The sequence below is a fragment of the Kitasatospora sp. NPDC058046 genome (assembly GCF_042885595.1).
In the GTDB taxonomy this organism is placed as follows: Bacteria; Actinomycetota; Actinomycetes; order Streptomycetales; family Streptomycetaceae; genus Kitasatospora.
The window spans coordinates 204,746-261,830 of the sequence record NZ_JBHVRS010000001.1 but is presented as its reverse complement, the minus strand read 5'-3'; the positions used below and the strand labels follow the sequence as shown (position 1 = coordinate 261,830).

The following is a 57,085-nucleotide window of genomic DNA, read 5'->3' as shown; positions in this document are numbered from 1 at the left end:
GCCTCCAGCGGGCACAAGACCCGCCGCTTCGACGACGTCCTGGACGAGGTCAAGGGCTTCTTCGAGGTGCACCGCGCGCTCGGCACCCACCCGGGCGGCATCCACGTGGAGCTGACCGGCGACGACGTCACCGAGTGCGTCGGCGGCGGCGACGAGGTCCTGGTGGACGACCTGCACCAGCGCTACGAGACGGCCTGCGACCCGCGGCTCAACCGCAGCCAGTCGCTGGACCTGGCGTTCCTGGTGGCGGAGATGTACCGCGGCCAGTAGGCCCGGTGCCCGTCCGATGTGACGAAGGCCCCTCCGGATTCGGTGTCCCCGAGCCCGGAGGGGCTTTTTCGTACCCGTTTCGCCGGGTAAGGTAAGCCTCAGTGAACTAAGGCTGACCTTAGTCAAGATCCACTCCGCTTCACTCCCGGGAGAGACCGCGATGTACGTGTGCATGTGCCATGCGGTCACCGAGGACCAGGTGAAGAAGGCGATCGACGGCGGTGCCAACACCCCGCGCCAGATAGCGAAGGGCTGCCGGGCCGGCACCGACTGCGGGTCCTGCGTGCGGCGCATCCAGGCGCTGCTCGGCGAGCACGGCGCCCGCCCCTGCCCGACCGCCCGGCTGGCCGCGAAGCTCGGCCTCGCGGACCCGGAGGACCCGGCGGCGCCGTCGGCTCCGGCCCCGGAGGCCGCCCCGGTGGTCCCGCTGCGGGTGACCCGGGCGAACCGGGCGGCCTGACCGGGCCGGGTGGCCAGAGCGGGCCGCGGCCTCAGGACTCCGGCTGCTCGATCACCGTGGCGAGGTAGAGCGCCTCGCCGAGCTTCTCCAGCAGCTCCAGCTGGGTGTCGAGGTAGTCGATGTGGTGCTCCTCGTCGGCCAGGATGTCCTCGAAGATGTTCGCCGAGGTGACGTCGTTCTTGGCCCGCATCACCACGATCCCGCGCTTGAGCCGGTCGATCGCCTCGACCTCGATCTGGCGGTCCGCCTCGAACATCTCCTTGACCGTCTGGCCGATCCGGACGTGGAACAGCCGCTGGTAGTTGGGCAGCCCCTCCAGGAACAGGATCCGGTCGGTGAGCGTCTCGGCGTGCTTCATCTCGTCGAAGGACTCGTGCCGGGTGTACTTGGCGAGCTTCGTCCAGCCGAAGTTCTCCTGCATCTTGGCGTGCAGGAAGTACTGGTTGATCGCGGTCAGCTCGGCGGTGAGCTGCTCGTTGAGGAACTCGATGACCTCGGGATCGCCCTGCATGGTGATGCCTCCTGCACTCGTGCTGCCGTGTGTCCTGCGCTGAGTCCTGCGGTGAAGTCCTGCGGTGGGTCCGGTACTGAGTCCTGCGCTGCGCATCCTGGCACCGCTTTGGGAGGAAATTCCAGTAAGTTCACACTCACTAGGACATGTGTCGGAATATCCGATTCATGGTGAAACGTGCTGGTGGGCGGCCGACCGCTGGGCCGTACGGGCAGGGGCGCGGATCCGCGCAAAGGGGCGCGCGCCGAGGCTCGTCCGCCGTCTGTCACCATGGATCCATGGGTCAGTCGAAACACGAACCGCTTCCGCCGTCTGACCCGAGGCTCCCCCCGGGACAGCGCGCGCAGCGCGGCTGGCCCGCCCTGCACTACGGGCCGGTGCCCCGCTTCAAGCCGCTGACCTGGGACCTCCAGGTGTTCGGCGCCACCGCCTCGGCGGAGAAGCACAGCTGGGACTTCGAGGCCTTCAATGCCCTGCCGCGCAGCACCGTCGTCGGGGACCTGCACTGCGTGACCAAGTTCTCGGTGCTCGGAAACGAGTGGACGGGCGTGTCGGCCGCCGCCGTGCTCGACCTGGTGCCCCCGGCGCCGGGCGTCACCCACGTCATGGTCTGGGCCGAGTACGGCTACAGCGCCAACCTGCGCCTCGCCGACTTCGCCGACCCGCGCACGCTGCTCGCCACCCACCGCAACGGCGAGGCGCTCACCGCCGAACACGGCTTCCCGGTCCGGCTGGTGGTGCCGCGGCTGTACGCCTGGAAGGGCCCCAAGTGGGTGCGCGCGGTCGAGTACATGCGGGCCGACCGGCGCGGCTTCTGGGAGGAGCGCGGCTACCACAACCTCGCCGACCCCTGGGGCGAGCAGCGCTACTCCTACCAGGAGGAGCCCGGCGACGGGCCGCTGCGCTGAGCCCGCCCGGGGCCTAGAACAGCGAGAACTTGACCGTCACCACGCTGCGCTGCGGGCGCCGCTCGCCCGCCGCCGGGCTCTGGCCGGAGGAGGTGACCGCGCCGAACACGTCCCAGCCGCTGGTCTGCATGGTGAAGCCCGCGGCCTGGAGCGCCTTCTGCGCCTCGTCCTTGCCCATCCCGGTGACGTTCGGGACCGGCACCATGCCCTTGCTGACCACCAGCGACACCGCGCTGTTCTCCTGCAGCAGCTGCCCGGCCGCCGGCGAGCTGCTGATCACCGAGCCCTCGGGCACCGTGTCGTCGTAGGTCTCGGTCACGCCGCCCCTGGTCAGCTGGGCGCCGGTCAGGGCCGCGGCGGCGTCGGCGGCGCTCTTCCCGGTGAGGTCCGGCACCGCGATCCGCTTGGGGCCCTTGGAGAGGGTGACGGTGACGCTGTCGCTCTTGCGGGTGCGCGCGCCCACCCCGGGGTCGGTGGCGATCACCTGCCCGGACGGGACGGACTCGCTGAACACCTCGACGAACCTGCCGTGCAGGCCCTCCTTGTCCAGGACCCGCTGCGCCTCGGCCCGGTCCTTGCCGAGCACGCCCGGCACCGAGCCGTACAGCCCCTCGGAGATCCCGTACGTGACGCCGCCGATCGCCAGCACCAGCGCGGCCAGCGCGGCCGTCCAGACCAGCGTCCGGCGGGGTAGGCGGCGCAGCGGGCCCGGCCGGGGCCGGCGCCGGTGCACCGGGGTCGGCTCGTCGTACGGGCGCGGCTCGGCGAGCAGCTCGTCCATCAGCTCCGGCGGCATGTCCAGCACGCTGGTGCGCTCCGTCGGCGGGGCCTCGGCGGGCCGCGGCAGCGGCCGGATCACCGAGGTCGGCTCGCTGGTCGGGTAGCGCGGGCTGGGGCGGGTGGAGGCCGGCGGCTCGGCGTCCAGCGCGGCCGGGGCGAGGGTGCGGCGCACCCGCTGGAGGGCGGCGAGCAGCTCGACCGCGTCGTACGGGCGGGCGCCGGCGGACCGGGCGCAGGCGGCGGCCACTATCGCGTCCAGCTCGGGGCCGACGGCGGGGGCGACCAGCGAGGGGGCCGGGACGTCCTCGTGCAGGTGCTTGTACATGACCTGGACGGGGTTGTCGCCGGTGTGCGGGCGGCGGCCGGTGAGCATCTCGTACAGCAGGATGCCGGACGCGTAGACGTCCACCCGCTGGTCGGTGGGGGCGTCCGGGAGGATCTGCTCGGGGGCCAGGTAGGAGACGGTGCCCATGACCGTGCCGCCGGTCGCGGTGGTGGTCGAGGTGGGCGCGCCGTCGGCGCTGCCGAGCACCCGGACCAGGCCGAAGTCGGCGACCTTGACCAGGCCGCCCTCGGTGATCAGCACGTTCTCGGGCTTGACGTCGCGGTGGACCAGCCCGGCCCGGTGGGCGGCGCCGAGCGCGGCGAGCACCGGCTCCAGCACGTCCAGCGCGGCCCGGACGGACAGCGCGCCGCGGTCGCGCAGCAGGTCGCGCAGGGTGCGGCCGGGCACGTACTCCATGGCGAGGAAGACGTGGCCGCCGTCCGCGCCCTGGTCGAAGACGTTGACCACGTTGGGGTGGGTGAGCCTGGCGACCGCCTTGGCCTCGCGGATGAAGCGGGCGGTGAAGCCCTCGTCGCCGGCCAGCGAGGGGTGCATCACCTTGAGCGCGACCACCCGGTCCAGCCGGGTGTCGGTGCCCCGGTAGACGGTGGACATCCCGCCGGTCGCGATCCGCTGCTCGACCCGGTACCGGTTGTCGAGCAGGGCGCCGATCAGGGGGTCGTGCAGTGCCATGTCCACTCGGAGAGTCTAGGGTGCGGGACCGCCCGGTCCCGGCGGACACCGCCTCCGGGACCGGCTTGTGACATGCGCGACGGTTCAGAACGCCGGGTGCTCGCGGGTGTCCAGGTCGGCCCGGCCGGCCATCGCGGAGGAGGCCTCGGCGTGGAAGCGGCGCGGGATCCGGCCGGCCCGGTGGGCGAGCCGGCCCGCCTCGGCGGCGTGCCGCATCGCCTCGGCCATCAGCACCGGGTCCTGAGCCCTGGTCACCGCGGAGGCGAGCATCACCGCGGCGCAGCCCAGCTCCATCGCCAGCGCCACGTCGGAGGCGGTGCCGGCGCCCGCGTCCAGGATCACCGGGACGCCCGCGCCCTCCACGATCAGCTGGAAGTTGTGCGGGTTGCGGATGCCCAGGCCCGAACCGATCGGCGAGCCCAGCGGCATGATGGCCGCGCAGCCGACGTCCTCCAGCTTGCGGGCCAGCACCGGGTCGTCGTTGGTGTACGGCAGGACGGTGAAGCCGTCGTCGACCAGCGTCTCGGCGGCGTCCAGCAGCTCGATCGGGTCGGGCAGCAGGGTGCGCTCGTCGGCGATCACCTCCAGCTTGACCCAGTCGGTGCCGAGCGCCTCGCGGGCCAGCCGGGCGGTCAGCACGGCCTCGCCGGCGGTGAAGCAGCCGGCCGTGTTGGGCAGCACCCGGATGCCGTTGCGGGTCAGCACGTCCAGGACGGAGCCCTGGGTGGTGGCGTCGACCCGGCGCATCGCGACGGTGGTCAGCTCGGTGCCGGAGGCGAGCAGGGCGCGCTCCAGGACCTCCAGGCTGGGGGCGCCGCCGGTGCCCATGATCAGCCGGGAGGAGAAGGCCGTCCCGGCGATGGTCAGCAGATCGTCGGCCATGGTTCAGCCTCCCTGGACGGCGGTGAGGATCTCGATCCGGTCGCCGCTGCCCAGTGCCGTCCCGGGCCACGAACCGCGCGGCACCACGGCCTCGTTGAGCGCGGCGGCGACACCGGTGTTGGCGGCGCTGACGGAGGCCACCAGCTCGGCGAGGGTGATCGTGGCGGGCACCCGGCGGGGCTCGCCGTTGACGGTCAGGGCGATCTCGGCCGGGGCGACCGGGGTCGGGGCGTCCTCGTGCACGGCGTTCTCGTTCGGGGCGTTCTCGGTCAGGGCGATCTCGGTCATGCGGAGGCCTTCGCGACGGGGGATTCGGAGGAGAACCGGGTGGGGGTGAACGGCCTTGCGAGCTCGGGGACTTCACCGGTGACCAGGTACTCGGAGACCAGGTCGGCGGTCACCGGGGTGAGCAGCACGCCGTTGCGGTAGTGGCCGGTGGAGGCGACCAGCCCGGGCAGCGGGGTCGGGCCCAGCAGCGGGGCGTTGTCCGGCGAACCGGGGCGCAGCCCGGCCGAGGTCTCGCGCAGCGGGAGTTCGGTGATCCCCGGGACCAACTCGTGGGCGTCCCGCAGGAGTTCGTACACCCCGCCGGCGGTGACGGTGGTGTCGTAGCCCTGCTCCTCGGTGGTCGCGCCGACGACCAGTTCGCCGTTCTCCCGGGGGACCAGGTACATGTGCCGGCCGCGGACCACGGCGCGGACGTTGCGGGAGAGGAACGGCCGGTAGGCCTCCGGCACGTGCAGCCGCAGCACCTGCCCCTTCACCGGGCGGATCGCGGGCAGCACCCCCTCGGGCAGACCGGGCAGCCGGTGGCTGTGCGGGCCGGCGGCGAGCACGACCTGGTCGGCGGTCACCGTCTCGTCGGTGCTCAGCCGGGCGCCGGTCGCGCGGCCGTCCTCGACCAGCAGCTCGACGGCCTCGGCGCGGTGCAGCAGGACGCCCGCGCGCCCGCAGGCGGCGACCAGGGCGGTGAGCAGGCGCCGGGGGTCCACCTGGTGGTCGTCCGCGGCGTGCAGGGCGCCGCGGACGGCGGGGGCCAGCATCGGCTCCAGCCTGCGGGCCTCCCGGCCGGTCAGCCAGGTCGAGTCCAGGCCCAGCCGCTGGTGGAAGGCGTACAGCTCGCGCAGTTCCTCGCGGTCGTCGGAGTCCAGCGCGACGGCGATCGTGCCGCAGCGGCGGTAGCCGGTGTCCAGGCCGCCGCTCGCCTCGGAGAGCTCGGCGGCGAAGGTCTCGTACCGCTCGTTCGAGGCCATCCCGAGGCGCAGCAGCGGCTCCTCGCCGTACTGCAGCTCGGTGACCGGGGCGAGCATCCCGGCCGCGACCCCGGCGGCCCCGCCGCCGTGGGCGGGGTCGACCACGATCACGTTCCGCGCCCCGCGCCGCGCGGTGCGCCAGGCGACGGCGAGGCCGATGACGCCCCCGCCGATCACCAGCACGTCGGCATGGGTGCCTGATGGCAAGCGTGACAAGGCTGCTCTTCTCCCTTCGCCGGTATGACCCGGATCAGGTTCGGACGGTCGCAGGCCGTGTCAGCCCGCCTCTCAGCCCGGTCCGCCGGGCTCCCGTGTGGTCCTCCCACCTTAACGCCGGGGGTCGGCCCGGCCGAAGGCCCGTACGCGGGGCGGACGGCCCGGAGGCCGCCGCGTCGCGCTGAGTACAGTGGCGGGCGTGGCAGAGCTGAGCGGAACGGATCGGGTGGTCGTCGTCGGAGCCGGGCTGGCCGGGGCGCAGTGCGCCCTCAAGCTGCGGCAGGGCGGCCGGCAGGGGCGGATCACGCTGGTCGGCGAGGAGCCGCACGCGCCGTACGACCGGCCGCCGCTCTCCAAGGACGTGCTGCTCGGCAAGGCCGACTCCACCGCCCTGGACATCGACTACGGGCAGCTCGGCATCGAGCTGCTCACCGGCCGCCGCGCCACCGGCCTCACCCCCGGCGTGCTGCACACCGACGGCGGCGACCTCCCGTACGGCTCGCTGGTGATCGCCACCGGCGCCGTGCCGCGCGCCCTGCCCGGCGCCGAGCGGGCGCACCTGCTGCACACCCTGGACGACGCCCTGGCGCTGCGCGCGCTGCTGCGCCCCGGGCTGCGGCTGGTGCTGGTCGGCGCGGGCTGGATCGGCGCCGAGGTGTCCACCGCGGCCCGCGCGGCGGGCTGCGAGGTGACGGTGGTCGAGGCCGGTCCGGCGCCGCTGCCCGGCGCGCTGCCGACGGAGCTCGGCTCGGCGATGGCCGCCTGGTACGCCGAGGCCGGGGTCGAGCTGCGCTGCGGGGTCGGCGTGGCCGCCGTCGAGCCCGGCGCGGTGCTGCTGGCGGACGGCTCGCACCTGCCCGCCGACGAGGTGGTGGTCGGCATCGGGGCCCGCCCCGCGACCGGCTGGCTGGCCGGCTCCGGGGTCGAGCTGGACGCGACCGGCGCCGTCGTCGTGGACGGGCGGCTGCGCACCTCGGTGCCCGGGGTCTTCGCGGCCGGCGACTGCGTCAGCTACCCCTCGGCCCGGGCCGGCGCCCGGCTGGCCGTCCAGCACTGGGACCACGCGCTGCGGTCCGGCGAGGCGGTGGCCGCCGCCGTCCTGGGCGCGGACGCGCCGGCCTACGACCCGGTGCCGTACTTCTGGTCCGAGCAGTTCGGGCGGATGGTCCAGTACGCCGGCCGGCACGCCGAGGGCGACCAGCTGGTCCGGCGCGGCGACCCGCGGGGCGCCGACTGGTCGGTGCTCTGGCTGCGCGACGGCGTGCCGAGCGCGCTGCTGACCGTCGACCGGCCGCGCGACCTGGCCCAGGGGCGGCGGCTGATCGAGCGCGGCACCGCGCTGGACCCGGCCCGGGCGGCCGACCCCGCGGTACCGCTGAAGGCGGCCGTCGCGGGGTAGGCGCGGGGCAGGTCTGGTGCGCGGTGGGCCGCGGAGGTGGCAGTCTGGTGGCGTGAGTGAGATCGAAAGCAAGATTGAATCCCTGGTCACCGACTGGATGTACCTGCCCGACATCTCGGAGCAGTGGGGGGTCCGGGTCACCGAGGTGCGTGACCTGGTCAAGAACGGCGGCCTGATCGCCGTCCGGCGCGGCCCCAACAAGTCGCTGCAGGTCCCGGCCGCGTTCATCGACGGCCCGGGCCTGGTCAAGCACCTGTCCGGCACCCTGACCGTCCTGCGGGACTGCGGGTACAACGACGCGGAGATCCTGGAGTGGCTCTTCACCGAGGACCCGTCGCTGCCCGGCAGCCCGATCCAGGCGCTGCGGGAGAACCGCGGCACCGAGGTGAAGCGCCGCGCCCAGGCGATGCTGATCTGATGGCGGCGGACACGCCGCGCGCCGGGCTCGCCGACGCCCGGCTGTACCTGTGCACCGACGCCCGCCGGGAGCAGGGCGACCTCGCCGAGTTCCTGGACGCGGCGCTGGCGGGCGGGGTGGACATCGTCCAGCTGCGCGACAAGGGCCTGGAGGCCAGGCAGGAGCTGGAGGCCCTGGAGGTCTTCGCCGACGCCTGCCGCCGGCACGGCAAGCTGCTGGCCGTCAACGACCGCGCCGACGTCGCCCACGCGGCCCGGCCGGACGTGCTGCACCTCGGCCAGGACGACCTGCCGGTGCCGGCCGCCCGGGCGATCCTCGGCGAGGACGTGCTGATCGGCCGCTCCTGCCACGCCGAGTCCGAGGTGGACGCGGCGATCGCCGAGCCCGGCGTGGACTACTTCTGCACCGGCCCGGTCTGGCCGACCCCGACCAAGCCGGGCCGCCCGGCCCCGGGCCTCGGCCTGGTCTCGTACGCGGCGAAGCAGGACACCGACCGGCCGTGGTTCGCGATCGGCGGGATCGACCTCGGCAACCTGGACGAGGTGCTCGCCGCCGGTGCCCGCCGGGTCGTCGTGGTGCGGGCCATCACGGCCGCGGCGGACCCCCGGGCGGCCGCCGCCGAGCTGTCCCGCCGGGTGCGCGCCGCGCTCTGAGCGGCGTCCCGGGTCTCGGTGGGACCCCGCAGGACCGGCCCGGGGCCGTCGCCGCCCGTCAGTGCGTTCAGTACTTGCGGACGGTGGCGGCCTCGGCCAGTGCCAGCAGCACCGTACGGGCCCGCTCGTCGGCGAGCGGCGCCGCCTCCAGCGCGGCCAGCGACTGCCGCATCAGCTCCTCGATCCGGCGCTCCACCAGCTCCGGCGCCCCGCTGCGGGCGACCAGCCCGCGCAGTTCGGCGACCTCCGGGGCCGCCAGGTCCGGCGCGCCCAGCCGCTCGTCCAGGTGCCGGGCGTCGGCGGCCGGCAGGCCCCGCATCGCGTGCGCGACCAGCAGGGTGCGCTTGCCCTCGCGCAGGTCGTCCCCGGCCGGCTTGCCGGTGACCGCCGGGTCCCCGAAGACGCCGAGCAGGTCGTCGCGCAGCTGGAAGGCCTCGCCCAGCGGCAGCCCGAACGCCCCGTACGCCTCGACCAGCTCCGGCCCGGCGCCGGCCAGCAGCGCGCCCACCTGGAGCGGTCGCTCGATGGTGTACTTCGCGGACTTGTAGTGCAGGACGGTCTGCGCCCGCTCCAGCGCGCCCTCGTCCGTCGAGTCGCCGGCCACCGGCTCCAGCACGTCCAGGTACTGGCCGAGCATGACCTCGGTGCGCATCAGGTCGAACACCGGCTTGGCGGCGAGCACGGCGGCGGGCTCCAGGCCGGAGCGCAGGAACAGCTCGTCGCACCAGATCAGCAGCAGGTCGCCGAGCAGCACCGCAGCCGAGGCGCCGTACTGCTCGCGGTCGCCGCGCCAGCCGCTGTCACGGTGCAGCGCCTCGAAGCGGCGGTGGACCGAGGGCAGGCCGCGGCGGGTGTCGCTGCGGTCCATCAGGTCGTCGTGGACGAGGGCGCTGGCCTGGAGCAGCTCCAGGGCGGCGGCCGCGTTGGCGATCGCCTCGCCGGTCGCGCCCGCGGCCGGGCCGCCGGCGCCGCGCCAGCCCCAGTAGCAGAAGCCCGGGCGCAGCCGCTTGCCGCCGTCCAGCAGGAAGTCGCGCAGCGCGTCGGCGGCGGGGGCCAGCTGGGGCGAGATCTTGTCGAGGAGCACGGACTGGCCGTCCATGAACGCGGCGAGCGCCGCGTTGACACGGGTGCGGACGTCCTCCACGTCCATGGGGTTGGCCGCACTGCCGGCCGCGTTGCCGGTCGCACTGGTGGCCGCACTGAGGGCCGAACCGGGGCTGGCCGGCCGGGTGCTGGACGAGGTCACGATGGGGCTCCGCTGGTTCTCTGGGGTGCAGCAAGCGTAGCGGTGCGGCCGGGAACGGCTGTGCGAGCGGCTCGGCCCGGGGTGCGGGGGAGGGGCGGCGGAGCCGTTCCGGGGCGAAACGGAACGTCTTCCATCAGTTGTCTCAATAGATGGAATACGGTTGTCCGGCCCCTTCGAACGCCGGATAGCCTGCCAGCATGGCACTCGGAATCGCTTCCACGAGAACGGATCGCGCACTGACGGTGCGCGAACTCCTGGCGGCCGGCAAGCGCTCCTTCTCCTTCGAATTCATGCCGCCCCGCACCGAGGCCGGCGAGCAGAAGCTCTGGGACGCCATCCGCCGGCTCGAACCGCTCGACCCCAACTTCGTCTGCATGACGTACGGCGCCGGCGGCTCCTCGCGCGAGCGCACCGTCAACATGGTCGGCCGGATCGCCACCGAGACCACCCTGACCCCGGTCGCCCACCTCACCGCGGTGGACCACTCGATCGCGGAGCTGCGCAACATCATCGGCCAGTACGCCGACCAGGGCGTGCGCAACGTCCTCGCGGTCCGGGGCGACCCGCCCGGCGACCCGATGGGCGAGTGGGTCAAGCACCCCGAGGGCGTCACCTACGCGTACGAGCTGGTGGAGCTGATCAAGGGGATCGGCGACTTCTGCGTCGGCGTCGCGGCCTCCCCGAACATGCACCCGCGCTCGACCGACTGGGACGAGGACATCCGGCACTTCGTGGCGAAGATCCGCTCCGGGGCCGACTACGCGATCACCCAGATGTTCTTCGAGGTGGACGACTACCTGCGGCTGCGCGACCGGGTGGCGGCCGCCGGCTGCGAGACGCCGATCATCCCGGAGATCATGCCGGTCACCAACGCCAAGCAGCTGGAGCGCTTCCCGCAGCTCAGCGGCTCGGCCTTCCCCGTCGACCTGGAGGCCCGTCTGCGGGCGGCCATCGACGACCCGGCGGCGCTGCGGGCCATCGGCATGGAGCACGCCACCGCGATGGCCGAGCGCCTGCTCGCCGAGGGCGCGCCGGGTCTGCACTTCATCACGCTGAACCACTCGACGGCGACGCTGGAGATCTACCAGAACCTGGGACTGCACCAGCGCTGAGCGGGCGCTGCGGGGGCCTGCTCCCGCCGCGCCGACGCCGGGTGTTCACGAGCCCGTCACCGTACCGACGGTGGCGGGCTCGGTCGTGTGCGGCCGGTGCCCGGGCGGCGGGAACGCGATGCGGTACCCCGGCCGTTGAACCGGTACAGTCGCCGCACACGCGCGGCGCACACGCGCGGGTACGCGACTGGAGGTAGCGGGGCGGATGGGCATCGGATACCTGCTGCTGTACGTCGCGTTGGCGGTGGTGGCGCTCTGGCTGGTCGCGGAGGTGCTGCTGCAGAACCGGGCACCGCTGCACTGGCGGGTCCTGGCCCTGGCCGGCTTCCTGGGCGTGGCCGCCGGGATGGTCCTCGGCTCGGTCGTGGTGATCGGGGCCGGCGCCGCGCTGTTCGCGGTCGGACAGGCCTTCGTCACCCTCTCGGTCAAGCGCGGCCACCAGACCGGCTGGTCCCTGCGGAAGCCCGACGGCAGCCTGCCCGGCCCGCTCGCCAAGGTGCCGCTGCTCGGCGCCCTCACCGGCGGCGCCGCCGCGGTGGCGGCCGCCGCGGTCGCCCGCAGGCGGGTCGGCGAGGTCAGCCCCGTCGAGGAGACCCCGGCCCCCGCGCCGTTGCCCACCCCGCTGCCCTCCCCGGTGCCCGACGAGGTGCCGGAGGTCGAGCAGACCGCCGCCTTCGAGATGCAGGAGCTCGCCCAGGACGGCGTCTACGCCCCCGGGTACTACGAGCAGCAGCAGCCGCAGGTCCAGCAGCAGCCCCAGGACCCGTACGCCCCCGCCTACCAGGCCGGCTACGACCAGCAGCAGTGGCAGACCCAGCAGCAGCCCGCCTACGCCTACGACCAGCAGCAGACCTACGGCGGCTACCCCCAGCAGCAGCCCGACCCGTACGGCGGCTACCCGCAGCAGCAGCACCAGCAGCAGGACCCGTACGCGGGCTACCAGCAGCAGCCGCAGCACCAGCAGGCCTGGGACCAGACCGCCCAGCAGCAGCCCCAGCAGTGGCAGCCCCAGCCCGACCCGCACACCCAGGGCATCCCGCAGCAGCCGATGTACGACCAGAACCACGGCTACCAGCAGCAGAACACCTGGCACCAGCAGGGCTGACCCGCCCTGACCGGCCCGACCGGGCCGTTACGCCGGGCCGATCAGGCCGGCGGTGATGCAGGCCGACATGCCGACGCGGGCGAGGCCGCCGCCGGGGTGGGCGTTGCCGCCGATCAGGTAGAGGCCGGGGACGGGGGACTCGTTGGCGGCCTTCAGCCAGGAGCCCGCGGAGCCGGCCAGGGCCGGGCGGGCGACCGCGCCGAACAGCGCGCCGGTCTCCCGGCGGGTGTCCTCCGGGGTGCGCACGACCCGCCACAGGATCCGCTCGCGCAGGCCCAGGCCGGCCGCGTCCACGTGGGCGAGCAGCCGGTCGGCGTAGCGGTCGGCGAACCCGGGGACGGTCCAGTCGACCTCGTCCTGGGCCGGGACGGTCGCGGTCAGCACCACGCTCTCGTGGTCGTCGTCGGGCCGCAGCGCCGGGTCGTCCGGGCGCAGCACCTGGACGGTGGGGCGCTCGCAGGGCGGCGCCGAGAGCGTCAGGGCGTTCGCCTCGGCGGCGGGGTCGGCCGCGTGGACGACCGTGCGGTGCGGGGTGCCCTCGGGCCGGGGGCCGCGCAGGGCGAGCAGCACGCTGAAGCGGCCGGGCACCTCCACCGGCTCCCACTCCCCGGGCGGCAGCCCCGGCCACTCGGCCAGGCCGTGGCGGTAGAAGGCATCGGTGTCCATCGCGGAGACCACCAGGTCCGCGTCGATCCGGCCGTCCGCCGTCTCGACCCCGGTCGCCCGGCCGCCCTCGACGACCACCCGGGTGACCGGGGTGTCGAAGCGGAACGCGACCTTGCGCAGCTCGCAGCGCCGGTACACCGCGTCCGCGAGGGCCCGCAGCCCGCCCCGGACGTACCAGACGCCGAAGGACTGCTCCATGTACGGCAGGACGGTGGCCCCGGCGGGTGCCATGGCCGAGGTGAAGCCGTACCGCAGCGCGGGCTCGCACAGCAGGGCGGTCAGGCCGGGGTGGCCGTCGAGCTCGCGCGCGGCCACGTGCTCCAGGGACCACGGCCGCGCGCGGCGCAGCCGGGCCAGGCCGGTGCGCGGCGGGACGGGGTACGGGTCGGTGCCCACCAGGGCCCGGTCGGCCGGGGACAGGACGCCGCGCTCGGCCGGCAGCGGCTCCTCCAGCAGCGGGCGGCGGGTGGCCTCCCAGACCGTCCGGCCGTGGTTCATCACCGCGCTCCAGCGGGCGCCGGAGCCGGCCCCGAAGGCGGCGTCCAGCGCCTGGCTGACGCCGCCGCGGGAGGCGTTCGGCAGGGTGACGGCGGTGCCGTCGGGGAACAGGTGCCGGCTCTCCGGGTCGACCGGGGCCAGCTCGACCAGCTGCTCCAGGGGCTCCTTGCCGGTCTTCAGCGCGAGGTCGCGGTAGACCGCCGGGAGGGTGAGCAGGCCGGGCCCGGTGTCGAAGGCGAAGCCCTCGCGCTCGTACCGCCCGACCATGCCCCCGTAGGTGCCGCCCGCCTCGCAGACCGTCACCCGGTGGCCGAGGGTCGCCAGCCGGGAGGCCGCCGCGAGCCCGCTCATTCCTGCGCCGATGACGACGATCTTTGCCATGGCACCTGATCCTAGGACCAGTCTCAGGCGCTCCCCGCCGCCGCCCGGGCGGCCCGGCGTTCGCGGCGGCGGGCCCGGAAGGCGCGGATCCGGCTGACCGCCAGCCAGACCAGCAGCAGCCCGGCGGCCAGGACCACGGCGGCGACCGAGGCGGCCAGCCAGGGGTGGAAGATCGCCAGGGTGATCAGGCCGGCCACCGAGAGGTCCTCGGCCATGCTGACCACGATGTTGCTGGCCGGCTCCGGGGAGGTGTTGACGGCCATCCGCAGCGAGGCCTTCACCAGGTGGCTGACCAGCGCCGAGGTGCCGCCCATCGCGCCGGCCGCGACCTCGCTCAGCGAGCCGGGGTCGTTGCCCGCGATCAGCACGCCGACGGTGGCGCCGGCGACCGGCCGGATCACCGTGTGCACGACGTCCCAGACGCTGTCCACGTACGGGATCTTGTCGGCCACCGCCTCCAGCGCGAACAGCACCGCGGCCACGACCAGCACGTCGGTGCGCTCCAGCGCCTGCGGCACCGAGTCCGCGTCGGCGAACCTGCCCAGCAGGCCGAGCAGCAGCACCACCGCGTAGGCGTTGATGCCGCTGGCCAGTCCGCTGGTGAAGATCAGCGGCAGGACCGTCATCGCGTCCCCCTCCTCGTCATCGCGTCCCCTGGTCGTCCGGTGGGCCGGTACCGCCCGGCCCCGCCGTACCGTACCCGGCACCCGGGACGCCGTGGACGCACCCGCCGGTTCCGGCGGCCAGCCGGACCGGGACGGGCCGGGGCGCACTGAGTACAAATACTCAGATCCGCGGTTGAGTACGTCAGCGGATGGCCCCCGACCTGCGGAGACGGGAGAGTGGTGGCACCCGGGAGGGCGGCGCGTCGGGCGCCGGGCCCGCCCGGGCGGCGGATCCGTCCGTCCCCCGGCCGAACCGGCCCGGGGAGGCGGCGGACGGACCGCCACGGGGCTGGTCACGGTCCCCGCACCGCCGACACGGGGCGGCGGAGCGGGCCGGGGGGAGACCGGCCGCGAGGGGGGAGCTCGCCACCGCCGACCACGGGGGAGCGGCGGAGCGACGGCACGGCGGCGGCGCGGAACCGGGGGAGGACCGCGCCCGCCGCCGCTACGCCTTTTCCGGACGCCCTTCCGGAGCCGCCCGGGGCGCGCCCGGCCCGGCCGGATTGTCAGTGGTGCCGTTCACGATGGAGGGGCACGGACCACCCGGTCCGCGCGCTGCCTCGGAACGGGGGAGACCATGACCGTCAGCCGTCCTGAGCCCGTCACCGCCCGCCTCCACTCCGCCGCCCCGCCGCAGCTCCCGGGCCCGTCCGCCGGGCGCCCCGCCGGAGCCGACGTCCACCCCGTGCTGCGCCGGGTCGCCGCGCCGCCGGCCGCCCTCGACCTGCTCGCCGACGCCCACCGCACCCTCACCCGTGCCCGCGCCCTGGAGGACCCGCTGGAGCGCTACGCCACCGCCCACCTGGCCGCGCTGCGCACGGTGGCGGCCGTCCTGGCGGTGCGCGGCCGCCCGGAGAAGAGCCCGCGCCGGCGCAAGGCCATCCGCAGCGCCTGGGAGGTGCTGCCCGAGGTGGCCCCGGAGCTCGCCGAGTGGGCGGTCTACTACGGTGCCGGCGCCCGCCGCCGGGCCGCCGCCGAGGCCGGGATCAGGGGCGCCGCCTCGGCCCGCGACGCCGACGACCTGGTCCGCAACTCCGCCCTCTTCCTGCGTCTGGTCGAGCGCCTGCTCGGCCTGCACGCCGCGCCGCCCCCGCCCCGGCTCCCGTCGGACGGCGTCGTGGGCCCGGCAAGGATCCCTGGGACAGGCTCTAAGGTGGAGGCAACCTGATCGAACTGCACGTGCCAAGGAGTCCCACCTTGTACCCGACGCGTCCCCGCAGTGCCCTGCGTACCGCCGTGGTGTGGGAGGTGGTCCGGGCGGCCCTGGAGAAGCGGTCGGCCGAGCTGGACCAGCCGGTGCTCGACGTGGTCGACACCGGCGGCGGCACCGGGAACTTCGCGGTGCCGGTCGCCAAGCTCGGCCACCGCGTCACCGTGGTCGACCCGAGCCCGGACGCCCTGTTCGCCCTGGAGCGCCGGGCCGCCGAGGCCGGTGTGACGGACCTGGTGCGCGCCGTCCAGGGCGACACCCAGACCCTGCCCGAGCTGGTCGCCCCCGGCAGTGTGGACGCGGTGCTCTGCCACGGCGTGCTGGAGGTCGTGGACGACCCGGCCGAGGCGCTCGGCAGCCTGGCGGGCGCCCTGCGCAAGGGCGGCGTGGTCAGCCTGCTGGCGGCCAACCGCAACGGCGCCGTGCTGGCCCGCGCGCTGGCCGGCCACTTCACCGAGGCCCGCACCGTGCTGTCCGCCGCCGACGGCCGCTGGGGCGAGCAGGACCCGATGCCGCGCCGCTTCACCGGCGAGGAGCTGGGCCGGCTGGCCGAGGCCGCGGGCCTGCGGGTGCAGTCGGTGCACGGCGTACGGGTCTTCTCCGACCTCGTCCCCGGCGTGCTGGTGGACACCGAGCCGGGCGCGCTGGACGCGCTGCTGAAGCTGGAGGAGGCCGCCGCCGCGCAGCCCGCCTTCCACGCCGTGGCGACCCAGCTGCACCTGCTGGCCACCCTGGCCTGAGGCGCCCCTCCCGGCCCGCGCGCCCCTTCACGCGCGCCTCCGCCGTCGTACGGTTTTTTTTGCCCGCCGTACGGCGGTGGTTCGCGCCCCGGAGGCCCGCCCGTTCCCGCGCCGTGACCCCTCGGTGGCCCGCCCGTTTCCGGGCCCGGCGGCGGCCGGGCGGCACCGCCCGGCGGCAAACCTCCCCAGGTCCGGGACGATTCCATCCGATCGGGCACTTGTCCGGGGCGTGGCGCGTTGACTCCGATGCGGCCGTCCCCGCTCGAAGTGGCCCGTCCCACGCGGCGCAGACCACCCCGTAACGGGCCCACGGACCGTATGATCTGGGTAAAGCCGGAAAGCATGACAGCCGGACGCGTGGGGCATATGGACGACACGGGCCGGGTCCCCCGCACGGGCGTCCGACCGTGTGCCCCAAGGCTGATTGGACTTGCCTCCCCGACCGGGGTGGGCGGACCGGTCGCACCCGCGACCGACGAGTAGGAGGACTCCGTGCCGCTCTCGGAGCACGAGCAGCGACTGCTCGACCAGATGGAGCGAGCGCTGTATGCCGAAGATCCCAAATTCGCGTCTGCGCTTGAGGGAACCGGGCTGCGCACCTACACCCGTCGGCGGGTCTACCTGGCCGTCGCCGGCTTCGTGGTGGGCATCGGTCTGCTGATGGGCGGCATGGTCGTACCGGATCAGATCTGGGTCAGCGTCGTGGGCTTCCTGGTGATGCTCGGGTGCGCGGTGTTCGCCGTGACCGGTTGGCGCCGCGGTCCCGCGGGCCAGGGCGCCGGAGCCCGTCCGGCCGCCGCCCCGCGCCGCAAGGCCGGGATGATGGACCGGGTGGAGCAGCGCTGGCAGCGCCGCCGGGACGAGCAGACCGGCGGGTTCTGAGCCGCTCGGCCGATACGTACGAAGCCGGGGCGGGCCGTCGATCGACTGCCCGCCCCGGCTTCGTGTCCGGAAGGGAAACCCCCGGGTCAGGACTCCGGGGTGGACCCCTTGCCCCGGGTGAGGACCCGCCGCACCGGCGCGGAGACGGCCTCGACCGCCCGGCCGACCGCGGCACCGGCCGTCGCCCGGGCCGCCCGCGCCGCGTCGGAGATCCGCCACCACAGCTGCGCCGAGGACGGCGGCAGCAGCAGCGCCCTGGTCCGTCCGGCCCGGCCGGCGGCCGCCCGCAGCCCGCGCCGAACGGTGCGGACGTCGGCGGCCAGCGGTTCGGTGACGGGCTGCCCGGGCGGGGCGTAGAGCACCCGCTCGGTGGCCAGCGCCAGTCGGCCGGTGGCCGCCGCCGAATCCGCGTCCAGGTGGGCCTTCTCGGTGATCCGGTGGGCCGCCGAGCGCGGGGTGCGTGACTCGTCCGGGGGAATTCCGAGGTCCCAGGCGGAGTCGACCAGCTCGTCCCAGGCGGCCAGCACCTGGGCGTCGGTCAGCTCCGCCGCTCCGCTCCCGCCGGGCCCGCGCCGCCCGCCGCCGCCCAGCCGGCGTCGGCGTACGGCCGCGCGCCAGACCATCGGGACGAGCAGCAGGGCGATCAGCGCGAGCACCGCGGCCAGGGTGCCGAGCACCTGGCCGGAGAGCAGCCAGGACTCCTCGGCGGTCTTGGCGACGGCCTTGTCCTTGGAACCGCACTCGCCGAGCTGGCGCTGCTTGGCGGTGCAGTCCGAGCCGGAGCTCGGCAGCGGGGCGGCCGAGGCGGTCTGCGGGGCGGCGGTCGCCTGCTGGGTCGGCGCGGTGGTCGGGGCGGTGGACGCCTCGGTGTAGCGGGTCGGGACGCCGCGGCTCGGGGTCGGCTCGAAGCGCAGCCAGCCGTAGCCCGTGAAGTACAGCTCGGGCCAGGCGTGGTACATCCGGCCGGTCACCGAGTAGACGTTGCCGCCCTTGCTGTCGCCGGGGGTGAAGCCGACGGCCACCCGGGCCGGGATCTTCAGCTCCCGGGCCATCGCCGCCATGGTGGAGGCGAAGTGCACGCAGAAGCCCCGGCGGTCGCGCAGGAAGACGGCGATGGCGTTGCTGCCGGTGCCGCCGTTGACGGCGGTGTCGTACGTGAAGCCCGGCCCGGTGAACCAGTTGACCAGCGCCGTCGCCCGGTCGAAGTCGTTCTTCGCGCCGGCGGTGACGGCCTTGGCCTGCTCGGCGACGACCGGCGGCAGGTCGGTCGGGAGGGCGGTGTAGCGCTCCCTGATGTCCGACGGCGCGGTGCCCGCGAGGCGCAGCTCGTTGGCGGTGGGCCGCACGTCCAGGGCGGTGACGTGGTAGCTCAGGCCGCGGATCGCCTTGTCGCTGGTCGGCAGGACGGTACGGGTCAGCGGGTCGAGCTTCCAGGCGCTCCGGTCGGGGAGCTGGACGGAGGCGGCCGGGTAGGGCATCGGCAGCCAGCTCCCCCCCAGCCGCTCGTCGACCTTGAAGTCGCCCTCGAACCGGGCCACCTGGGGATCGCGCAGGCCCTCGGGGGCGGGCAGGGCCGCCGGGAGGTCCTGGACGGTGGTGCTGCCGAGCCGCCAGTTGACGCCGTCGAACTGGTCGAGCGAGCCGGTCCGCAGGTAGACCTGGTCGGCCAGCGGGGTGTCCAGGGTGTAGCTGAGCAGCTCCGCGTCGGTCGGCTTGGAGATCGCGGCCTCCAGGCTGACCAGCGGGTCGAGGCTGGTCGACAGGCTCCCGCCGACGCCCTTGCCGCCCGATCCGCCGGAGCCGGAGTTCAGCAGCCCGAAGCTCCAGTGCGGCAGGACCACCGGCAGCAGCAGTGCCACCGCCAGGGCCAGCACGCCGACCTGCCGGCCGCCCGGGCTGACCCGGCCGGACTCCACCGAGCCGCGCGCACCGCCGTAGAACACCCGGCCCCAGCGGGAGACCCGGTCCTGGCCCTCGGCGAACAGCAGCAGCAGGTAGCCGGCCGCGGCGACGGCGAACCAGACCCAGCTGCCGTGCTCCCCGGCCAGGCCGTTGCCGACCGAGTACAGCGCCAGCAGCGGCAGCCCGGCCAGCGCCGAGCGCCGGTAGGTCACCGCGACGGTGTCCACCGCGACGGCGATCAGCCCGATCGCCGAGACCAGGATCAGCCGCAGTCCGGCGGTGGGCGGAGCCGGGATGGCGTACTGCTGTATGTCGTCCAGGCCGGTGGTGAAGACCTGGTCCAGGACCCGCAGCGCGGACGGGCCGGGCAGCATCCCGCCCTCGCCGGCGAAGCCGAGCAGCAGCAGGAGGAGCAGGACCAGCAACTGCCCGAGCGGCACCGTCCAGCGGTACACCGGGGCGCGGCGCAGGCCCGCGCCGGCCGCGGCGACCACGGCGATCACCAGGAGGGCGTGGGTGAGCCAGCTGCGGGTGGTGAGCAGCGGCATCATGCACAGCGCGGCGAGGGCGGTGGCCAGCGCCGAGTACGCGGTCAGTTTGGCCCGGGTGGTCACGCGCCGGCCTCTTCTCGGTAGGGGGCGGTCGTCCGGCTGCCGTCGGCGGCCCGCCACAGGTCCGGTACGGAGTCCCCGGCCCGTACCGGGATCACCGTCCAGCCGGCTTCGCGCAGCTGCTGGACCCGGGCCCGGAAGTCGTCGCCGCCGGTGTCCGGGGCGAGCATCCGCAGGCCGGCCCAGGTGCCGGTGTCCAGCAGGAAGGCGATCGCCCCGCCGGCGCGGCTGCGCAGCCGGCCCAGCCGGGTGGCCTGGGCGTCGTCCAGCTCGCCGAGGACGGCGACCAGCAGGCCCTCGCCGCCGGCGCGCAGCGGGTCCTCGGCGCGGGACAGGGTGCCGCCGTCGGACAGGTCGGCGACCGCGAGGGCGTCCAGGACCAGCCCGGAGGTGTCGGCGCCGCTGTGGCTGCCGCCCGCGCCCGGCCCGGGCACCGACAGCCCGGTGTCGGTGAGCAGCCGGGTCTGGTAGCCGCGCTCCAGCAGGTGCACGGCGACCGAGGCGGCGCAGCCGACCGCCCACTCGAAGGAGGAGGCGGGGCCGCTGCCCCGGTGGGCGATCTCCCGGGTGTCCAGCACGACGGTGGCCCGGGCCTGCTGCGGCTGCTCCTCGCGGCGCACCATCAGCTCGCCGTACCGGGCGGTGGAGCGCCAGTGCACCCGGCGCAGGTCGTCGCCGGGCCGGTACTCGCGCAGGATCACGTCGTCGTCGCCGGCCAGCGCCAGGGTGCGGCTGTGGCTCTCGCCCTGGCCGATCCACTCGCCGCTGAGCCGTACCGACGGCAGCGCCTGGACCTGGGGGACGACGGTGAGGACGTCGGAGGCGGTGAAGGCGCGGGTCACCTCGCACATCCCGAACGGGTCGGCCAGCCGCAGCTGGAGCGGCCCGAGCGGGTAGCGGCCGCGCAGGTCGGAGCGGACCCGGTAGGAGACCTCGCGGTGGCCGCGCGGCTCGACCCGGTCCAGCACGAAGCGCGGGCGCGGCCCGAGCACGTACGGGACCTTGTCCTCCAGCAGCAGCACCCCGGTGGGCACCCGGGAGACGTTGTCGACCCGCAGGTGGACCCGGGCCTCCTGGCCGGCGACCGCCCGGCGCGGGCTGAGCCGGCGTCCGCTGGCCACCCGGTAGCGGGTGTTGGCGACGACCACCACGGCGACCAGCGGCAGCGCGGCGAGCAGGACGCCGACGCGCAGCAGGGCGTCCTGGTCGAGCAGGTAGGAGCAGGCCACCGCGGTGACCCCGGCGGCGAGGAAGGACCGCCCCCGGGTGGTGAGACCGCGGAACCCGGCCCGCAGTCCCGATGATTCGGACTGGGCCACCTCAGCCCCTCCGGACGGCCGGGCCGCCCTGCGGGCGCGGCAGCGGCAGCCGGGCGACCAGGTCGGCCACGATCTGCTCGGAGGTGCGGCGGCTGAGCTGGGTCTCGGCGGTCGGCATCAGACGGTGCGCCAGGACCGGGACGGCGAGGCGCTGGATGTCGTCGGGGGTGACGTAGTCGCGCCCGTCCAGCGCGGCGGCGGCGCGGGCGGCCCGGACCAGGTGCAGGGTCGCGCGGGGCGAGGCGCCCAGGCGCAGCTCGGGGCTGGTGCGGGTGGCGCCGACCAGGTCGACGGCGTAGCGGCGGACCGGGTCGGCGATGTGCACGGTGCGGACCAGGTCGATCAGCTTGAGGATGTCGGAGGCGTGCGCGACCGGCTGGAGGTCCTCCAGCGGGCTGGCGCCGGCGTGGGTGTCGAGCATCGCGAGCTCGGCCTCGGGGCTGGGGTAGCCGATCGAGATCCGGGCCATGAAGCGGTCGCGCTGGGCCTCCGGCAGGGGGTACGTGCCCTCCATCTCGACCGGGTTCTGGGTGGCCACGACCATGAACGGCGAGGGCAGTTCGTAGCTGGTGCCGTCGATGGTGACCTGGCGCTCCTCCATGGACTCCAGCAGCGCCGACTGGGTCTTCGGCGAGGCGCGGTTGATCTCGTCGCCGACCACGACCTGGGCGAAGATCGCGCCCGGGCGGAACTCGAAGTCGTGCCGCTGCTGGTCGTAGATGTTGGTGCCGGTGACGTCCGAGGGCAGCAGGTCGGGCGTGAACTGGATGCGGCGCACGGTGCAGTCGAGCGAGCGGGCGAGCGCCTTGGCCAGCATGGTCTTGCCGACGCCGGGCACGTCCTCCAGCAGCAGGTGGCCCTCGGCGAGCAGGACGGTCAGGGCGATCCGGACGGCCTCCGGCTTGCCCTCGATCACGCTCTCGACGTTGCCGCGCACGCGGTCCACGACCGCGGCGAGTTCGGGGAGCCCGGTCTGCCGGAACCCGCCCGCCCGCTGCGGTTCGCCCCCCGCGGGACTGCCGAGTCCGGCCTGATCCTTGTAGCTCGTCACCCGTATACGCTCCCTGGCACCCTGTGCCCGCCCCGTCCCGAGGCCGGACCCCACCCCATGCTTGACGCGGCCGTCCCGGGGGCGGTTCCGAACGAGGAGCCGGCGGCCGGGAAGGCGGCCTGCGGCCTGGCCGCCCCAGGTGGTTCGGGGTCCGACCGGCAGGCGCATTCTCCCCCGCGGGATGGCCAGAAGTCACCATTCGGCGGTGCCCGAATGCCCGGACACCGTCGGCCGGGCAGGGTCGGGGCGGGTCGCTCAGTCGATCTCGCGGAGCAGGCCGGTGTGGACGTCGAAGACGAAGCCGCGGACGTCGTCGGTGTGCGGCAGGAAGGGAGAGGTGCGGACGCGCTGCATGGACTGGCGGACGTCGCCGTCCAGGTCGACGAAGGCCTCCACCGCCCACTGCGGGCGCTGGCCGACCTCCAGCTCCAGCTCGCGGCGGAAGTCCTCGGTCAGCCCGAGCAGGCCGCAGCCGGTGTGGTGGATCAGCGCGATCGAGCGGGTGCCGAGGGCGCGCTGGCTGATGGTCAGGGACCGGATGGTGTCGTCGGTGACGACGCCGCCGGCGTTGCGGATGACGTGGGCGTCGCCGAGTTCGAGGCCGAGCGCGGCGAACAGGTCGAGTCGGGCGTCCATGCAGGCGACCACGGCGATCTTCTGCACCGGGCGGGCGTCCATGCCGCCGTCCCGGAAGGTCACCGCGTAGGCGCGGTTGGCCGTGACGAAGCGGTCGATGACGGTGGGTCTGGCAGGGTCGGCAGCGGCGTTCGGCGAGGGCCGGTCGGGTGTCACTGTCATGGGGGCGACGTTAGTGCGGATCGGGCCCGCGCGGTGGGGCCGGGAGCTACAGAACGGCGGGCCGTGATCGGGTGCATCGCCACAACGGGAGCTGCTCCCGGAGCGGCCGCCGCCGACCCCGCACGCGGGGCGGCCAGGGGGCGCGCGCCCGCCGCCGAAGGCCCCCGATCCGGACCGCCGCCGGTCCGCCCCGAGGGCCGCGACCTGCGGTGATCCGTACCGCCGCCCGGGTGGTGCGCCGGAGCGGGCCATTGACTGGCAGGGGCCGCGCGATAGAGTTTGCGGCGCAGTGGAGCACACCCGCCGGGGCCCGTCAACGGGGCTTCCCCGGCCGGTGCGGCCCGGTCGAAGCGGCCCGTGGCCTCCTCCCGCTCCGTGCCCACCTGGCGCACCTTCCCCGGCGCCGGGCGGTCACGACCTTCCCCTCGAGCGGGCGGGGACCACGGGCCGCTTCGTCGTGCCGGGGCACGGTGGGCGAGAATGGTCGCAGCTCCCGGACGTCGGGCTGCTCCGCACCGAGGAAGGGCGCCACCGCGCATGACCACCAACGAACCGGGCCCCAAGCACGTTCCGGTGATGCTCCAGCGGTGCATGGACGCGCTCGCACCGGCGATCTCGCGCCCCGGGGCCGTCGTGGTGGACGCCACCCTCGGCCTCGGCGGGCACAGCGAGGCGCTGCTGACCCAGTTCCCGGAGGTGCGGCTGGTCGCGGTGGACCGCGACCCGGCGGCGCTGAAGCTGTCCGGCGAGCGGCTGGCCCCCTTCGGCGACCGGGCGACCCTGGTGCACGCCGTCTACGACGAGATCCCCGAGGTGCTGGAGCGCCTGGACATCGACCGGGTCGACGGCGTCCTGTTCGACCTCGGCGTCTCCTCGATGCAGCTGGACGAGGCGGACCGCGGCTTCGCGTACGCGCAGGACGCGCCGCTGGACATGCGGATGGACCAGACCCGGGGGATCAGCGCGGCGGAGGTGCTGAACACCTACGGCCACGGCGACCTGGCCCGCATCCTCAAGGTGTACGGCGAGGAGCGGTTCGCCGGGAAGATCGCCTCGGCGATCCTGCGGGAGCGGGAGAAGGAACCGTTCACCAACAGCGCGCGTCTGGTCGAGTTGGTGCGGAACGCCATTCCGGCGGCGACCCGTCGGACCGGCGGGAACCCGGCCAAGCGGACGTTCCAGGCGCTGCGGATCGAGGTCAACGGCGAGCTGGAGGTCCTGGACCGGGCGATCCCGGGGGCGCTGGACGTCCTCGCGATCGGCGGCCGGATCGTGGTGATGTCCTACCAGTCGCTGGAGGACCGGCTCGTCAAGCAGTACCTGGCCGCCGGTGCGACCAACACCGCTCCGCCGGGGCTGCCGTTCATCCCGGAGGAGCACCAGCCCTGGCTCAAACTGATCACTCGCGGTGCCGAGCTGGCCACCGAGGAGGAGATCGAGGAGAACCGGCGCGCCGCGCCCGTACGGCTGCGGGTGGCGGAGAGGATCAGGGACCGAAGCAAGCGGGGCTGACGAACCGGCCCGGCGGGGTCCGAAGGGCGGAGGAAAGCGGTGGGGCCGGTGGCCGGTGAGGTCCGGGCGGGGCGGGGAGGACTCCCCGGGCAGGGCAGGGCGCGGATCACGGTCCGGCCGGGCAGGCGTCCGGTACGGAGGCGCACACCGTTCGCGGTGCTCGTCGTGGTGCTGCTGGCGGCCGGGCTGCTCGGCCTGCTCGCGCTGAACACCGCACTCAACGAGGGCTCCTTCGAGCTGTCCCGACTGCAGAAGCAGACCACCGTGGCGACCGACGAACAGCAGAGCCTCCAGCACGAGATCGACCAGAGCTCGGCCCCGGACGCGCTCGCCAGGCGCGCCGCCGAGCTGGGCATGGTCCCGGCCGGCGGGATGGCCTTCCTGGACGTCCCGAACGGCGGCAAGGTGGTCGGCACCCCCGGCCCGGCGCAGGACAGCCCGCCGGTCAAGCGCTCCACGGCCGAGCCGTGGCCGACCAGGACCCCCTCCGGTGCCGCCCAGCCGAGCGCGGCCCAGCCCGCCGCCGGGCCGTCACCGGCCGCGCCGCAGCCGGGCGGTGCCCCCTCGCCGGCCGCGCCGCCGCCCGCACCGGCCCCGGCGACGTCCGCCGGCGACTCGGTGATCCAGCTCAACCCGGTCTCGCCCGCCGCGGCCGCGAAGCCGAACGGAGGCGCGGGCCGATGAGCCAGTGGACCGTCAGAAGGGGTGACGGGCGCGAGGCGCCCGGCGAGCGCGGCGAGGTGGCCGCATGAGCACTCCACGTCAGCCGGGCGGGACCGGCGGTTCCGGCAGCGGCAACGGCCGCCGTCCGGTGCCCCGGGGCACCGCGCCGCGCGCGCAGTCCGCCGCCGGCCGCGGTCAGCCCGCCAAGGCCCAGCCCGCCAAGGGGCAGCCGGCCAGGAGCCAGCCCGCCAAGGCCCAGCCCGCCCGCAGCCAGCCCGCGAAGGGCCAGCCCGCGCGCAGCCAGTCGGCCAAGGCCCAGCCCGCCAAGTCGGCCTCCGCCGGCCGTACCCCGCGGGCGCCGCAGCAGCGCCGCCCCGAGGGGCGCCCGCCGGCCCGCAGCCAGGCGGCGGTGCGCCCGAAGAGCCGTCCGCCGCTGCGCCCCAAGGCGCTCAAGCTGGCCGAGCCGAAGCGCCGGCTGCGGGTGATCTCCGTGGTGCTGTCGCTGGTGTTCTCCGTCTTCGCGGGCCGCCTGGTGCAGCTCCAGCTGGTGGACGCCGACGCGCTGGCCGCCGACGCCAACACCAACCGCTACATGAACATCCCGATCACCGCCGAACGCGGCTCGATAACGTCCTCCGACGGGGTCGCGCTGGCGGCCACCGTGGACGCGTACGACATCACCGCCGACCCGGCGATGTTCACCCCGGAGGCGACCGGCATCCCGGACGCGCCGGAGCAGGCGGCCGCGCTGCTGTCGCCGATCCTCGGCGTGCCCAAGGAGAAGATCGCCACCGACCTGCACACCCCCAAGACCCGCTACAAGCGGCTCGCGGCCCAGCAGACCCCGGCCGCCAAGAAGCAGATCAGCGACCTCAAGTCGGGCCTGGAGAAGCAGGCCGGCTCGCGGGCCTGCCAGGCCCAGAAGAAGCTGCTCGGCAAGCCCGCCGACCAGGGCGGGCGCACCCGGGTGGACAACGAGTGCGCCAACCCGCTGGCCGGGGTGTTCAACCGGGAGACCCAGAAGCGGATCTACCCGGCGGACGGCCTGGCCGCCAACCTGGTCGGCTTCGTCAACGCCGAGGGCGAGGGCGCCGGCGGCCTGGAGCAGCAGTACCAGAAGCTGCTGGCCGGCAAGGACGGCCACAGCAGCTACGCCCAGTCGGGCGGGCGGCTGGTGCCCACCGCCGGGGGCTCGATGGAGCCGGCCGTACCGGGCGACGACGTGAAGCTGACCATCAACCGGGACATCCAGTGGGCCGCCCAGCGGGCGATCACCGACCAGGTGGCCAACTCCGGCGCGGAGAAGGGCTACGTGGTGGTCCAGGACGTGAAGACCGGCCAGGTCCTCGCGATGGCCACCGCGCCCGGCTTCAACCCGAACGACCTGAGCCTGGCCAAGCAGTCCCAGATGGGCAACCCGGCCCTGGTCGACGCGTACGAACCGGGCAGCACCGCCAAGCTGATGAGCCTGGCCGCGGTGCTGGACTCCGGTACGGCCAACTGGGACACCAAGGTGACCGTGCCCAACCGGCTGGTCCGGGCCGGGCAGCAGTTCAAGGACGACGTCGAGCACGGCGACTGGCACCTGACCCTGGCCGGGGTGCTCGCCAAGTCCTCCAACATCGGCACCATCGAGGCGGTCGAGACCCTCGGCGGCGGCGACCAGCTGAAGACCAACCAGGTGCTGGACGGCTACATGCGCAAGTTCGGGGTGGCCCAGCCGACCGGTCTGGGCTTCCCCGGGGAGACCTCCGGGATGCTCAAGAAGCCGGAGGACCTGGTCGCCTCGGAGAAGTACAACATCTCCTTCGGCCAGGGCCCGCTGCAGATGAACGCGCTCCAGGCCACCTCGGTCTACTCGACCATCGCCAACGGCGGGGTGCGGGTCGCGCCCAGCATCGTCCAGGGCGTCACCGACCCGAACGGCAAGTACGCCCCGAGCGCGCCGGGGGAGCAGACCCGGGTGGTCAGCCCGGAGACGGCCAAGACCCTCACCTCGATGCTGGAGTCGGTCGTCGACGACGAGCAGGGCACCGGCGGCAAGGCCGCCATCCCCGGCTACCGGGTCGCGGGCAAGACCGGCACCGCCGACCGGGGCGCCGCCGACGGCAAGGGCTACGACGGCTACACCGCCTCCTTCATCGGCTTCGCCCCCGCCGACGCCCCCCGCTACACCGTCTCCTGCACCCTCCAGGGCCCGGTCAACGGCCACTTCGGCGGCCAGCTGTGCGGCCCGGTGTTCAAGCAGGTGATGGAGTTCACCCTGAAGACCATGCAGGTCCCGCCGAGCGGCAGCCCGGCGCCGAACCTGGCCGTCGAGTGGAAGCCGTGAGCGCACGATGAGCAACGGACCGGCCGGGCCGGAGCACGGCGCGGCGGAGGGCCGGTTTGGCCCTGGACACCCTTCGGCGGATAGCCTTCCCGCCGTGCCGAAACCCGATCAAACCACCGTGAGTCCGCCCCGTCCGACCGGGACCACCGCCCTGCCGCTCGCCGAGCTGGCCGCCGAACTGGGCCTGCCGCCCGTCGAGGGCGGCGCCGTCACCGGCGTCACCCACGACTCCCGCGCGGTCCGTCCGGGCGACGTGTACGTGGCCTTCCCGGGCGCCAACCACCACGGCGCGGCGTTCGCCGGCAAGGCCGCGGAGTCCGGCGCGGTGGCGGTGCTCACCGACCCGGCCGGCGCCGAGCAGGCGGCCGCCACCGGCCTGCCGCTGCTGGTCGTCGACCGGCCGCGGGCCGTCATGGGCGAGCTGGCCGCGATCGTCTACGGCCGCCCCTCCCGGCGGCTGCTGATGATCGGGCTGACCGGCACCAACGGCAAGACCACCACCTCCTACCTGGTCGAGGGCGGCCTGCGCGGCGCCGGGCGCAGCCCGGGCGTGATCGGCACCGTCGAGATGCGGGTCGGCGAGGAGCGGATCAAGAGCGAGCGCACCACCCCCGAGGCCACCGACCTGCACGCGATCCTCGGCGTGATGGCCGAGCGCGGCGCCGACGCGGTGACCATGGAGGTCTCCAGCCACGCCCTGGTCTTCGGCCGCACCGACGGGGTCGCGTACGACGTCGCGCTGTTCAACAACCTGACCCCCGAGCACCTCGACTTCCACCCGGACATGGAGGACTACTTCCAGGCGAAGGCCCGGCTCTTCCAGCCCGGCAAGTCCCGCCACGGCGTGGTCAACCTGGACGACGAGTACGGCCGCCGGCTCGCCGCCGAGGCCAAGATCCCGGTGACCACCTTCTCCGCGACCGGCGCCGCGGCGGCCGACTGGCGGGCCGTGGACGTCCGGCTCGGGCCGGTCGGCTCCACCTTCAAGGTGCTGGGCCCGGACGGCGCCGAGGCCGAGGCCTCCGTCCCGCTGCCCGGCCCGTTCAACGTCGCCAACGCGCTCGCCGCGATCACCCTGCTGGTCGCCGCCGGCCTGCCGCTGGAGCGGGCCGTGGCCGGCGTCGCCGCCGTCCCCGGCGTGCCCGGCCGGCTGGAGCGGGTGGACGCCGGACAGCCGTTCGTCGCCGTCGTCGACTACGCGCACAAGCCGGACGCCCTGCAGGCCGTCCTCGCCTCGCTGCGCGAGGTCACCGAGGGCCGGCTGCACGTCGTGGTCGGCTGCGGCGGCGACCGCGACCCGCACAAGCGCGGCCCGATGGGCGCCATCGCCGCCCGTCTCGCCGACACCGCCCTGCTGACCAGTGACAACCCGCGCAGCGAGGACCCGCTGGCGATCCTCGCCACCATGCTGACCGGCGCCGCCGCGGTGCCCGAGGCCGAGCGCGGCGACGTCCTGGTCGTCCCCGACCGGGCCGAGGCGATCGGCCTCGCCGTCGCGCGCGCCCGGGCGGGGGACACCGTGCTGGTGGCCGGCAAGGGCCACGAGCTCGGCCAGTACGTACGAGACGAGATCCGCCCCTTCGACGACCGGGAGGTGCTGCGCGAATCCATCGCGCGGACCACGGCCGCACGGGGCGACCGAGGAGTAGAGCAGCAGTGATCGCACTGACCCTCGCCGAGGTGGCCGCCGCCGTCGGAGGCACGCTGGACGGCGCCGACCCGGACGCCCTGGTCACCGGCCCGGTCGAGGTCGACTCGCGGAAGGTGGCCCCCGGCGGCCTGTTCGCGGCCTTCGTCGGCGAGCACGTGGACGGCCACGACTACGCGGCCAAGGCGGTCGGGGACGGCGCCGTCGCGGTGCTGGCCTCCCGCCCGGTCGGCGTGCCCGCCGTCCTGGTCGACAGTGTGGTGGAGGCGCTCGGCCGGCTGGCCCGCGCCGTGGTCGCCCGCGCCGAGGGCACCGCCGTGGTCGCGCTGACCGGCTCGGCCGGCAAGACCAGCACCAAGGACCTGATCGCCCAACTGCTCCAGCGCCGCGGCGAGACCGTCTACCCGCCCGGCTCGCTCAACAACGAGATCGGCCACCCGATGACCGCGCTGCGGGTCGAGGCCGGCACCCGGCACCTGGTCATGGAGATGGGCGCCCGGCACAAGGGCGACATCGAGTACCTCACCTCGATCACCCCGCCCCGGATCGGCGTGGTGCTCAACGTCGGCACCGCCCACGTCGGCGAGTTCGGCTCCCAGGAGGCGATCGCCGAGGCCAAGGGCGAACTGGTCGAGTCGCTGCCCGCCGACGGCGCCGCGATCCTCAACGCGGACGACCGGCTGGTGCGCGCGATGGCCTCCCGTACCAGGGCGAAGGTGGTCCTGTTCGGGGAATCGCCGGACGCCCACGTCCGGGCCACCGACGTTCGCCTGGACGCCACCGGGCGGCCATCGTTCACGCTCACCACCCCGGCCGGTTCCGCGCCCGTGCAGCTGCGCCTGTACGGTGAGCACCACGTCTCGAACGCCCTCGCCGCCGCAGCGGTGGCGGTGGAGCTCGGGATGTCCGTCGACGACACCGCGGCAGCCCTGGGCGAAGCGGGTGCGCTGTCCCGCTGGCGCATGGAGGTCGTCGACCGGGCCGACGGTGTCACCGTCGTGAACGACGCCTACAACGCGAACCCCGACTCGATGCGGGCCGCGCTGCGGGCGCTCGTCTCGATGGGTGGCCGGGGCCCGGAGCGCCGCCGCACCTGGGCGGTGCTCGGCGAGATGCGGGAGCTCGGCGAGGACAGCCTGGCCGAGCACGACGCCATCGGGCGGCTCGCCGTCCGGCTGGACGTCACCAAGCTGGTGGCGGTCGGCGGACGCGAGGCGGCCTGCATGGAACTCGGCGCGAGGAACGAAGGTTCGTGGGGTGAGGAGTCGGTGCTGGTGTCCGACGCGGACGCGGCGGTCGAGCTGCTGCGCAGTCAGCTGCGGCCGGGGGACGTGGTCCTGGTGAAGGCTTCCCGTTCGGTGGGGCTGGAGAAGGTGGCCGAGGCCCTCCTGACGGACGGTGTGGCCGCCTGATGAAGCAGATCCTTTTCTCCGGGATGATCGGTCTCATCCTGTCGCTGCTCGGCACCCCCGCCCTGATCAAGGTGCTCGCGAAGCACGGCTACGGCCAGTACATCCGGGACGACGGCCCCAAGGCGCACCACAGCAAGAAGGGCACGCCCACCATGGGCGGCATCGCCTTCATCCTGGCGACCCTGATCGCGTACTTCGCCACGAAGGCGATAACGGGCGAGAGCCCGACCGCCTCCGGGCTGTTGGTGCTCTTCCTGACCGCGGGCCTCGGCCTGGTCGGCTTCCTGGACGACTACATCAAGGTGGTCAAGCGCCGCTCGCTGGGCCTGCGGGCCAAGGCGAAGCTGGCCGGCCAGTCGATCGTCGGCCTCGGGTTCGCCATCCTGGCGATGCAGTTCCCGGACGACCGCGGGCTCAACCCGGCGTCCCAGAGCCTGTCCTTCGTCCGGGACTTCAAGTGGGCGATCGGCCCCGTCCTGTTCGTCATCTTCGCGTACTTCATGATCGCCGCGATGTCGAACGGCGTGAACCTGACGGACGGTCTGGACGGCCTGGCCACCGGCGCCTCGGTGATGGTCTTCGGCGCCTACACCTTCATCGGCATCTGGGAGCACACCCAGAGCTGCGCCTACGCGATCACCGCGACCGCCAACTGCTACGACATCCGGGACCCGCTGGACCTCGCCGTCGTGGCCTCCGCCCTGATGGGCTCCTGCTTCGGCTTCCTGTGGTGGAACACCTCGCCCGCCAAGATCTTCATGGGTGACACCGGCTCGCTCGCCCTCGGCGGCGCCCTGGCCGGTCTGGCGATCTGCTCCCGCACCGAGCTGCTGCTCGCCCTGCTCGGCGGCCTCTACGTGATCATCACCCTCTCGGTGATCATCCAGGTCGGCTCCTTCCGGATGACCGGCAAGCGCGTCTTCAAGATGGCGCCGTTGCAGCACCACTTCGAACTCAAGGGCTGGACCGAGGTCCTGATCGTCGTCCGGTTCTGGATCATCCAGGGCCTGTGCGTCGCCGTCGGCCTCGGCCTGTTCTACGCGGGATGGGTGACCGGATGACCGACCCCGACCTGACCACCCCGGCCAACCCGGACTTCGCCGGCCTGCCGGTCGCCGTCGCCGGGCTCGGCGTCTCGGGCATCAGCGCCGCGCGCGTCCTGCACGGCCTCGGCGCCCGGGTCACCGTGGTGGACGGCGGCAGCGGCCCCGGCCTGGCCGCCCGGGCCGCCGAGCTGGAGGCGCTCGGCGTCACCGTGCGGCTCGGCGACGGCGCGAGCCTGCCCGAGGGCACCGAACTGATCGTCACCTCGCCCGGCTGGGCGCCGGACAGCCCGCTGTTCGCCGCCGCCGAGGCGGCCGGGGTGCCGGTCTGGGGCGACGTCGAGCTGGCCTGGCGGCTGCGCAGGCCGCTGCCCGGCACCGGCGAGCCCGCCCCCTGGCTGGCCGTCACCGGCACCAACGGCAAGACCACCACCGTCCAGATGCTCGCCTCGATCCTCACCGCCGCCGGCAAGCGCACCGCCGCCGTCGGCAACGTCGGGGTCTCGGTCCTGGACGCGGTGCTCGCCGAGGAGCCGTACGACGTGCTCGCCGTCGAGCTCTCCAGCTACCAGCTGCACTGGGCGCCCTCGCTGCGCCCGCACTCGGCCGCAGTGCTCAACCTGGCGCCCGACCACCTCGACTGGCACGGCTCGATGGAGGCGTACGCCGCCGACAAGGGCCGGATCTACGAGGGCAACACGGTCGCCTGCGTGTACAACCTGGCCGACCCGGCCACCGAGGCGCTGGTCCGCGAGGCCGACGTCGAGGAGGGCTGCCGGGCGATCGGCTTCGGCCTCGGCGCCCCCGGCCCGTCGAACCTCGGCGTGGTGGACGGGCTGCTGGTGGACCGCGCCTTCGTCGAGGACCGGGCCAAGAACGCGGCCGAGCTGGGCGCGGTGTCGGACGTGAACCCGCCGGCCCCGCACAACATCGCCAACGCGCTCGCCGCGGCGGCGCTGGCCCGGGCGTACGGCGTCGAGCCGAAGGCCGTCCGGGAGGGCCTGCGGGCCTTCCGCCCGGACGCCCACCGGATCGCCGAGGTCGGCGTGGTCCGCGAGGTCACGTACATCGACGACTCCAAGGCCACCAACACCCACGCGGCGGCCGCCTCGCTGGCCGCCTACCGGCCGATCGTCTGGATCGCCGGGGGCCTGGCCAAGGGCGCGACCTTCGACGACCTGGTGCAGGGCGCGGCCGAGCGGCTGCGCGCCGTGGTGCTGATCGGCCAGGACCGGGCGGTGATCCGGGAGGCGCTGGAGCGACACGCTCCGGATGTGCCGGTGATCGAGGCGGCCGAGGGCCAGACTGGCGCGGTGGCGATGGCCGAGGTCGTTCGAACGGCCGCGTCGCTCGCCCGATCGGGTGACACGGTGCTGCTGGCGCCGGCCTGCGCCTCGATGGACATGTTCACCAACTACGGCGAGCGCGGCGACCTCTTCGCGGCGTCCGTCCGGGAGCTGGCGGGCGAGTAGTCAGGCGGGTGGACGGGCCGGCGCGGGCGCGTCGGACGGAGAGAGTGAGCGGGGAGCGGTGGCGGGGCAGGGCAGAGCGGATTCCGGCGTTGTGAAGCGGGACGCCGCCGAGCCGATGAGGGTGATCTCCGCCACCACGACCAAGTACAAGTCGGCCGGTCCGCTGGCCCGCCTCCAGGCCTTCCGGGCCCGGTGGCGGTACTGGCTGGACCGGCCGCTCACCCCGTACCTGCTGGTGCTCGGCAGCACCCTGCTGCTGGTCGTGCTCGGCCTGATGATGGTCTTCTCGGCCTCGCAGATCCTCGCCCTGAACCAGCACCACACGGCGCAGTACTACTTCCTCAAGCAGCTGATCGCGGCCATCCTCGGCCTGGTCCTGCTGATCGGCTTCGCCTCCGTCCCGGTGGCGGTGCTGCGGGTGATCACCTACCCGGTGATGATCGCGGTGATCGGCGCCCTCACCCTGGTCGCCATCCCCGGCATCGGGGTGCGGATCAACGGCAACCAGAACTGGCTGGATTTCGGCTTCTTCCAGTTCCAGCCCTCGGAGTTCGCCAAGCTCGCGCTGGTGCTCTGGGGCGCCGACCTGCTCGCCCGCAAGCAGAAGGCCGGCACCCTCAACTCGTGGAAGCACCTGCTGGTGCCGCTGGTGCCGGGGGCCCTGCTGCTGCTCGCGCTGATCATGTTCGGCGGCGACATGGGCACCTCGATGATCCTGGTGGCGATGCTGTTCGCGCTGCTCTGGATGGTCGGCGCGCCGCTGCGGCTGTTCGTGGCCACCGTCGGGGTGGCGGTGGTGGTCTGCACCGCGCTGGTGGTCACCGTCCCGCACCGGGCCGAGCGGCTGGGCTGCATCGGCGTCACCAAGCTCGACCCGGAGGGCGCCTGCTTCCAGGCCCTGCACGGCGTCTTCGCGTTCGCCAACGGCGGCGGCTTCGGTACCGGCCTCGGCGCCGGCGTGGAGAAATGGGGCCAGCTGCCCGAGGCGCACACCGACTTCATCTTCGCCGCGACCGGCGAGGAACTCGGTCTGGTGGGGACGCTGTCGGTGCTCGGTCTCTTCGCGGCACTAGGCTACGCGGGTATCCGTGTGGCCATCGGTACGAAGGAGCCCTTCGTCAGGTACGCCGCGGGAGCCGCCACCACCTGGATCATGGCGCAGGCCATGATCAACCTGGGGTCGGCGCTGGGACTGCTGCCCATCGCGGGCGTCCCGCTCCCGCTGTTCTCCTACGGCGGTTCCGCCATGCTGTCGGCCATGTCCGCGATCGGTGTGCTGCTGTGCCTGGCGCGCAGCACCTCGGGCGCGAAGGCGGCCCTGGCCGCCCGGAGCAAGAACTCCCGGATCAGGAGACAACTGGCCCGGGTGCTGCCACGACGACGAACCACAGCGCGCCCGGCCCCGGGGCCGGCACGCAGGGAGCGGTGAATTTCGGTGCATGTCGTACTCGCCGGCGGGGGGACCGCCGGTCACATCGAGCCGGCCATGGCCCTCGCGGATGCCCTCCGCAGGCACGACCCGTCCGTCGGGATCACCGCCCTGGGCACCGAGCGCGGACTGGAGACCCGGCTGGTACCCGAGCGCGGCTACCAGCTCGAGCTCATCCCGGCCGTCCCGCTGCCCCGCAAGCCCACCCCGGAGCTGATCACCGTCCCCGGCCGGCTGCGCGGCACCGTCCGGGCCGCCCAGGAGATCATCGAGCGGGTCAACGCGGACGCCGTGGTCGGCTTCGGCGGCTACGTCGCGATGCCCGCCTACCTGGCCGCCAAGCGGGCCGGGGTGCCGATCGTGGTGCACGAGGCGAACGCCCGTCCGGGCCTGGCCAACAAGATCGGCGCCCGCTACAGCGACTTCGTGGCGGTCTCCACGCCGGACAGCAAGCTGCGCGACTCCCGGTACATCGGCATCCCGCTGCGCCGGACCATCGCCACCCTGGACCGCGGCGCGGCCCGTCCGGAGGCCCGCCAGTACTTCGGCCTCGACCAGCGGCTGCCCACCCTGCTGGTCTCCGGCGGCTCCCAGGGCGCCCGCCGGCTCAACGAGACGATCACCGCGATCGCCCCGCGGCTCCAGCAGTACGGCGTGCAGATCCTGCACGCGGTCGGCCCGAAGAACGAGCTGCCGCAGGTGGCGGACGTCCCCGGGATGCCGCCGTACCGCCCGGTGCCGTACCTGGACCGGATGGACCTCGCCTACGCGGCCGCCGACATGATGCTCTGCCGGGCCGGCGCCATGACGGTGGCCGAGCTGGCGGCCGTCGGCCTGCCCGCCGCCTTCGTCCCGCTGCCGATCGGCAACGGCGAGCAGCGGCTGAACGCCCAGCCGATGGTCAAGGCCGGCGGCGGTCTGCTGGTGGACGACGCCGAGCTGACCCCGGACTGGGTGCTGCAGAACGTGCTGCCGGTGCTCACCGATCCGCAGCGGCTGTGGGACATGAGCCGTTCGGCCGCCGAGTTCGGCCGCCGGGACGCCGACGACCTGCTGGTCGGCATGGTCTACGAGGCCATCCAGGCCCACCGCGGCGGCCGCCGCCGTGGCTGACGGCCGGCTCGCCGACCCGCTGGAGGAGGAGCTGGAGGTGGAGGAGTCCGCTCCCCGCCTCCGGCTCTCCCGGCGGGGCATCGTGGTGCTGGGCGCGCTCGGCGCCGCGGTGCTCGGCGTGCTGGCCTGGCTGGTGTTCTTCTCCTCGGTCCTGGACGTGCGCACCGTCGCCGTCCAGGGCGCGGGCGACGACAAGCTGACGCCGGACCAGGTCCGCGAGGCGGTCGGCGGGCTCGGCGACGGGCCGCTGGCGCGCGTGGACCTGGACGGCGTCCGGCACCGGGTGGAGGGGATCCCCCGGGTGGCCAGGGCCGAGGTGTGGCGGGGCTGGCCGCACACCCTGCGGGTGAAGGTCGTCCAGCGCACGGCGGTGGCCGCGGTCAAGGGGGACGACGGCCGGTTCACCCAGGTCGACGCCGGGGGCGTGAGCTTCGCCACCGAACCGGCCCCGCCCGAGGGCGTCCCGGTGGTCGAGCTGCGACTCAGTCAGCAGGCGAACGACGTCGACGGGGTGATCTCCCGTCCGCAGCTGGTGCAGGGCGCGGTGGCGGTGGCCGCCGGGCTGCCGCCGGAGGTCGCCAAGCGGGTCGGCTCGGTGCTGGTGCACTCGTACGACGACATCCAGTTGCAGCTCAGCGGGGGTGCGACGGTGCGTTGGGGGAGTCCGGAGCAGATCGACCGCAAGGCCCGGGTCCTGGTCGCGCTCCTGAACCAGAAGGGCACGAACTTCGACGTGACGGCGCCGGAGGCGCCGGCGGTGTCGGGATGATCCGGTAGGTTCTCTGCCTGAGGGAGGGGTTGACGCCTTGAAGTGTCGGCCCGACTCTTGGTGGTCACCCCCGGTTTCCTAAGCCGGCCGATGATCACATAGGCTCAAAAGAAAAAGGGAAGCTCGGCGTGTTCGTTGAAACGCGTGCCTGGAGCCACCTAGTGTCCTGTGTCACCAGACTGTGTTTCCTGGTGATGTGACGGAGACACAGAACTAACCCTAAAGGTCAAGTTTAGGGTTGGGGTCGGCGGTCGGCATTTCGGACATTCAGTCAGAAACCAGGCTCCCTACCCATCGACATCCGTCGGTACGGCCCCGCCCCGGGTCGGGCCGACCCGGAAATTCGAGGCGAGAGGCCTTCGACGTGGCAGCACCGCAGAACTACCTCGCAGTCATCAAGGTCGTCGGAATCGGCGGCGGTGGTGTCAACGCCATCAACCGGATGATCGAGGTCGGTCTCAAGGGCGTCGAGTTCATCGCGATCAACACCGATGCGCAGGCCCTCCTGATGAGCGACGCCGACGTCAAGCTCGATGTGGGCCGTGAACTCACCCGGGGCCTCGGCGCCGGCGCCAACCCCGAGGTCGGCCGCAAGGCCGCCGAGGACCACCGCGAGGAGATCGAGGAGGTCCTCAAGGGGGCCGACATGGTCTTCGTGACCGCCGGCGAGGGCGGTGGCACGGGCACGGGCGGCGCGCCCGTCGTCGCCAACATCGCGCGCTCGCTGGGCGCCCTGACGATCGGCGTGGTCACCCGCCCCTTCACCTTCGAGGGCCGCCGCCGGGCCAACCAGGCCGAGGACGGCATCGCCTCCCTGCGCGAAGAGGTCGACACCCTCATCGTGATCCCCAACGACCGGCTGCTGTCCATCTCGGACCGCCAGGTCAGCGTCCTCGACGCGTTCCGCTCGGCCGACCAGGTCCTGCTCTCCGGTGTCCAGGGCATCACCGACCTGATCACCACCCCGGGTCTGATCAACCTCGACTTCGCCGACGTCAAGTCCGTCATGTCGGACGCCGGTTCGGCGCTCATGGGCATCGGCTCGGCCCGCGGTGAGGACCGCGCCAAGGCCGCCGCCGTGATGGCGATCTCCTCGCCGCTGCTGGAGGCCTCGATCGACGGCGCCCGCGGCGTGCTGCTGTCCATCTCGGGCGGCTCCGACCTCGGCCTGTTCGAGATCAACGAGTCGGCCCAGCTGGTCAGCGAGGCGGCGCACCCCGAGGCGAACATCATCTTCGGTGCGGTCATCGACGACGCGCTCGGCGACGAGGTCCGGGTCACCGTCATCGCGGCCGGCTTCGACGGCGGGCAGCCGCCGGCGATCGTCCGCGACCCGGTGGTCAAGTCCACCACCCCGGAGCGCCCGGCCACCCCGCCGGCCGCCCCGGAGCGCCCGGCCGGCCGCCCGTACGGGACGATCGGCTCGGTGACGTCCCGTTCGGAGGGCGAGTCCTCGACCACCACGTCGAGCCGGAGCGCCGAGACCTCGACCACCACGACCGCCTCCGCCCCGGTTCCGCCGCAGGTGCAGCCGGCCCGGCAGCCGTTCGTGGAGAGCCCGGCCGAGGAGCTCGACGTCCCGGATTTCCTTAAGTGATCGATCACGCGATCCGCGCGGGTGCTCACTTCGCCTTCACCTCACGGTGGGGCGGGGTGAGCACTTCGCCGTACGGGGAGCTCAACCTCGGCGGCGCGGTGGGGGACGACCCGGAGGCCGTGCGGGAGAACCGGGCGCTGGCCGCCCGGCGGCTGGGGCTCGACCCGGCCGACGTGGTGTGGATGAACCAGGTGCACGGCGCCGAGGTCGCGGTGGTGACCGAGCGCCAGCCGCTCGGGCAGGCCCCGACGGTGGACGCGGTGGTCTCCGACCGGCCGCTCGCGCTGGCGGTGCTGACCGCCGACTGCACCCCGGTGCTGCTGGCCGATCCGGTGGCGGGCGTGGTGGGCGCGGCCCACGCGGGCCGGCCCGGGCTGGCGGCCGGGGTGGTGCCCGCGGCCGTCCGGGCGATGGTCGAACTGGGCGCGGAGCCCTCGCGGATCACCGCCGCCACCGGGCCCGCGGTCTGCGGCCGCTGCTACGAGGTGCCGGCCGAACTGCGCGCCGAGGTCGCCGCGGTGGTGCCGGAGGCCTTCGCCGAGACGTCCTGGGGGACTCCGGCCCTGGACGTGCCGGAGGGAGTCGCGGCCCAGCTGGCCGCGGCGGGGGTCAAGGAGCTGGTGAGGTCACCGGTCTGCACCCTCGAATCCGCCGATCACTACTCCTATCGCCGCGAGCAGCGCACCGGCCGGCTCGCGAGCTACGTCTGGTTGGGCTCTGATCACTGATGACGAACGACATCTACGGACCGTTCCCGGGGAGCGCCGCGTTCGTGGCGGCGCTGACGGAGGGCCAGCGGGCCCGGTACGAGGAACTCGGCACCAACCTCGACGTGGTCGAGCGCCGGATCGCGGACGCGTGCGCGGCCGCCGGGCGCGCCCGGAGCGAGGTCACCCTGGTCGTCGTCACCAAGACCTACCCCGCCGAGGACACCGCGCTGCTGGCCGGACTCGGTGTGACGGACGTCGCGGAGAACCGTGACCAGGACGCCGCTCCCAAGGCGGAGCAGTGCAGAAACCTTCCTCTTGACTGGCACTTCGTCGGCCAGCTGCAGACCAACAAGGTCCGCTCGGTCGTCCGGTACGCGAACCACGTGCACTCGGTGGACCGGCTCCGGCTGGTCCAGTCGCTCTCCGCGGCGGTGCTCAAGTCGGAGCGCCCGGAGCTGGGTTGCCTGGTGCAGGTGGCGCTGGACAAGGCGTACGGGGAGGGTGAGCACCGGGCGGGGGTCGCGCCGGAGGACGTCGCGCAACTGGCCGACGCGATCGCCGACACGCCCGGGCTGCGGCTGGACGGTGTGATGACCGTCGCTCCGCTGGCGGGCCCGCTGGCCGGGGATCCGGCCCGCGCCTTCGATCGGCTGACGGAAATCGCAACCGCCGTACGGGCGGACCATCCGGCTGCCACCATGGTCTCCGCAGGGATGAGCGGCGACCTTGAGCAGGCGATTGCCGCCGGAGCGACACATGTGCGCGTCGGAACGGCGGTACTCGGAGTGAGGTCACCCCTCAGGTAACGTCACCGGGTAAGTAGATCAGACAGCAGGACAAAATAGGACAGAATCTAGCAGCTCTTCGGAGCGCTAGCGAACCGTGGATCGCAGCTCCGCGGCCCCCACTCCACGAAACTGACCGGCCGTCGGGCTGACGCGCCGTCGTGGAGGGGCCGCGGAATCCGCAGGCAGGGCCGTCATGTGCCCGGGTTGCCGGGACGGAGCCGGTCCTGACGGAGCGAGCGGAGCGAGCGACCATCAGAAGGTGCGCGCATCGCGAAGCCCGCCACCGAGCGTCAGCGAGGTGGCTATGAGCGGAGGAGACAGGAGCATGGCCGGCGCAATGCGCAAGATGGCGGTCTACCTCGGCCTCGTGGAGGACGAGACGTACGACGGCCAGGGGTACGACCCCGACGACGACTACGACGCGGACCCCGAGCCGATCCGGACGGGCCAGCGGACCGAGGACATCCCCCGGCCGGCCCCGGCTCCGGTGGCCGCCGCGCCCGCTCCGGTCTCCTCGATCGCCCCGCAGCCGGTGCCCGCGGCGGTGCCGATCCGACAGGAGACTCCGAGGATGGCCCCCGTGTCGTCCATCACACCCGAACGTCGCCACAACCTGGAGAAGAGCGCACCGGTGATCATGCCCAAGGTCGTGAACGAACGAGAGCCCTACCGCATCACCACGCTGCACCCCCGGACCTACAACGAGGCCCGTACCATCGGGGAACAGTTCCGCGGCGGCACCCCCGTGATCATGAATCTGACGGAGATGGACGACACCGACGCGAAGCGCCTCGTAGACTTCGCCGCTGGACTCGTCTTCGGTCTGCACGGCAGTATCGAGCGCGTGACACAGAAGGTGTTCCTGCTGTCGCCTGCTAACGTCGATGTCACGGCGGAGGACAAGGCTCGGATCGCCGAGGGTGGGTTCTTCAACCAGAGCTGACCCGGCCACGACTTTACGTGTGGATCTGATCAACAGTGGTTTAGCGACAGGTGACGAGCGGCAGGCCCGAGGGATCGGGACCGGGGAGAGGGAAACGCGATGGACATCGTGTGGGCGGTGCTCTACTACGCCCTGACCGTCTTCCTGGTGTTCCTGCTCGTACGACTGGTCATGGACTGGGTCTTCCAGTTCGCGCGTTCGTGGCGGCCCGGCAAGGCCATGGTCCTGGTCCTGGAGGCCACGTACACTGTCACGGATCCGCCGCTCAAGCTTCTTCGGCGGCTCATTCCGCCGTTGCGTTTCGGGGGCGTGGCGCTCGACCTGTCCTTCTTCGTACTGATGATCATTGTGTATGTCCTGATCTCGCTTGTGCACCCCTAGTCGTAGGTGAGCGATGCGACAGGATGCCGGTGTGCCGACGATCACGTTGAGGTGAAGAGATGCCATTGACCCCCGAGGACGTTCGGAACAAGCAGTTCACGACCGTCCGCCTGCGTGAAGGCTATGACGAGGACGAGGTCGATGCCTTCCTCGACGAGGTCGAGGCGGAGCTGACCCGCCTCCTCCGGGAGAACGAGGACCTGCGCGCCAAGCTGGCCGCGGCGACTCGTGCCGCCGCGCAGAACCAGGCCAACCTGCGCAAGGAGCCGCAGCAGGACGCGCCCCGACAGGGCGGCGCTCCGGTGCCGGCCGCCATATCCGGTCCGCCGGTCCCCGGCCAGCAGGGGCCGGGCGGCCCGCAGCAGATGGGCCCCGGTGGTCCGCAGCAGATGGGTCCGGGTGGTCCGCAGCAGATGGGCCCCGGCGGCCCGCAGCAGCAGATGGGCAACCAGCCCCTCGGCCTGCCCGCCGGATCCGCCCCGCAGCTTCCCGCTGCCGGTGGCCCGCAGCAGCAGCAGATGAACCAGACCATGGGCGGCCAGCAGCAGCTGGTCCAGCCGATGGGCGGTCAGATGCTCCAGCCCATGGGCGGTCCCGGTGGCCCGCAGCAGATGGGCAACCCGATGGGCCAGGGCATGGGCCAGCAGCAGATGCAGCCGATGGGCGGCCCCATGGGCGGCCCGCAGCAGCAGATGCAGCCGATGGGCGCCCCGATGCAGCAGCAGGGCCCCGGTGGCGACAGCGCGGCCCGCGTGCTGGCGCTCGCTCAGCAGACCGCCGACCAGGCGATCTCCGAGGCCCGCTCCGAGGCCAACAAGATCGTCGGCGAGGCGCGCAGCCGGGCCGAGGGCCTGGAGCGCGACGCCCGTGCGAAGGCCGACGCGCTGGAGCGGGACGCGCAGGAGAAGCACCGCGTCGCGATGGGCTCGCTGGAGTCGGCGCGGGCCACGCTGGAGCGCAAGGTCGAGGACCTGCGGGCGTTCGAGCGTGAGTACCGCACCCGTCTGAAGTCGTACCTGGAGACCCAGCTGCGTCAGCTGGAGTCGCAGGCCGACGACTCGCTCGCCCCGCCGCGGATCCCCGCCACCGCGTCGCTGCCGCCGGCGGCCTCGTCGATGGCTCCGGCCGGTGCCGGTGCGATGAGCGGCGGTGCGCCGAGCTTCGGTGGCGGCCAGCCGTCCTTCGGGGGCAACTCGCCGTCCTTCGGCGGGAACAGCTCCTTCGGTGGCAACTCCTCGGCGCCGAGCTTCGGCGGCCAGTCGACCGGCGGCAACAGCGGTGCTCCGCAGATGCAGCCGGCCGGGATGACCCAGCCGATGGCGGCCGTCCGTCCGCAGCCGCCGCAGCCGATGCAGCAGGCTCCGGCGCCGATGCGGGGCTTCCTGATCGACGAGGACGGCGACAACTGAGGTTGTAGCAGCGTCTTCCGAGAGCGCCCCCTTTCCGACCCACGGGTCGGGGAGGGGGCGCTCTTCTGTGTGGGGGGAGTGCGGGGAGGGGAAGCGCTGCGGCCGGGGGCGTGGGGATCCGGGCGGGGGCGTGCGGGAGCCGGGGTGGCTGCGGGGCGTGGGCGGGCATGGCGAAGCCGCCGTCACCCCGGGGTGACGGCGGCTTCGTTGTCGGGCGGTCAGGCCTTGCGGAGCTGGAAGGCCAGGCCGAGCGACTCGTCGGCGAAGGTCTCGGACTCCCAGTCGGCGGCACCGGCGGCGAAGTCGGTGGCGAGGACCTCCTCGGCGACGAGGGGACCGTGCTCGGCGATCGCCTCGGCGGTCTCCTCCGAGGCGGCGCGCCAGCGCAGGACGATGCGGTCGGCGACGTCCAGGCCGGAGTTCTTGCGGGCCTCCTGGATCTGGCGGATGGCGTCGCGGGCGATGCCGAGCCGCTTGAGCTCCGGGGTGATGGCCAGGTCGAGGGCGACGGTGGCGCCGGACTCGTTGGCGACGGCCCAGCCCTCGCGCGGGGTCTCGGTGATGATCACCTCGTCCGGGGAGAGGGCGACCGTCTCGCCGTCCAGCTCGACCGAGGTCTCGCCGGTGGCGCGCAGTTCGGCGGCCAGGCGGGCGGCGTCGGTGGCGGCGACCGCCTTGGCGACGTCCTGCACGCCCTTGCCGAAGCGCTTGCCCAGCGCGCGGAAGTTGGCCTTGGCGCTGGTGTCGACCAGCGAGCCGCCGACCTCCGCCAGCGACTCCAGGGCGGAGACGTTGAGCTCCTCGGCGATCTGCGCGCGCAGGTCGGCCGGCAGCTCCTCCCAGCCCTGGGCGGCGACCAGCGCGCGGGACAGCGGCTGACGGGTCTTCACGCCGGACTCGGCGCGGGTGGCCCGGCCCAGCTCGACCAGGCGGCGGACCAGCGCCATGTGCCGGGAGAGCTCGGTGTCGATCAGCGACTCGTCGGCCTCCGGCCAGGTGGCCAGGTGCACCGAGGCCGGAGCCTCCGGGGCGACCGGGACGACCAGGTCCTGCCAGACCCGCTCGGTGATGAACGGGGTGAGCGGGGCCATCAGGCGGGTGACCGTCTCCAGCGCCTCGTGCAGCGTGGCGAGCGCGGCGGCGTCGCCCTGCCAGAAGCGGCGGCGGCCGCGGCGGACGTACCAGTTGGACAGGTCGTCGACGAAGCCGGACAGCAGCTTGCCGGCGCGCTGGGTGTCGTACGCCTCGTAGGCCGCGTCGACCTCGCGGACCAGGGTGTTCAGCTCGGAGAGCACCCAGCGGTCCAGCTGCGGGCGGTCGGCCGGGGCCGGGTCGCTCGCGGACGGCGCCCAGTTCGAGGTGCGGGCGTACAGGGCCTGGAAGGCGACGGTGTTCCAGTAGGTGAGGAGGGTCTTGCGGACCACCTCCTGGATGGTGCCGTGGCCGACCCGGCGGGCCGACCAGGGCGAGCCGCCGGCCGCCATGAACCAGCGGACGGCGTCGGCGCCGTGCTGGTCCATCAGCGGGATCGGCTGGAGGATGTTGCCCAGGTGCTTGGACATCTTGCGGCCGTCCTCGGCCAGGATGTGGCCCAGGCAGACGACGTTCTCGTAGCTGTTCTTGTCGAACACCAGGGTGCCGATCGCCATCAGCGTGTAGAACCAGCCGCGGGTCTGGTCGATCGCCTCGGAGATGAACTGCGCCGGGTAGCGCTTCTCGAACAGCTCCTTGTTCTCGTACGGGTAGCCGTACTGGGCGAAGGGCATCGAGCCCGAGTCGTACCAGGCGTCGATGACCTCGGGCACGCGGGTGGCGGTGCCGCCGCAGTCGCGGCAGTCGAAGGTCACCGCGTCGATGTACGGGCGGTGCGGGTCGAGGCCGCTCTGGTCGGTGCCGGTGAGCTCGGACAGCTCGGCCAGCGAGCCGACGCAGGTGAGGTGGCCCTCCTCGCAGCGCCAGATCGGCAGCGGGGTGCCCCAGTAGCGGTTGCGGCTGAGCGCCCAGTCGATGTTGTTGTTCAGCCAGTCGCCGAAGCGGCCGTGCTTGACCGTGTCCGGGAACCAGTTGGTGGCCTCGTTCTCACGGATCATCGCGTCCTTGACGGCGGTGGTCCGGATGTACCAGGACGGCTGCGCGTAGTAGAGCAGCGCGGTGTGGCAGCGCCAGCAGTGCGGGTAGCTGTGCTCGTACGGCAGGTGGCGGAAGAGCAGGCCGCGCTCCTTGAGGTCCGCGACCAGGTCCTCGTCGGCCTTCTTGAAGAACTGGCCGCCGACCAGCGGGACCTCGGGGGCGAAGGTGCCGTCGCCGAGCACCGGGTTGACCACCGGCAGGCCGTACCGGCGGCAGGTCGCGAGGTCGTCCGCGCCGAAGGCGGGGGACTGGTGGACGATGCCGGTGCCGTCCTCGGTGGTGACGTACTCGGCGGTGACGACGTAGTGGGCGTTCTCGATCTCGACCAGGTCGAAGGGGCGGCGGTAGGCCCAGCGCTCCATCTCGGCGCCGGTGAAGGACTCGCCGGTGGTCTCCCAGCCCTCGCCGAGCGCCTTGGCGAGCAGCGGCTCGGCGACGACGAGCCGCTCGTTCCCGTCGGTGGCCACCACGTAGGTGACCTCCGGGTGGACGGCGGCGGCGGTGTTGGAGACCAGGGTCCACGGGGTGGTGGTCCAGACCAGCAGGGCGGCCTGGCCGGCCAGCGGGCCGCTGGTCAGCGGGAAGCGGACGAAGACCGAGGGGTCGACCACGGTCTCGTAGCCCTGGGCCAGCTCGTGGTCCGAGAGGCCGGTGCCGCAGCGCGGGCACCAGGGGGCGACGCGGTGGTCCTGGACCAGCAGGCCCTTGTCGAAGATCTGCCGCAGCGACCACCAGACGGACTGGACGTACGACGGGTCCATCGTCCGGTAGGCCTCGTCGAGGTCGACCCAGTACCCCATGCGGGTGGTCAGCTCGGTGAAGGCGTCGGTGTGGCGGGTGACCGACTCACGGCACCTGGCGTTGAACTCGGCGATGCCGTACGCCTCGATGTCCTGCTTGCCGGAGAAGCCCAGCTCCTTCTCGACGGCGAGCTCGACCGGCAGGCCGTGGCAGTCCCAGCCGGCCTTGCGGGCGACGTGGTAGCCCTTCATGGTCCGGAAGCGCGGGAAGACGTCCTTGAAGACGCGGGCCTCGATGTGGTGGGCGCCGGGCATGCCGTTGGCGGTCGGCGGGCCCTCGTAGAACACCCACTCGGGGCGGCCCTCGGACTGCTCCAGGCTGCGCTGGAAGATCTTGTTGTCCTGCCAGAACGACAGGATCTGGTGCTCCAGGGCAGGCAGATCCACCTGCGCGGGGACGGGGTTGTAGGTGCTGGCCATCGCGGCGTCTACCTCCGGCGGATGCTGGGACTGGATCCTCCGGAGGGACGAGACGGACCAGGCCGCCCCGCGGTACCACCCTCCTTGGCCGCGGTACTGCTGTTCGCGGCCCTCTTGTTTGGGCTTGCTGCCGGGTCTAGTGGGCCGCTGCGGCATCGCGGCGGCCGTTCTTCCGGCGGCTCCGGGGTGATCTTCCCGCCGTGCACACCCCCGGGCTCGCACCGTCCCCGGGTCGCTGGTGGCTGCGTACGTCGGTACTCGTCCCATCTGCGCCTTGCAGGCCCAGTGTATCGGCCGGGCGAGTCGGTTTGTCCAAAGCGTTTCCCGGCGGGCGGTCCGCGGGCGCGCCGGCGGGCGCCCCGGGAGTGCTCCGGCCATGCTCCGGGAGCGCTTCGGGAGCACTCCGGGGGCGTGCGGCGGCGGAGGTTAGCCGGAGTCGATCTGGGCACAAATCCATGAGCGCACGGGGCGTGACGGTTGGGGCGGCTGCCTGGGTGGGAACGTTATGAGGCGTCGGTATGTCATGTTGTGACCGGTTTTGATCGGGATTATCGTTCCGGCACTGGAAGCCGCCGGGAACCGGCGGCTCGATTCGTTCGTAGATGGGGTCGAAAGCCATGGCTGAGAAGGGAACCGGCGCGGGTACCGCCACCAAGCGGGCACGCAAGGCCGTGGCGGTCGACCCAGGGGAGGGGACCGTGACCACTACCGCACCGAAGAACGGCACCGACACCGTCACCGCGCCGCGCGGCGCCGAGTCCGTGGACCCGGCCACGCTGCCGGTCCGGCCGGGCGAGGACCCGTGGACCACCGAGGAGGTCCACGAGCTGCACGACGAGCTGATCAGCGAGCTGGACCGGCTCCGCAGCGAGATCGACGCCGCCGAGGCGGCCATCTCCGGCCTGATGCGCGACTCCAACGACGGGGCCGGCGACGACCAGGTGGACGCCGGTACGAAGAACATCTCGCGGGAGAGCGAACTGGCGCTGGCCAACAACGCGCGCGACAGCCTGGCGCAGACCGAGCGCGCGCTGGAGCGGCTGGAGGGCGTCGGCTTCGGCACCTGCGAGTCCTGCGGGCAGGCCATCGGCAAGGCCCGGATGCAGGCCTTCCCCCGGGCGACGCTCTGTGTGCAGTGCAAGGCCAAGCAGGAACGCCGCTGACCAGGGCGGCCGGAGGGACGCGAGGGGTCGGGCTTGCCGTACGCTCGACCCCGTAACGTCGCCTGAAGGATGCCGCCTGACGCGTTCGTGAACGCGGGCAGGCCATCACCGGCCCACCACCCTCCCCCTCCTGCGGACCGGGGGAGCTCCACCGGCAGCGGAGCGGATCATCAGCACGCAAGGTTCCCCCCAGACCCGGGACGACGCCGTCCCGACCCCCGCCGATGCCGTGGAGGTGCCCGTGGCCGAGCCGACCGGGGCGTCCGCGGACAGCACGACGGACGGGAAGCCCAAGGGTCCGCGGCGGATCGGCGTGCTGCTGGTCGTCGCGGTGCTCGCCCTCCTGATCGACCTCGGCAGCAAGCTGCTGGTGGTCGCCCGGCTGGAGAACCACGCGGCGATCAAGGTGATCGGGGACGTGCTCACCCTCCAGGTGATCCGGAACTCGGGCGCGGCCTTCGGGATGGGGCAGGCGCTGACCGTCGTCTTCACGGTGATCGCCTCCTCCGTCATCGTGGTGATCTGGCGGATCGCCCGGAAGCTGTACAGCCTGCCCTGGGCGATCGCGCTCGGGCTGCTGCTCGGCGGGGCGCTCGGCAACCTCACCGACCGGCTGTTCCGCGCGCCCGGGGTCTTCCGCGGCCACGTGGTGGACTTCGTCTCCGTCCAGTACTTCGCGGTCTTCAACCTCGCGGACTCGGCGATCGTCTGCGGCGGAATCCTGGTGGTCCTGCTCTCCTTTCGGGGCAGCAACCCGGACGGGACCGTCCACCAGGAGGTCGAGAAGCCCGGGAAGGCCGGGAAGCCGGAGCAGGGCGGGAAGTAGCGCCGGACCGCCGGCGGGCGGGGGAGGGCCGCGGTTCCGGCATACTCGTACGGGTGAGTACCGCAGCGCAGATCCGCAGCCTCCCCGTTCCCGACGGCCTGGAGGGCGAGCGCCTCGACGCCGCCCTGGCCCGGATGTTCGGCTTCTCCCGGACCAAGGCCGCCGAGCTGGCCGCCGACGGCAAGGTGATGATCGACGGCGCCGTGGCCGGCAAGTCGGACCGGGTGACCGCCGGCTCCTGGCTGGAGGTCGAGATCCCCGCCCCGGCCGCGCCGGTGCGGATCGTCGCCGAGCCCGTCGAGGGCATGCGCATCGTGCACGACGACGAGGACATCGTCCTGATCGACAAGCCGGTCGGCGTCGCCGCGCACCCCAGCCCGGGCTGGACCGGCCCCACCGTGATCGGCGGACTGGCCGCGGCCGGGTACCGGATCTCCACCTCGGGCGCCGCCGAGCGCCAGGGCATCGTGCACCGGCTGGACGTCGGCACCTCCGGGCTGATGGTCGTCGCCAAGTCCGAGCGCGCGTACACCGACCTCAAGCGGCAGTTCCACGACCGGATCACCGAGAAGCGCTACCACACGCTGGTGCAGGGCCACCCGGACCCGATGAGCGGGACGGTGGACGCGCCGATCGGGCGGCACCCCAGCTCGGACTGGAAGTGGGCCGTCACCCGCGACGGCAAGGCGTCGATCACCCACTACGACCTGATCGAGGCGTACCGGGCCGCGTCGCTGCTGGCGATCAAGCTGGAGACCGGGCGCACCCACCAGATCCGCGTCCACATGTCCGCGCTGCGGCACCCCTGCGTGGGCGACCTCACGTACGGCGCCGACCCCACGCTGGCCAAGCGGCTCGGGCTGACCCGGCAGTGGCTGCACGCGGTGTCGCTCGGCTTCGAGCACCCGGCGGACGGGCAGTGGGTCGAGTTCTCCAGCGAGTACCCGGAGGACCTGAAGAAGGCGCTGGACATCATCGCGGCGGAGAGCTGAGATGACGGCCGCCGAGGTGCCGGCCGTCACCGTCCGGGTCGTCGACGGGGAGGCGGACCTGGAGCTGGCGCGGGCCGTCCGGCGCGAGGTCTTCGTCGTCGAGCAGAACGTGCCCGAGGAGCTGGAGTACGACGAGTACGACGCGACCTCGGTGCACCTGCTGGCCGTCGGGGCCGACGGGGCCGCGCTGGGGACGGCGCGGCTGATCTTCGGCGAGCAGGCGCGCGGGCTCACCGGGGGCGTCGAGGGGCGCGTGCTGCTCGGGCGGCTCGCGGTCGTCGCGGCGGCCCGGGGAACGGGGCTGGGCGCGGAGCTCGTCCGGGCCGTCGAGGCCGCGGGGGCCGAGCGCGGGGGCGTGGAGGTCGAGCTGCACGCGCAGGTGCAGGCGCTCGGGTTCTACGAGCGGCTGGGGTACGTGGCCGAGGGGCCGGTGTACGACGACGCCGGGATACCGCACCGGACGATGACGCGGGTGCTGTAGGACCCGCTCTGATCACGTGGTTCCCCGCGCCCCTGTCCGGGGCGCGGGGAACTCCGCTTTTCGGGGCTTCGCCGGCGGGGCCGGGCGCCGGTCAGGTGTCGGTGGTGCGGAGGCGGGGGAGCGCGTGGGGGTGCTCGTCGCGCAGGTGGGCGATGAGCTGCTCGCGGATGTCGAAGCGGAGCCGGGCGGCGTCGTCGGGGGTGCGGGCGGTCATGGTGGCGCGGACGACGATGGTGCTGGGCGTGGTGTCGGTGACGTCGAGGGCCCACTCGCCGCCGTCCCAGAGCGGGTGCCGGTCGAGGCGGGCGCGCAGGGTGGTGCGCAGCTCGTCCACCCGGGTGGTGTGGTCGAGGTGGAGCAGGACGGCGGCGAGCAGGCCGGGGTCGCGGCGGGTCCAGTTCTCGAAGGGCTTGTTGACGAAGTACGAGACCGGGACGATCAGCCGGCGGTAGTCCCAGAGCCGGACCACCAGGTAGCTGAGGGTGATCTCCTCGACGGTGCCCTGCTGGCCGTCCACCACCACGGTGTCGCCGATCCGGACGGTGTCGCCGAAGGCGATCTGGAGGCCGGCGAAGAAGTTGCCCAGGGTGCTCTGGGCGGCGATGCCGGCCACGATGCCGATGATGCCCGCCGAGGCGAGCAGGCTGGCGCCGATGGTGCGCATGGCGGAGAAGGTCAGCAGCATCACGGCCACGGTGACCACGACGATCAGCGCGTCGGCCGCCCGGCGCAGCATGCTGATCTGGGTGCGCACCCGCTGGACCCGGGCCGGGTCGTCGACGCGGCTCTCGTACCGGCTGAGCAGGGCCTCCAGGACGGCGGCCACCACGCGGACGGTGAGCCAGCCCAGCGAGGCGAGCAGGAGCAGCAGGAGCAGGTGCTGGGCGCCGTCGTCGTGCTTCAGGTGGAAGATCCGCTGGAGCGGCTTGGCGGCGAGCAGCAGGGCCGACACGACGGCGAGCTGGAGCGGGATCCGGCAGCGGCGCAGGAGCGGCCAGACCGGTGCCGACGGCTGGCGGGCGGCGATCCGCTGGAGGGCCTGGTCGACGATCCAGCCGATCGCCAGGGTGGCGGCGACGGTGGCGAGCAGCGAGAGCAGCGGCCGGAGCATGCGCCGTACGATACCCGGGCACAGTGGGGCGAAGCGGACGTAGCGGCGCGGGGCTCGGGTGACACCCCGGGCGGTGCTTCCAGGGGGTGCCTTTATCGGACGCCTACCCGGACGGCGGATACGATCAGCGGCCATGGAGTTCGGTGGGGCATGGCGTCGCTGGCGCGCCCGGGGAACAACGGTCAGACACAGGCTGCTGGCCGGGGCGGTGGCCCTGGCGGCCGTGGCCGCGGCCGGCACCGCGACGGTGGCGTCCGGCGGTGAGCAGGCGGTCCGTCAGGAGGACCGTTTCCTCAGCATGCCGGAGACGCCCGGCAGCGCCCAGCAGGTCCAGCTGGACACCTCCTTCTTCACCACCGGCGGCGGTCCGCGCCCGGCGGTGCTGCTCGCCCACGGCTTCGGCGGCTCCAAGGAGGGCGAGCGGCAGCGCGCCGAGCAGCTGGCCCGGCAGGGGTACGCGGTGCTGACCTGGTCGGCGCGCGGCTTCGGGCACTCGGGCGGGAAGATCGGCCTGAACGCGCCCGACCGTGAGGTCGAGGACGTCAAGCACCTGGTGGACTGGCTGGCCCAGCGGCCCGAGGTGCAGCTGGACGGGCCCGGCGACCCGAAGGTCGGCATCACCGGCGCCTCGTACGGCGGTGCGGTCTCGCTGCTGGCCTCCGCGTACGACCACCGGATCGACGCCGTGGCCACCCAGATCACCTGGTGGAACCTGGCCGACGCGCTGTTCCCGCAGGGCGTGCAGGGCTCGGGCGCGGCGGACGGCGTGTTCAAGAAGCTGTGGGCCGGGATCTTCTTCACCACCGGCTCGGCCGGGGACCTCGGGCCCTCCGGGGAGGCGCCGCGGGAGAGCGGCGGCCCCGGGCCGAAGGCGGACGGGCCGGTCGGCTGCGGGCGGTTCCTGGAGTCGCTCTGCCAGATGTACGACCGGGTCGCCACCGCCGGGCACGCCGACCCGGAGGCCGTCGCGCTGCTGGACCGCTCCAGCCCGTCCTCGGTGGCGGCGCAGCTCAAGGCGCCGACGCTGGTGGTGCAGGGGCAGCAGGACTCGCTGTTCCCGCTGGACCAGGGCGACCGGATCGCCAAGGCGGTGGCCGCCAACGGCGCACCCGTGGCGGTCGACTGGTTCGCCGGCGGCCACGACGGCGGGACGGACACCAGCGCCCGGGTCGACGACCGGGTCACCGCCTGGTTCGACCACTACCTGAAGGGCCGCGGCAACGACACCGGCGCCGACTTCCGGGTCACCCGCACCGGCGGGGTCGACTCGACCGGCTTCCAGGCCGTGCTGCGCGGGGCCACCGCCGACCGGTACCCGGGCCTGGGCGGGACCGGCTCGCGGACCGTCGAACTGGCCGGCGGCGAGCAGACCCTCGCCAACCCGCCCGGCGGCGCGCCGCCCGGCATCTCGACACTGCCCGGCGTCGGCGCGCTCAGCCAGGCCGCCTCGCTGGGCGCCGGGCTCTCCCTGGACTTCCCCGGGCAGAACGCCGCCTTCGACTCGGCGCCGCTGGACTCGCCGCTGCACCTGACCGGACAGCCGACCGTCCCGGTGCGGGTGACGGCCGACCGGCCGGACGCGGTGCTGTTCGCGAAGCTGTACGACGTCGGCCCGGACGGCAAGGCGGTGCTGCCGCAGCAGCTGGCCGCCCCGCTGCGGGTCACCGGCGCGGACGCCGGGCAGACCGTCACGGTGGCGCTGCCGACCGTGGACCACACCTTCCCGGCCGGGCACCGGGTGCGGCTGGTGCTGGCGAGCACCGACCTCGCGTACGCCTCGCCGGTCGAGCCGGCCACCTACCGGGTGGCGCCGGCCGGGGCGCTCACCGTGCCCACCGTCGAGGAGCTGGTCACCGAGGCGGCGCCACTGCCCGCGCGGACCTGGCTGCTGCCGGTGATCGCCGTCCTGGCGGCCGCGGCCCTGCTGCTGGCACCGCGGCTGCGGTGCCGGCGGGCCGCCGCCGGGCCCGGCTTCGACCCGGAGCTGGCCGCCGTGCCGCTGCTGATCAGCGGGCTGAGCAAGCGCTACAAGGGCGCCCAGGACCGCTACGCCGTACGGGAGCTGGGCTTCCGGGTGGAGCGGGGGCAGGTGCTCGGACTGCTCGGGCCGAACGGCGCGGGCAAGACCACCACGCTGCGGATGCTGATGGGACTGATCCGGCCGGACGCCGGGGAGATCAGGATCTTCGGGCACCTGGTGCGGCCCGGCGCGCCGGTGCTGTCGCGGGTCGGGGCCTTCGTGGAGGGCGCGGGCTTCCTGCCGCACCTCACCGGGCGGGCCAACCTGCGGCTGTACTGGCAGGCGACCGGACGGCCGGAGGCCGACGCGCGCTTCGACGAGGCGCTGGCCATCGCCGGGCTCGGCGAGGCGCTGGACCGCGCGGTGCGGACGTACTCGCAGGGCATGCGGCAGCGGCTGGCGATCGCGCAGGCGATGCTCGGGATGCCGGACCTGCTGATCCTGGACGAGCCGACCAACGGGCTGGACCCGCCGCAGATCCGGGAGATGCGCGAGGTGATGATCCGGTACGCGGCCGGCGGGCGGACCGTGATCGTGTCGAGCCACCTGCTGTCCGAGGTCGAGCAGAGCTGCACGGACCTGGTGGTGATGGACCGCGGGCGGCTGGTCACGGCCGGCCCGGTCGCGGACATCGTGGGCGCCGGCGAGCTGCTGATGATCGGCATCGCCGACCCGTACGACCCGGCCTCGGTGGCCGACAAGGTGGCCGCGCTGGCCGGGGTCGGCTCGGCGGAGGCCGTCGAGGGCGGACTGCTGGTGCGGCTGGACGGACTGGCGGCCAGCGAGCTGCTGGCCGAACTGGTGCGGCTGGAGGTGCCGGTGGAGAGCGCCGGGCCGCAGCGGCGGCTGGAGGACGCGTTCCTGTCGTTGATCGGAGGTGGAGCGTGAGTGCCGTGACGAAGGACCACACGGAGCCGGAGGGCCGGGCCGGGTCGATGGACCACGCCGAGGGGTACCGGGCGGGCCGGACGCTGCCGCTGCGGGTGGAGGCGGTGCGGCAGCTGCGCCGGCGCCGCACGATGGTGATCGGCGGGGTGCTGGCCGCCATGCCGTTCGTCATCCTGGCCGCGTTCCAGCTCGGCGGCACCCCGGGCCAGCCGGACCGGACCACCTTCATCGAGCTGGCCACCGCCTCGGGGGCCAACTTCGCCGTCACCATGCTGTTCGTCGGTACCGGCTTCATGCTGGTCATCCCGGTCGCGCTGTTCTGCGGGGACACCGTCGCCTCCGAGGCCAGCTGGTCCTCGCTGCGCTACCTGCTGGCCGCGCCGGTGCCCCGGGCCCGGCTGCTGGCCCGCAAGTTCGCCGTCGGGCTGGGGTTCTCGGCGGTGGCGGTGGTGATGCTGCCCGCGATCGGGCTGGTCGTCGGCACCGCGGCGTACGGCTGGGGGGACCTCAAGCTGCCCGCCGGGGTCAGCCTGCCGGCCGGGCAGGCGCTGCCCCGGATCGCCATCGCGGTGGCCTTCGTGTTCCTCAGCGAGATCGTGATCGCGGCGCTGGCGTTCTGGCTCTCCACGGCGACGGACGCGCCACTGGGCGCCGTCGGCGGCGCGGTGTTCGCCTCGATCATCACCGGGGTGCTGGACGCCGTCACCGCGCTCGGCGACCTGCGGGAGTGGCTGCCGGCGCACTGGCAGTACTCCTGGGCGGACGCCCTGCAGCCGCAGCTGGAGTGGGGCGGCATGGTGCAGGGCGTCTCGCTGTCGCTCTCGTACGCGGTGGTGCTGCTGGCGCTGGCGTTCCGGGGGTTCGCGCGCAAGGACGTGGTGTCGTAGCCGGGCGTGGGGCTGGGGCCGGAGGCGGGGCGGACGTGGGGCCGGAGGCGGGGGCGCGGGGTTCGGCGGGGGATGCGGGATCATGGGTGGGTAGCTGACCTCCCTGGTGAAGGACCCGAACCGTGGCCCAGATCGTCCTCTTCCACTCCGCCTACGGGCTGCGCCCCGCCGTGCACGCCGCCGCCGAGCGGCTGCGCGCCGCCGGGCACACCGTGCACACGCCGGACCTGTTCGACGGGCGGACCTTCGAGTCCGTCGAGGAGGCGCAGGAGTTCCAGGAGGAGCTCGGCGGCCGCGACGAGCTGCTGCGGCGGGCGGTGACGGCGGCCGCGCCGGTGTCCGACGGCGGGCTGGTGTACGCCGGCTTCTCGCTCGGCGGCGCGGTGGCGCAGAACCTGGCGCTGGCCGACGACAAGGCGCGCGGGCTGCTGCTCCTGCACGGCACCTCGGACCTGCGGGAGGACGCGGTCACCGAGATCCCGGTGCAGCTGCACATCGCGGAGCCGGACCCGTTCGAGCCGGAGGACTGGCTGAACGCCTGGTACCTGCGGATGCGCCGGGCCGGGGCGGAGGTGGAGGTGCACCGCTACCGGGGCGCCGGGCACCTGTTCACCGACCCGTCGCTGCCGGACTACGACGAGGACGCGGCCGAGCGGGCCTGGGCGGCGTCGCTGGACTTCCTCGCGGAGCTGGACGGCTGACGGCTGACGGCCGACGGAGGGGCGGAGCACGGAACCGCCCGCCCGGACGGGATCCGGGCGGGCGGGGCGGAGGCGGGCGGCGTCAGGCCGGCGTGGGCTTGATCATGGCGAAGGGGGCGCCCTGCGGGTCGGCGACGACGGTCATCCGGCCGGCCATCATGTCGAAGGGCGGGGCGAGGACAGTGCCGTTGCGCTTGACCAGGGCGTCCACGGTGGAGTCGACGTCGTCGACCGCGAAGTAGGTCAGCCAGTGGGCCGGGGTGCCGGGCGGGTCGTTGGCGAGCAGGGTGGCGCCGCCCACCGCCTTGCCGCCGACCTGTAGCACCCAGTACGAGTCCACGCCCGGCATCGGCTCGATCTCGATGCCGAACGCCTCGCCGTAGAAGCCGGTGGCGGCCGGGATGTCGCTGGTGTGCAGTTCGTTCCAGGTCAGCGCGCCGGGCTCGTTGACGACCTGGGCGCCGAAGAACTCGCCCGGCTGCCAGACGCCGAACACCGCGCCCTGCGGGTCGGCGGCGATCAGCATCCGGCCCAGGTCGCCGACGTCCATGACCGGGACGAGCAGGGTGCCGCCGGCGCCGACGATCGCGTCCTGGGTGGCCTGGGCGTCGGTGCTGGCCAGGTAGCTGGTCCAGACGGTGGGCGGCTCCGGCATCCCCTCGGGGGCCGACGCCGGGCCGATGCCGGCCGCGGCCTTGCCGTCGAGCGTGCAGACGGCGTAGCCGCCGAACTCGGCCGGGCCGGCCTGCCCCTGCCAGCCGAGGAGGTCGCGGTAGAAGTCCAGTGCGGCCTGCTGGTCCTTGGCCATCAGGTCGACCCAACACGGGGTGCCGGTCGCGTACGGGGTGGTGACTTCGGGCATGATCGCCCTTTCTGGTGAGGGGTCCCTGCCGGTCACCATCTCCTCGTGCACCGTGGTTCGCCACTCGAGACACCGCCCCGGCCGCCGGCTCGGCCGAGGCCCTGGGCGAGGGCAGGGGTGAGGGCCCGGGCGGCGGCCCGGGCGGGGTCGACCCCGATGGCCGTACCGGTGCGCCCGTTCGAGCGGCGGTCGGGTCGACACCGTGTGCGGCGGCACCGGCCGATGGTTCGAGCACTGACGCTTCTGTGTGGCACCACCAGCCCCTGTGCCGGCGCCTCGGGCGCCGGCCGCTCGCCACCGGAGGCAACCCCTTGAGAAAGAGCCACTGGACCAGTCGACGGTTCACCGCCGCCGTCGTCGGCGCGACCGCGACGGCGGTCGTCCTCTCCCCGGCCGGGGCCGGAGAGGCCTTCGCGGCCCGGGCCTGCTTCGAGCGGTCCGTCGAGCCGTACACCTCGGTGGTCGACAGCCACCTGCACTTCCGGCCCTTCGGCGGACCGGCGATCCCCTTCGAGGAGATGACCGACTACCTGCGCAAGAGCGGGGTCCGCTACGCGAACATGTTCGGCATCGGGCAGGTGCTGCCCGCCGACTCCGACTGCGTGTACTACCTCGACTGTCCCGGCACGCCCGTACGGCCGAGGATGCGCAACGACTTCGCCAACGCCGAGAGCCTGCGCGAGTTCCGGCCGACCGACCCGGACCTCACGCTCTCCATGACGTTCATGGACCTGCACCACCCCGAGACCGTCCCGCCCGGGATCGAGCTGCTGGACCGCGAGTACCCGGGGATGTTCCGCTGGGCCGGCGAGGTCAACGTCGTCAAGCAGGCGCTGTTCCCGAACCTCGCCGAGCCGGCCACCAGCGAGGACATCCCGAACTGGGCGCCGTTCATGAAGGTGTTCCGCGAGCGGGGGCTCCCCGTCACCTTCCACTCCGACCTCGGCAACGACGTCGAGCCGACGAAGTACCTGCACCTGATGGAGGAGATCCTCGCGCAGTACCCCGACAACAAGATCGTCTGGGCGCACATGGGCCTCTCGAAGGAGCTCTCCCACATGGACCCGGACGAGCACATCCGCATCCTGGAGCGGCTGCTCGACCAGCACCCCAACCTGACCGTGGACCTGAGCTGGCGGGTGCTGGAGGACCAGTACTTCAGCCTGCCCGGCGTACGGCAGAAGTACGCGTCCTTCCTCGACCGCCACCCGACCCGGGCGATCACGGGGACGGACTTCGTGGCGGCGCGGAACAAGGACTACGCGGTGTACGAGCAGGAGTTGGAAGTCACCAGCCGGATCAACCGCGCGCTCGGGGACGAGGCCTTCCGGGACATCGCGCTCGGCCAGAACTACTTCCGGCTGCTGGGCCTGAAGGCCAAGGCGCCCAAGGTCTGCCCGTCCGGCGCCAAGCCGGTCGGCAAGGACGCGACCTACCCGAGCCCGCCCGGGCAGCCCGCCGGCGTGGTCGACGAGGACTGAGCAACTCGCGGACGGCGGTCGGCCGTTGGCGTGGCCCCTCGCGCCGGTGGGCGCGAGGGGGCCCCGCAAGGCCGGGGGGGGTGGGGCGGGTGGGGTTCGGGGGGGGAAAGAGAGGCGTAGGGGTGGGTTATGGGGTGGGGGTGGTGGA

At 73.6% G+C, this 57,085-nt stretch carries 50 protein-coding genes and 1 riboswitch (1 of these 51 only partly in view); of the genes, 35 read left to right on the top strand and 15 right to left on the bottom strand.

Annotated elements, in window-relative coordinates; genetic code table 11:
- Positions 1-270 carry the 3' end of a class II 3-deoxy-7-phosphoheptulonate synthase gene (locus ACFVU7_RS01220; protein WP_049655382.1) on the top strand. 1,080 nt of this gene lie to the left of the window's left edge, so only the last 270 of its 1,350 coding nucleotides appear in the window; the start codon falls outside the window, past its left edge; it ends in the stop codon at positions 268-270.
- Between the two features lie 160 nt (positions 271-430).
- Positions 431-730, top strand: a complete 300-nt coding sequence (locus tag ACFVU7_RS01215; protein ID WP_117487450.1) for a bacterioferritin-associated ferredoxin — start codon at positions 431-433, stop codon at positions 728-730.
- Between the two features lie 31 nt (positions 731-761).
- Here ACFVU7_RS01215 and bfr read toward each other — a convergent pair whose 3' ends face one another.
- Entirely contained in the window at positions 762-1,241 is a 480-nt protein-coding gene (gene bfr, locus ACFVU7_RS01210) for a bacterioferritin (protein WP_049655380.1), read from the bottom strand.
- 278 nt (positions 1,242-1,519) lie between these two features.
- Here bfr and ACFVU7_RS01205 point away from each other — a divergent pair, with 278 nt between their 5' ends.
- Positions 1,520-2,149, top strand: coding sequence for a molybdopterin-dependent oxidoreductase (locus tag ACFVU7_RS01205; RefSeq protein ID WP_388043669.1), 630 nt, complete (start codon positions 1,520-1,522; stop codon positions 2,147-2,149).
- Positions 2,150-2,162: 13 nt separating this feature from the next.
- Here the strand turns inward: ACFVU7_RS01205 and pknB are convergent, their stop codons facing one another.
- The 4 genes from pknB to thiO form a co-directional block, all read right to left on the bottom strand.
- Positions 2,163-3,947: a Stk1 family PASTA domain-containing Ser/Thr kinase gene (gene pknB, locus ACFVU7_RS01200; RefSeq protein WP_388044170.1), complete on the bottom strand. Its 1,785-nt coding sequence runs from the start codon at positions 3,945-3,947 to the stop codon at positions 2,163-2,165.
- Positions 3,948-4,031: 84 nt separating this feature from the next.
- On the bottom strand, positions 4,032-4,829 hold the full coding sequence (locus ACFVU7_RS01195; protein WP_049655375.1) for a thiazole synthase: 798 nt from the start codon (positions 4,827-4,829) through the stop codon (positions 4,032-4,034).
- 3 nt (positions 4,830-4,832) lie between these two features.
- Positions 4,833-5,117, bottom strand: coding sequence for a sulfur carrier protein ThiS (gene thiS, locus ACFVU7_RS01190; RefSeq protein ID WP_388043668.1), 285 nt, complete (start codon positions 5,115-5,117; stop codon positions 4,833-4,835).
- Positions 5,114-6,289, bottom strand: a complete 1,176-nt coding sequence (thiO, locus tag ACFVU7_RS01185; RefSeq protein WP_388043666.1) for a glycine oxidase ThiO — start codon at positions 6,287-6,289, stop codon at positions 5,114-5,116. The genes thiS and thiO overlap by 4 nt, the downstream gene beginning before the upstream one ends.
- 3 nt (positions 6,290-6,292) lie before the next feature.
- Positions 6,293-6,405: riboswitch (TPP riboswitch) on the bottom strand.
- 83 nt (positions 6,406-6,488) lie between these two features.
- Here thiO and ACFVU7_RS01180 point away from each other — a divergent pair.
- The 3 genes from ACFVU7_RS01180 to thiE are packed head-to-tail and all read left to right on the top strand — an operon-like array spanning position 6,489 to position 8,768.
- On the top strand, positions 6,489-7,697 hold the full coding sequence (locus ACFVU7_RS01180) for an NAD(P)/FAD-dependent oxidoreductase (protein WP_117487445.1): 1,209 nt from the start codon (positions 6,489-6,491) through the stop codon (positions 7,695-7,697).
- A gap of 52 nt (positions 7,698-7,749) precedes the next feature.
- Positions 7,750-8,115 carry an Rv2175c family DNA-binding protein gene (locus ACFVU7_RS01175; protein ID WP_049651935.1) on the top strand — a complete coding sequence of 122 codons (366 nt, stop codon included), beginning with the start codon at positions 7,750-7,752 and terminating at the stop codon, positions 8,113-8,115.
- Positions 8,115-8,768 carry a thiamine phosphate synthase gene (gene thiE, locus ACFVU7_RS01170; protein ID WP_049651934.1) on the top strand — a complete coding sequence of 218 codons (654 nt, stop codon included), beginning with the start codon at positions 8,115-8,117 and terminating at the stop codon, positions 8,766-8,768. The genes ACFVU7_RS01175 and thiE overlap by 1 nt, the downstream gene beginning before the upstream one ends.
- A 67-nt stretch (positions 8,769-8,835) precedes the next feature.
- Here thiE and ACFVU7_RS01165 read toward each other — a convergent pair whose 3' ends face one another.
- Positions 8,836-10,014, bottom strand: a complete 1,179-nt coding sequence (locus ACFVU7_RS01165; RefSeq protein WP_387819650.1) for a polyprenyl synthetase family protein — start codon at positions 10,012-10,014, stop codon at positions 8,836-8,838.
- Between the two features lie 197 nt (positions 10,015-10,211).
- On the opposite strand from ACFVU7_RS01165, the gene metF reads away from it, so the two are divergent.
- A complete protein-coding gene (gene metF / locus ACFVU7_RS01160) occupies positions 10,212-11,126 on the top strand; it encodes a methylenetetrahydrofolate reductase [NAD(P)H] (RefSeq protein ID WP_049651933.1) in 915 nt (304 codons plus the stop codon).
- A gap of 205 nt (positions 11,127-11,331) precedes the next feature.
- The gene (locus ACFVU7_RS01155) at positions 11,332-12,231 is read left to right on the top strand and encodes a hypothetical protein (protein WP_074000906.1); all 900 of its coding nucleotides are present in this window, start codon (positions 11,332-11,334) and stop codon (positions 12,229-12,231) included.
- Positions 12,232-12,258: 27 nt separating this feature from the next.
- On the opposite strand, the gene ACFVU7_RS01150 is transcribed toward ACFVU7_RS01155, so the two are convergent.
- Entirely contained in the window at positions 12,259-13,776 is a 1,518-nt protein-coding gene (locus ACFVU7_RS01150; RefSeq protein ID WP_388043663.1) for a phytoene desaturase family protein, read from the bottom strand.
- Positions 13,777-13,799: 23 nt separating this feature from the next.
- Positions 13,800-14,402 (bottom strand): DUF4126 domain-containing protein, encoded by a 603-nt coding sequence (locus ACFVU7_RS01145; protein WP_380777779.1) that lies wholly within the window; start codon positions 14,400-14,402, stop codon positions 13,800-13,802.
- 616 nt (positions 14,403-15,018) lie between these two features.
- On the opposite strand from ACFVU7_RS01145, the gene ACFVU7_RS01140 reads away from it, so the two are divergent.
- From ACFVU7_RS01140 to ACFVU7_RS01130, 3 genes are all read left to right on the top strand, one after another.
- Positions 15,019-15,609: an SAV_6107 family HEPN domain-containing protein gene (locus ACFVU7_RS01140; RefSeq protein ID WP_074000909.1), complete on the top strand. Its 591-nt coding sequence runs from the start codon at positions 15,019-15,021 to the stop codon at positions 15,607-15,609.
- A 29-nt stretch (positions 15,610-15,638) separates the two neighbouring features.
- Positions 15,639-16,391, top strand: a complete 753-nt coding sequence (locus ACFVU7_RS01135; RefSeq protein WP_049651928.1) for a methyltransferase domain-containing protein — start codon at positions 15,639-15,641, stop codon at positions 16,389-16,391.
- A 492-nt stretch (positions 16,392-16,883) separates the two neighbouring features.
- Positions 16,884-17,273, top strand: a complete 390-nt coding sequence (locus tag ACFVU7_RS01130; protein ID WP_074000911.1) for a DUF3040 domain-containing protein — start codon at positions 16,884-16,886, stop codon at positions 17,271-17,273.
- Positions 17,274-17,359: 86 nt separating this feature from the next.
- Here ACFVU7_RS01130 and ACFVU7_RS01125 read toward each other — a convergent pair whose 3' ends face one another.
- From ACFVU7_RS01125 to ACFVU7_RS01110, 4 genes are all read right to left on the bottom strand, one after another.
- A complete protein-coding gene (locus ACFVU7_RS01125) occupies positions 17,360-19,789 on the bottom strand; it encodes a DUF3488 and DUF4129 domain-containing transglutaminase family protein (protein WP_388043661.1) in 2,430 nt (809 codons plus the stop codon).
- Positions 19,786-21,105, bottom strand: coding sequence for a DUF58 domain-containing protein (locus ACFVU7_RS01120; protein WP_049651925.1), 1,320 nt, complete (start codon positions 21,103-21,105; stop codon positions 19,786-19,788). The genes ACFVU7_RS01125 and ACFVU7_RS01120 overlap by 4 nt, the downstream gene beginning before the upstream one ends.
- Position 21,106: 1 nt before the next feature.
- On the bottom strand, positions 21,107-22,051 hold the full coding sequence (locus ACFVU7_RS01115; protein ID WP_107086444.1) for a MoxR family ATPase: 945 nt from the start codon (positions 22,049-22,051) through the stop codon (positions 21,107-21,109).
- A gap of 360 nt (positions 22,052-22,411) precedes the next feature.
- Entirely contained in the window at positions 22,412-22,954 is a 543-nt protein-coding gene (locus ACFVU7_RS01110; protein ID WP_049651923.1) for a carbonic anhydrase, read from the bottom strand.
- A gap of 537 nt (positions 22,955-23,491) precedes the next feature.
- On the opposite strand from ACFVU7_RS01110, the gene rsmH reads away from it, so the two are divergent.
- The 16 genes from rsmH (at position 23,492) to ACFVU7_RS01030 (ending at position 42,175) form a co-directional block, all read left to right on the top strand.
- Positions 23,492-24,466 carry a 16S rRNA (cytosine(1402)-N(4))-methyltransferase RsmH gene (gene rsmH, locus ACFVU7_RS01105; RefSeq protein ID WP_049651922.1) on the top strand — a complete coding sequence of 325 codons (975 nt, stop codon included), beginning with the start codon at positions 23,492-23,494 and terminating at the stop codon, positions 24,464-24,466.
- 156 nt (positions 24,467-24,622) lie between these two features.
- Positions 24,623-25,150 carry a hypothetical protein gene (locus ACFVU7_RS01100; RefSeq protein ID WP_380741661.1) on the top strand — a complete coding sequence of 176 codons (528 nt, stop codon included), beginning with the start codon at positions 24,623-24,625 and terminating at the stop codon, positions 25,148-25,150.
- A gap of 64 nt (positions 25,151-25,214) precedes the next feature.
- Positions 25,215-27,461: a penicillin-binding transpeptidase domain-containing protein gene (locus ACFVU7_RS01095; protein ID WP_388043659.1), complete on the top strand. Its 2,247-nt coding sequence runs from the start codon at positions 25,215-25,217 to the stop codon at positions 27,459-27,461.
- Between the two features lie 94 nt (positions 27,462-27,555).
- Positions 27,556-29,121, top strand: coding sequence for a UDP-N-acetylmuramoyl-L-alanyl-D-glutamate--2,6-diaminopimelate ligase (locus ACFVU7_RS01090; protein WP_049658287.1), 1,566 nt, complete (start codon positions 27,556-27,558; stop codon positions 29,119-29,121).
- Positions 29,118-30,521: a UDP-N-acetylmuramoyl-tripeptide--D-alanyl-D-alanine ligase gene (gene murF / locus ACFVU7_RS01085; protein ID WP_049658289.1), complete on the top strand. Its 1,404-nt coding sequence runs from the start codon at positions 29,118-29,120 to the stop codon at positions 30,519-30,521. Before ACFVU7_RS01090 ends, murF begins: the two co-directional genes overlap by 4 nt.
- Positions 30,521-31,582, top strand: coding sequence for a phospho-N-acetylmuramoyl-pentapeptide-transferase (gene mraY / locus ACFVU7_RS01080; RefSeq protein ID WP_074000913.1), 1,062 nt, complete (start codon positions 30,521-30,523; stop codon positions 31,580-31,582). Before murF ends, mraY begins: the two co-directional genes overlap by 1 nt.
- On the top strand, positions 31,579-33,036 hold the full coding sequence (gene murD, locus ACFVU7_RS01075) for a UDP-N-acetylmuramoyl-L-alanine--D-glutamate ligase (protein WP_117487435.1): 1,458 nt from the start codon (positions 31,579-31,581) through the stop codon (positions 33,034-33,036). The genes mraY and murD overlap by 4 nt, the downstream gene beginning before the upstream one ends.
- A 91-nt stretch (positions 33,037-33,127) precedes the next feature.
- Entirely contained in the window at positions 33,128-34,465 is a 1,338-nt protein-coding gene (ftsW, locus tag ACFVU7_RS01070; protein ID WP_369808259.1) for a putative lipid II flippase FtsW, read from the top strand.
- A 6-nt stretch (positions 34,466-34,471) separates the two neighbouring features.
- Positions 34,472-35,578 (top strand): undecaprenyldiphospho-muramoylpentapeptide beta-N-acetylglucosaminyltransferase, encoded by a 1,107-nt coding sequence (gene murG / locus ACFVU7_RS01065; RefSeq protein ID WP_049649525.1) that lies wholly within the window; start codon positions 34,472-34,474, stop codon positions 35,576-35,578.
- Positions 35,571-36,347: a cell division protein FtsQ/DivIB gene (locus tag ACFVU7_RS01060; protein ID WP_049649526.1), complete on the top strand. Its 777-nt coding sequence runs from the start codon at positions 35,571-35,573 to the stop codon at positions 36,345-36,347. The genes murG and ACFVU7_RS01060 overlap by 8 nt, the downstream gene beginning before the upstream one ends.
- 364 nt (positions 36,348-36,711) lie before the next feature.
- The gene (ftsZ, locus tag ACFVU7_RS01055; RefSeq protein ID WP_049649527.1) at positions 36,712-37,944 is read left to right on the top strand and encodes a cell division protein FtsZ; all 1,233 of its coding nucleotides are present in this window, start codon (positions 36,712-36,714) and stop codon (positions 37,942-37,944) included.
- Positions 37,941-38,672 (top strand): peptidoglycan editing factor PgeF, encoded by a 732-nt coding sequence (gene pgeF / locus ACFVU7_RS01050; protein WP_181970547.1) that lies wholly within the window; start codon positions 37,941-37,943, stop codon positions 38,670-38,672. The genes ftsZ and pgeF overlap by 4 nt, the downstream gene beginning before the upstream one ends.
- A complete protein-coding gene (locus ACFVU7_RS01045; RefSeq protein WP_079271769.1) occupies positions 38,672-39,460 on the top strand; it encodes a YggS family pyridoxal phosphate-dependent enzyme in 789 nt (262 codons plus the stop codon). The genes pgeF and ACFVU7_RS01045 overlap by 1 nt, the downstream gene beginning before the upstream one ends.
- Positions 39,461-39,767: 307 nt before the next feature.
- Entirely contained in the window at positions 39,768-40,385 is a 618-nt protein-coding gene (locus ACFVU7_RS01040; RefSeq protein ID WP_049649528.1) for a cell division protein SepF, read from the top strand.
- Between the two features lie 99 nt (positions 40,386-40,484).
- On the top strand, positions 40,485-40,766 hold the full coding sequence (locus ACFVU7_RS01035) for a YggT family protein (RefSeq protein WP_030060143.1): 282 nt from the start codon (positions 40,485-40,487) through the stop codon (positions 40,764-40,766).
- Between the two features lie 59 nt (positions 40,767-40,825).
- On the top strand, positions 40,826-42,175 hold the full coding sequence (locus ACFVU7_RS01030; protein ID WP_074000915.1) for a DivIVA domain-containing protein: 1,350 nt from the start codon (positions 40,826-40,828) through the stop codon (positions 42,173-42,175).
- 218 nt (positions 42,176-42,393) lie between these two features.
- Here ACFVU7_RS01030 and ileS read toward each other — a convergent pair whose 3' ends face one another.
- Entirely contained in the window at positions 42,394-45,525 is a 3,132-nt protein-coding gene (ileS, locus tag ACFVU7_RS01025; RefSeq protein ID WP_388043656.1) for an isoleucine--tRNA ligase, read from the bottom strand.
- 698 nt (positions 45,526-46,223) lie between these two features.
- On the opposite strand from ileS, the gene ACFVU7_RS01020 reads away from it, so the two are divergent.
- From ACFVU7_RS01020 to ACFVU7_RS01005, 4 genes are all read left to right on the top strand, one after another.
- Positions 46,224-46,688 carry a TraR/DksA family transcriptional regulator gene (locus tag ACFVU7_RS01020; protein WP_234348203.1) on the top strand — a complete coding sequence of 155 codons (465 nt, stop codon included), beginning with the start codon at positions 46,224-46,226 and terminating at the stop codon, positions 46,686-46,688.
- A 166-nt stretch (positions 46,689-46,854) separates the two neighbouring features.
- Positions 46,855-47,514, top strand: a complete 660-nt coding sequence (gene lspA, locus ACFVU7_RS01015; protein ID WP_388044168.1) for a signal peptidase II — start codon at positions 46,855-46,857, stop codon at positions 47,512-47,514.
- Between the two features lie 53 nt (positions 47,515-47,567).
- Complete coding sequence (locus tag ACFVU7_RS01010) at positions 47,568-48,506, top strand: RluA family pseudouridine synthase (RefSeq protein WP_049649532.1); 939 nt, start codon at positions 47,568-47,570, stop codon at positions 48,504-48,506.
- Between the two features lies 1 nt (position 48,507).
- Positions 48,508-48,987, top strand: a complete 480-nt coding sequence (locus tag ACFVU7_RS01005; RefSeq protein ID WP_049649533.1) for a GNAT family N-acetyltransferase — start codon at positions 48,508-48,510, stop codon at positions 48,985-48,987.
- 91 nt (positions 48,988-49,078) lie between these two features.
- Here the strand turns inward: ACFVU7_RS01005 and ACFVU7_RS01000 are convergent, their stop codons facing one another.
- Entirely contained in the window at positions 49,079-50,098 is a 1,020-nt protein-coding gene (locus ACFVU7_RS01000; protein WP_049649534.1) for a mechanosensitive ion channel family protein, read from the bottom strand.
- Positions 50,099-50,231: 133 nt separating this feature from the next.
- Between ACFVU7_RS01000 and ACFVU7_RS00995 the strand changes: the two genes are divergently transcribed.
- From ACFVU7_RS00995 to ACFVU7_RS00985, 3 genes are all read left to right on the top strand, one after another.
- A complete protein-coding gene (locus ACFVU7_RS00995; RefSeq protein ID WP_388043654.1) occupies positions 50,232-53,006 on the top strand; it encodes an alpha/beta fold hydrolase in 2,775 nt (924 codons plus the stop codon).
- A 47-nt stretch (positions 53,007-53,053) separates the two neighbouring features.
- Complete coding sequence (locus tag ACFVU7_RS00990) at positions 53,054-53,893, top strand: ABC transporter permease (RefSeq protein WP_388044166.1); 840 nt, start codon at positions 53,054-53,056, stop codon at positions 53,891-53,893.
- Between the two features lie 122 nt (positions 53,894-54,015).
- Positions 54,016-54,594, top strand: coding sequence for a dienelactone hydrolase family protein (locus tag ACFVU7_RS00985; protein WP_074000919.1), 579 nt, complete (start codon positions 54,016-54,018; stop codon positions 54,592-54,594).
- Positions 54,595-54,676: 82 nt separating this feature from the next.
- Here the strand turns inward: ACFVU7_RS00985 and ACFVU7_RS00980 are convergent, their stop codons facing one another.
- Positions 54,677-55,456 (bottom strand): VOC family protein, encoded by a 780-nt coding sequence (locus ACFVU7_RS00980; protein WP_388043652.1) that lies wholly within the window; start codon positions 55,454-55,456, stop codon positions 54,677-54,679.
- Between the two features lie 311 nt (positions 55,457-55,767).
- On the opposite strand from ACFVU7_RS00980, the gene ACFVU7_RS00975 reads away from it, so the two are divergent.
- The gene (locus tag ACFVU7_RS00975) at positions 55,768-56,937 is read left to right on the top strand and encodes an amidohydrolase family protein (RefSeq protein ID WP_387819632.1); all 1,170 of its coding nucleotides are present in this window, start codon (positions 55,768-55,770) and stop codon (positions 56,935-56,937) included.
- Positions 56,938-57,085 lie beyond the last annotated feature (148 nt).

Coding starts and splice junctions, on each gene's coding strand:
- ACFVU7_RS01215 (WP_117487450.1), top strand. CDS start 431: ATGTACGTGTGCATGTGCCATGCGGTCACCGAGGACCAGGTGAAGAAG.
- bfr (WP_049655380.1), bottom strand. CDS start 1,241: ATGCAGGGCGATCCCGAGGTCATCGAGTTCCTCAACGAGCAGCTCACC.
- ACFVU7_RS01205 (WP_388043669.1), top strand. CDS start 1,520: ATGGGTCAGTCGAAACACGAACCGCTTCCGCCGTCTGACCCGAGGCTC.
- pknB (WP_388044170.1), bottom strand. CDS start 3,947: ATGGCACTGCACGACCCCCTGATCGGCGCCCTGCTCGACAACCGGTAC.
- ACFVU7_RS01195 (WP_049655375.1), bottom strand. CDS start 4,829: ATGGCCGACGATCTGCTGACCATCGCCGGGACGGCCTTCTCCTCCCGG.
- thiS (WP_388043668.1), bottom strand. CDS start 5,117: ATGACCGAGATCGCCCTGACCGAGAACGCCCCGAACGAGAACGCCGTG.
- thiE (WP_049651934.1), top strand. CDS start 8,115: ATGGCGGCGGACACGCCGCGCGCCGGGCTCGCCGACGCCCGGCTGTAC.
- metF (WP_049651933.1), top strand. CDS start 10,212: ATGGCACTCGGAATCGCTTCCACGAGAACGGATCGCGCACTGACGGTG.
- ACFVU7_RS01155 (WP_074000906.1), top strand. CDS start 11,332: ATGGGCATCGGATACCTGCTGCTGTACGTCGCGTTGGCGGTGGTGGCG.
- ACFVU7_RS01150 (WP_388043663.1), bottom strand. CDS start 13,776: ATGGCAAAGATCGTCGTCATCGGCGCAGGAATGAGCGGGCTCGCGGCG.
- ACFVU7_RS01145 (WP_380777779.1), bottom strand. CDS start 14,402: ATGACGGTCCTGCCGCTGATCTTCACCAGCGGACTGGCCAGCGGCATC.
- ACFVU7_RS01140 (WP_074000909.1), top strand. CDS start 15,019: ATGACCGTCAGCCGTCCTGAGCCCGTCACCGCCCGCCTCCACTCCGCC.
- ACFVU7_RS01110 (WP_049651923.1), bottom strand. CDS start 22,954: ATGACAGTGACACCCGACCGGCCCTCGCCGAACGCCGCTGCCGACCCT.
- rsmH (WP_049651922.1), top strand. CDS start 23,492: ATGACCACCAACGAACCGGGCCCCAAGCACGTTCCGGTGATGCTCCAG.
- ACFVU7_RS01095 (WP_388043659.1), top strand. CDS start 25,215: ATGAGCACTCCACGTCAGCCGGGCGGGACCGGCGGTTCCGGCAGCGGC.
- mraY (WP_074000913.1), top strand. CDS start 30,521: ATGAAGCAGATCCTTTTCTCCGGGATGATCGGTCTCATCCTGTCGCTG.
- murD (WP_117487435.1), top strand. CDS start 31,579: ATGACCGACCCCGACCTGACCACCCCGGCCAACCCGGACTTCGCCGGC.
- ACFVU7_RS01045 (WP_079271769.1), top strand. CDS start 38,672: ATGACGAACGACATCTACGGACCGTTCCCGGGGAGCGCCGCGTTCGTG.
- ACFVU7_RS01040 (WP_049649528.1), top strand. CDS start 39,768: ATGGCCGGCGCAATGCGCAAGATGGCGGTCTACCTCGGCCTCGTGGAG.
- ACFVU7_RS01035 (WP_030060143.1), top strand. CDS start 40,485: ATGGACATCGTGTGGGCGGTGCTCTACTACGCCCTGACCGTCTTCCTG.
- ACFVU7_RS01030 (WP_074000915.1), top strand. CDS start 40,826: ATGCCATTGACCCCCGAGGACGTTCGGAACAAGCAGTTCACGACCGTC.
- ileS (WP_388043656.1), bottom strand. CDS start 45,525: ATGGCCAGCACCTACAACCCCGTCCCCGCGCAGGTGGATCTGCCTGCC.
- ACFVU7_RS01005 (WP_049649533.1), top strand. CDS start 48,508: ATGACGGCCGCCGAGGTGCCGGCCGTCACCGTCCGGGTCGTCGACGGG.
- ACFVU7_RS01000 (WP_049649534.1), bottom strand. CDS start 50,098: ATGCTCCGGCCGCTGCTCTCGCTGCTCGCCACCGTCGCCGCCACCCTG.
- ACFVU7_RS00995 (WP_388043654.1), top strand. CDS start 50,232: ATGGAGTTCGGTGGGGCATGGCGTCGCTGGCGCGCCCGGGGAACAACG.
- ACFVU7_RS00990 (WP_388044166.1), top strand. CDS start 53,054: ATGGACCACGCCGAGGGGTACCGGGCGGGCCGGACGCTGCCGCTGCGG.
- ACFVU7_RS00980 (WP_388043652.1), bottom strand. CDS start 55,456: ATGCCCGAAGTCACCACCCCGTACGCGACCGGCACCCCGTGTTGGGTC.